Raw genomic sequence first — 55253 nt, 5'->3', positions numbered from 1 at the left:
TGCGAGAGCTTCGAGGTCACCTTCTGCGCCGCCGCCGGGTCATCCCACAGATCCGGCGCACCGGCCTGCTCGCTCAGGACGGCGATGTCCTTGCGGATGGTCTCCACGTCGGACACTGCCTCGATGGAGTCATAGGTCGCGCGCAGTGCGCGGATTTCAGCGGGAAAATCGATTTCAGCCATGGTTATTCAAGCCTACGCCATGGCGCAATGCCCGCGGCCGGCCCCGGGCTGTTTCGGCGCCTGCCCTGCAATCCCCTGACCGGGGCGGCTTCACCCGTTCCCAGGCCCGGCTTCCGCCGCACCCGCCATTCCCCGGACACCCCGTTGCACGGCCGTCTCAAAGCGCGAGGGCAGGCGGGCCGCGCCCGGCAGTTCCCTGCCGACCGCGGCGGCAGTTGCCGCGCCCGGCCGGGCCGCACCCTGCGCCCCTGGAAGGTGGCGGTCCTCGCGCACTTCGACACGGACGGAGCCGCCAACGGCCCCACCGGGGCCGTTGGCGGACGTCTCAAGAAACCACCCCGGATCACCGGGGAGTCCGGAACTTCGCCACCGGCCGGCTGCGCATGCTGCTCTCGCCGGGAGGCCACCGCCCCTACCGGCAGACCCGGCGCAACCCTGGCTTAAACCCCAAGGGTCCGATAAACCGGGACCGAGGCCGGAGGCTGCCGCCTCATCCGTGGCTATGCGCGGTCGTAGGCAACATATTTGACGTTGAGGTACTCCTCAATGCCCTCGGAACCGCCTTCACGTCCGAGCCCGGAGTGCTTGATGCCCCCGAACGGGGCCGCCACGTTCGAAACCGTTCCCCGGTTGACTCCGACCATGCCCGACTGCAGCTGATCCACGATGCCCTGCACCCGGTTCAAGTCCCTGGAGAAAATGAAGCTGGCAAGTCCGAATGGAGTGTCATTGGCCACCGACACTGCTTCCTCGTCCGTAGCGAAGCGGTAAACGGGAGCGACGGGACCAAATACTTCTTCATGCATGATCCTCGCCTCCAATGGAACGTGGTCGAGAACGGTTGCCGGGTAGAAATGGCCGGCACCGGGGACACGCTTGCCTCCGACCACGGCCCGAGCGCCCTTGCCGATGGCGTCCTCCACAAACAATGCGCATTTGTCCACTGCCCGGCCGTCAATGAGGGGTCCGAGAGCTGTGGCAGGATCAAGGCCATTGCCCAGTGTCACCCCGGCCATCTGCCGGGCGAATTTGTCGACGAAGGCGTCAGCGACTGATTCGTGCACGAGGATCCGGTTGCTTGCGACGCAGGACTGGCCCCCGTTGCGCAGCTTTGCTGTGACTGCCCCTTTCACTGCGTTGTCCAAATCGGCGTCTTCAAACACGATGAGCGGGGCATTGCCGCCCAGTTCCATGGACATCCGAAGCATTTGGTCCGACGCCTGGGCCACGAGGCGTTTCCCGACGACCGTCGATCCGGTGAATGACACCTTGCGCAGGCGGTTGTCCTTCATCATGGCCTCACTTAGCCCGGGGGCGTTCGAGGTCGTGACGACGTTGACCACCCCTTCCGGCACGCCTGCCTCACCCAGCAGCCTGGCCAGGAAAAGGCTGGTCAGGGGAGTCAGTTCGGCTGGCTTGAGTATGACAGTGCAGCCGGCCGCCAAGGCGGGCGCAATTTTGCGGGTAGCCATTGCGAGCGGGAAGTTCCACGGAGTAATCAGCAGGGATGGACCTACCGGCTCCTTACTGGTGACGATTCTCGACAATCCATCCGGACTCAACCGGTTACGCCCCTCGAAGCGGACCGCTTCTTCGGAGTACCAGCGGATATAGTCTGCCCCGTAAACGACCTCGGTCCGTGCCTCGGACAGGGTTTTCCCCATTTCCAGCGTTATCAGGGTGGCCATTTCCTCGGATTTGTCGATGACCGCCTCGTAGACTTTCCGCAGCAAATTGCTTCTGTCAAGAGGGGAGGTCCGGGCCCAGTGCTGCGCGGCTTGCGCCGCCGCGCCGAGGGCCTTGAGCCCGTCGTCCGGGCTGCCGTCCGCAATTGTCTTGATCGGCAAATCCGTTGCCGGATTGTAAACCGTCAGGGTCCGGTGATCCTGCGAAGGCGTCCAGCCTCCAATGAACAATTCATCGGGAACGGCGTCGAGTATTCTTTCCGCCTGGGTGGTGGTTTGCAGCGAATTCATGATCCTGCCTGATTGAATGATGCCGGGGAATGGAGGAGCTTATAGCAGCGTGTCGAGGGTCTGCCCGATTGTCTTGGCGATCAGGTCGACATCCTCATCGGTCACGACGAACGGAGGGCTGATTTGGAGCGTATTGCCGCGAAGGGGCCGCGTGATGACGCCGCCGTCGTCTATGCAGGCATTGGCCACGGCCTCGGCATCCGCGTCGGGCACGAGCTGGACGCCGGCCAAAAACCCAACGCCGCTTCGGATTTCCGCTACGAGAGGATGGGCGGCCAGAGGGGCAAGGGCTTTATCGAGTACGGACTCCAGTTCGAGGGACCGCGGCACCAGTTGTTCGCGCTCGAGGATGTCGAGGTTCGCGTGCGCAGCCGCGCATGCCGTGGCATGGCCGGAGTACGTCATACCGTGCCTCAGGATGGGTGCGTCCTGGCCTCGGTAGAACCGGCCCCAGATACGTTCCGCAATAAGGATGCCGCCCAATGGGACGTAGCCCGAGGTTATTCCCTTGGCCACAAGGACCATGTCGGGCTCGAGATTGAATCTGGCCGAGGCAAACATACTGCCGGTCCGGCCAAAGCCGGTAATGACTTCATCAATGATCAACAGAATGTCATTCCTGCGGGCGATTTCCTGAAGACCTTCAAGGTATCCGGCCGCCGGTGGAATCACCCCTCCGGTGCCGATAATCGGCTCGGTGATAATCGCGGCAATATTTTCAGGGCCGATTTCATCCACCACGGCCCGGACGCCTTCAATATCGTTTGTCGGAATGCGCGCGGTCTCCGGGACCAGGGAATCGGTGCCGTAGCCTTCGCGATTGAAGTCAAGCCCGGCAACGCTGGTGCCGAAGGCATGCAGCCCATGATACGAGAAAGTGCGGCTGAGGACGGTTTTCTTGGTCGCCTTGCCTTCAAGTTGCCAGTGACGCCGGGCAATCTTGCAGGCTGCGTCTACGGAGTCCGATCCGCCGCTGTTGAAAATCATCTTGGCGTTCGGAATCGGCCCCATGGCGACAACCCGGTCCGCGAGAGAGAGGGCCACGTCGTTGGCGAAGCGGCCAAAAACATGGTACGTCTCCAGCTTGCACAGCTGGTCATAAGCCGCTTTGGCCACTGACTCCCGGCCATGGCCGATGTTTGCGTGCCAGAGTCCAGCCGTCGCGTCCAGCAGACGCTGTCCCTCCGACGTCGTCACATATGCACCCTTCCCCTCGGTGATGACGATGCGGCGCGGCAGGACTGAGGGCATGTGCGCCTGGGCGCTCCACAGTGACTCCCCTACGGCCCCGGAACGTCCTACCAGGCCAGAGGCGGTTGCCTGAGTAACCATTTTCTTCTCCAGACAGGAGTATTCGACAATTCAACGAACTAGTCGAGGACGGCAAGCAGCTGTCCTTCGGCGACTGCTTCCCCTTCCGATACGGATATGTCCGTGACAACGCCGGATTCGGGTGCGTCCACCGGAATCTCCATTTTCATGGATTCGAGGATCATAATGGTTTCATCCTCCTCGACGGCGGTTCCGGGAGCCACGAGGATCTTCCAGACATTCGCGGCCAGGTCCGAGCGTACTTCACTCACTGTTCATTCCTTTCTTTGCAGGTAGCAGCAAACATTAAGAGGCCCTGTTTCCCATGGATTGGCGGCGCTGGGCGGAATGGTCCATATGCTGCTTGATTTGGTCATCCAGATCCCCCAGATTGCCACCCTTCACCGTTAGCAGCAGCTGCCGATGCTCTGCCGCAATCTCTTCCGGATGGGGGTAAGCGTCCTCAAGCATCATCAGTGACATACGCGTTTCGGTGAGAAGAGTCTGATAGAAGGCCATGAGGCGTTTGCTGCCGAGGCTCCCCACCAGGACCGTGTGGAATTCCAGGTCCAGGTCAACCAGGTCCGACCAGGGCCGTCCACTTTCCGAAGCCGCCTTCATTTCGACAATCACGCGGTGGAGTTCATCGAAAATTTGCTTCCTGGGGTTCCTGGCAAGCTCCTTGGCTGCTGTCTTTTCAACCGCCTGACGGGCCACGGAGATGTCGTCCATGTCTGCTTCGGACAGTTCCACCACAAAAACCCCGCGGTTCCGTACCCTGTACAGGAGGCCTTCCTGTATGAGCCGTTGCATTGCTTCCCTCACCGGCGAGCGGCTGACGTTCAACTGCTGGGCAAGACCGGTTTCCCGGAGCTGTTGCCCGGGCGAGAACGCCCCCTTCTCAATAGCGTCCCGAAGCCGGTTAACGATGGTCTCGACTGTTCCGTCGATGAGGATCGGCTCCAGTACCGGCTCACTCAACTTGGTGCTCCTCTCGGTTTCATGGATCAGCTCCGGCGCATAGTCCGATCAGCCGGGTTCCACCGAGGCGTTGCCGGTTTTGGTCAGAGGACGTACGGATATGCCCGAATTGTGAAGGGACTGCCAGACCGTGCGGATGACGTCCACCGAGTTCGGTGCGTCCCCGTGCAGGCAAATACTTTCCGGCAAGATGTCAAGATCACGTCCGGACTCCGCGGTTACTTTCCCTTCCCTGACAAGCCGGATCGCCCGTGAGGAAACAAGCGCCGGATCCCAGGCCTGTTTTTCCCGCTCGATTATGAGATTGCCGGCGTCATCGTAGGCCAGATCGGCGAACCCTTCCTGGACCAGCCGGATGCCGAAGCGGCCAGCCAGCTCCGCGTGGCGCTTGTCGAAAGAGTACAGGAGGAGGGCGCTGTCGATCTCGGCAACCGCTGCGATGACAGCCTCGGCCAGCTCCGCGTCTTCCAACGACATCACATACATGACCCCGTGGGGTTTTACATGGGAAAGGCTTGAACCTTCGGCTTCGACGAAGGCCTTGAGCGCCCCTATCTGATACAGGGTGTAGTCCTGGAGCTCTTCTGCCGAGACTGCCATGCGGCGACGCCCGAAGCCCATCAAATCCGGGAGCGCTACGTGGGCCCCGATCTGGAGGCCCTGCGCAATTGCGGCCCGGACCGTACGGCGCATAATTCGCGGGTCTCCGGCGTGGAAGCCGCAGGCGATATTGGCGGCGCTGACATAAGGCATGAACTCCTCGTCCGGAGCAAAGCGCCAGCGGCCGTAGCCTTCACCCATGTCGCAGTTGATTTCAATACTGGCGGTGTTCATTCCCTTGCTCCCGCGCCGGCCATGATCAGGGAACGTTCCTCTTCCAAGGCATAAGCCTCGTCCAGGGATATTGGCTGGAACCGGATGGTATCCCTGCCCGGTCGCATCTGGCCGATCTTCCAAAGGCTGGCCTTGGGGACAACGCCGAAGACGACAAAACCTCCGGAAGTAGGACCGTCCGGCCCGAGAATCACCGGAGTGTCCCCATTCAGGTTGATCCCGCCGAGAGGGTACCCGGTGTCGAGGATGTTGGAAGGATGCCCCCCGGCAATACCCCCGTCGGCCCGCGACCATTGCAGCCTCACCGGGTCGAGCCGGATCCCGGTACGATTAGAGTTTTGGTCCACTGACCACACCCTGGAGAAGAAATTCCCGACGTCCGCCTCCGTGACAAACTCAGGTGTGGCAAACGGTCCGGGCACGACCTCCACCACCCAGTCGTGCCGGTACTCGGGGATCTGTTCCGCCGGCAGCTCTGCCGCGGCGGACACCCCTGAGCTTCCGATGGCCAAGAGGTCTCCCTTGACGAGGGCACGCCCGTCGACTCCGCCGAGGGAACCCATGGTGTAGGTAGCGCGGGAGCCGAGGACCAGGGGAACATCGATCCCTCCCCTGACCGCCAAGTAGAACCTGAACCCGGACTCGGCCAGACCGATTTTCAGCTCCGCCCCGGCAGGGACCTCAACGGGCGTCCACCTTGGCACTGCAGCACCATCGACGGTCACTTCACCGGCCGCCCCGGTCACCGCCACGGTCGCCGGGGCCTGGAACCGGAATTTCGCTTTGCCGAGCGTTATTTCCAGACCGGCAGCATCCGGGCTGTTACCGACAGCGACGTTACCGAGGCGGAACGCAAAATCGTCCATCGGGCCGGCGGGAAAGTAGCCCCAGGACAGCATTCCGATCCTGCCCGGCCAGTCCTGGACCGTTGTCTGAATCCCCGGCTGAACAACTTCGATCGACATTGTGCTAGCTCCTCATGGAACGGCGGTCGCGGCGGCAGCAGCGTCCCGCTTGGCGGCAAACTCGGCGGCCTCGGCTGAGAGGGAGGCGCACCAGGAGTTGTAGGTGGCAACGTCAAAGTCTTCTTCCCGGATGTCGTAGACGTACTCCCCCTTGTGGACGGCTTCGAAGGACTCCAGCAGCTCCTGTTCGGAAACTTCATGGAATCTGATGCGGTCACACGGCCGCAGAAGCAGGGGCGACTCGGCGAAGGCAGGGTTGCGCTGTTGGATGTCGTACACCGGGAGTGTTCTGCCGAGCAGCTGGTATCCGCCCGGTGATTCAACCGGGTAGATCGAGTAGCAGGGCCCGCCCAGCCCGATCGCCCCCTCTGCCGTCCAGGTGCGTGTCGGGTTGTATTTGGGGGCAAAGAGGACCCTTCTCGGATCCAGCGGAAAAGTGAAAGGAAGGCCGGGGAAGAAGCCGATGAATCCGACCCAGAGCTCGGTGCCTGTTACCACTTCAATCAATTCGTCCAGGTCCGCAAGCCCGTTGTACGCGATCGTGTAATCAACGTTGTTGTCGTTCCGGCAGTTGGGGGCATCCGAACGGATGCTGCGGACATAGCGGGCAACGGCTGCCTTGGCTGTCGAATCATTGAAGGCAGCCGGAAGATTCACCCTGCGGCTCGGCAGGACGAGGTTTTCCGTACCGGATGCGTTGTCATAGGCGTCATCGAGCGCGACAACCAAATTCGCAACGTTTATTTTCGCCGGATCGTAGGACAGCAGGATGGAACGGAAACCGGGTGACGTTTCGATCAGTCCGGGCGGGCGGGACTGGTTCAGGTGCCCGTTGATGTTGTGGACAAAGAAGTTGAGGTGCAAGTCAAAATCCATGCCTCCGAACTCGACCAGGAGGTAGCTGTCGCCGGCCAGCCGGTAAGTCACAGCGGGTTTGCCTGCCGTAGCTGCCCGCCTCTCGTAGATGGCGGAAGGAATCCCTGCCCACTGCTCGGAGATGTATCGGTCCGAGAGCTCATGCGGCTTCATCATACGTACTCCTCTTTACTGGTGGCCGTTTCACCCTTCGCCTTTGCCCGTTGCTGCAGTTCACCCACAATGGCGGTGCTGTAGCGGCCTGACTTAAAGGCTGGATCGTCCAGAAGCACCTGGAAGAAGGGGAGATTGGTCTTCAGCCCCGCAACCTGGAAGGCATCGACAGCAGACCTGGCACGGGCGAGCGCTTCATCCCGGTTCAGGCCCCAGGCGATCAGCTTTGCCAGGAGCGGGTCGTAGGCGGTTGTCACGGTATTTCCGGCTGCATAACCGCTGTCAACGCGGATACCCTCTCCCGATGGTTCCGTCCATTGGCTGATCTGCCCGGGGGATGGAAGAAAGCGTTTGGGGTCCTCCGCATAGATGCGCAGCTCTATGGCATGTCCCGACGGCTGGCGGTTGACAACATCGAAGCCTACGTCCTGGCCGGCGGCGATGCGGAGTTGTTCCTCGACCAGGTCGATGGAAAAGACAGCCTCAGTGACCGGGTGTTCAACCTGCAGGCGGGTGTTCATCTCCAGGAAAACGAAGGTCTGCCGCACGGGATCGACCAGGCACTCGACGGTGCCCGCATTGCGATAGCCGACGGCCGTCCCGGCTTTTACCGCTGCGTCCAACATCCGTGCCCTGAGCCCGGGGGTGATTCCCGGCGACGGTGACTCCTCGGCTACCTTCTGGTGGCGGCGCTGGACGGAGCAGTCCCTCTCCCCGAGCGCGATGACCCGGCCGTCGGCGAGCCCGAGGATCTGGACTTCGACGTGGCGCGCGTCCTGGATGAACTGCTCTATGAGGATCCGGGAGTCGCCGAAGAAGCGCTCTGCCCGGGAGCGTGCCGTAGCAAAGGCCGCCAGCAGGTCCTCGTCGCTGCCTGCAACCATCATGCCGATACCGCCTCCGCCCCCGGAGGGCTTGACGATGACGGGGTAGCCGATCGTATTGGCTATCTTCACGGCTTCGTCGGGGTCGCCCACCGGTTCGGTTGATCCTGATGCGACCGGCACGCCTGCGGCCTGCATCAGGTTCCGGGCGTTGATCTTGTCCGCAACCATCTCCATCGATTCCGGTGATGGTCCCACCCAGACAATGCCGCTTTCAATAACCCGTCTGGCAAAGTCGGTATTTTCGGCCAGGAAGCCGTAGCCGGGGTGGATGGCGGAAGCCTGGACCGCTTTGGCTGTTGCCAGCAGTTTGTCCACGTTCAGGTAGGATTCTGCAGGATTGGCCGGCCCGAGGGAAACGTACTCCGAGGCTTCCTTCACGAAGGGCAGGTCCGCGTCGACGTCCGAGCACACTGCTATGGTCCGGATCCCGAGGGCATTTGCGGTACGGATGATCCGCCGGGCAATTTCGCCCCGGTTGGTGACCATGAGCGATTCGAATACCGGCGTCGTCATGAGCTGACCCCTTTGGCGATGAGGCGCGCCTTGGCCGAGGCCCGCAAACGGTCTGCCAGAACTGCGAGGACGAGCGCCAAACCCAGCGCAATGCTCTGCATGTTGGTATCGAGGCGCATGAAGTTCATCCCGTTGCCCAGCAGCATGATGAAAATGACGCCCAGCACGGTGCCGCCGACGCCGCCCCGGCCACCCTGCAACGAGGCACCGCCGATGACGGCAGCGGTAATGGATTGAAGGGCAAAAGCGCCGCCAAAGGTTGGCTGCCCCGAGCCGCTGCGGGCGGTCAGGAGGTAAGCGGCGATGGAGGCCAGCACGGCACAGATCGCGTAGGTGAGAATCAGGTTTCGCCGCACTTGGATGCCCGCGGTCTTGGCCGCCAGGGCATTGCCGCCGATGGCGTACAGGTGGCGGCCGAAGGTCGTCCATTTCAGCAGGACGAAAACTATGACCAGAATCGGCAGTGCAACGAGAACCAGGTTGGGAACGCCCAGGGTGAAGCCGGACCCCAGACCGACAATGTAGTCCCTCGGCAGGCCCGATACGGTGGCTCCCCCGCTGAAGACCAGCGTGACGCCCGTGACGATCGTGGCCGTGGCCAGCGTGACGATGAACGGGTTGACCTTCAGGAAGGCCACTCCGAGTCCGTTGGCCAGCCCGACTACGAGGCCGACAGCGATGCAGACGACGAACCCCATGATCATGGATTGGCCGACAAACTCCGGGATGCCGCCATAGACCTTTTGCATCATCGTGGCGGAGACCACCGAAGACAGTGCGACCGTTGCCCCCACGGACAGATCGAATCCGCCGGTAACCAGGACCAGCATCTGTCCCAGGGAAATCAGCAGGAGCGCCACGGATTGCTGGGAGACGGAGAGCAGGTTGTCCGGCTGCAGGAAGCGGTCATTCGCCAGGGCAAAGACCACCACCATCACGAGCAGCAACGGCGGCAGCGGTCCAACATTGCTGAAGAACCTGAGCCAGTACTGGCGGCTTTCTTTCCTTACACCGCCGACGGCGGCCGCCGGGCTTTTCACTTCGGTTGTTGACATGACAGTCCTTATGCTGACGCGCCCACTGCATGCCCGAAGGCACCAGCGACAACGGCTTCGTTTGTGATCTGGTTTCCAGCCAGCTCGACCTGGATACGGCCCCCGTTCATCACATAGACCCGGTCGGCCAGGCCCACGACCTCCTCGAGGTCGGAGGAGATCATGAGGACGCCGGCGCCGTCGCTGCACAGCTTGCGCAGATTGGCATAGATTTCCTGGCGGGCTCCGACGTCCACGCCCGAGGTAGGCTCGGCAACCACGAAAACCTTTCGGTCGCGGGTGAGGGCGCGTGCCAAAACGACCTTCTGTTGATTGCCGCCGGACAGCGCCCGGGCCTCCGCGGAAACTGACCGCGGCCGGATGTCGAGCCGCTCGGCCAGGGCCTGCGCCAGCGACCGGATCTTTGATCCGTGGATCAGCCCGAAGGTGCTGTAGGTCTTTGCCTGATTGATTTCAAGCGCAATGTTTTCCTGGACGCTGAGATCAAGCGCCAGGGCTTCCCTCCTGCGGTCCTCCGGCATAAAACCAATCCCGGCCTGAATCATCTCGCGCGGATTTGGCCGGGTAAATTTCCTGCCGCCTACGGCGACGGAACCGCTTGAAACGGGGATCAGACCGAGGACGGCCTTTGCGAGTTCGCTTTTCCCCGAACCCACGAGCCCGGCCACGGCGACAATTTCGCCTTGGCAGACCCGCAGGGATGCATGCGCGACCTTGCCGTCGGCCGTAGAGAGGTCTTCAACCTCCAGCAGGGGTTCCCCCCTGGCCTCGGCCTTTTCCGGGTAGACGGCAGCAAGTTCCCGGCCGACCATGTCGGTGATCAGCTGCTCTTCGGAAACCTCGTCCAGGGTGTGGGTCGAAATGAACCGGCCGTCCCGCATCACCGTGACCCGGTCACCGAGGCGCCGGACTTCCTCCATTCGGTGGGTGATGTAGAGAAGTGCCCAGCCTTCGTCCCGGAGCCGGTCGATGATCTTGAACAGCCTGTCCGCTTCCCGCTCGCTGATTGCGGCCGTGGGCTCGTCGAGAAGAAGGATGCCCGGCGTCCCGAGCAGCCCTTTCGTGATCTCGACAAGCTGCTGTTCGGCCCTGGGCAGCGTTCCGACCTCCGCGTCCGGGTCTATCGTGCCCCCGAGCTGTCCGACCTTTTCCCGCGCTATGCTCCGCATCCTGGCATGGTTCACGAACCCCAACGTCTTCAATTCCCGGCCAAGAAACAGATTCTCGGTCACAGATAATGTCGGGGCCAGGCTGAAGTCCTGCAGCACGACGTTGATGCCGAGCTTGCGGGCATGCGCCGGAGAATGGTGGACAACCTCGGAGCCGCGGACAATGATCTTGCCGCTGTCGGGCTGGTAATTGCCGAGGAGAATGTTGACCAGGGTTGATTTTCCCGCGCCGTTCTCGCCAAGCAGGATGTGCACCTCTCCGGGGTAAAGATCGAGCGACATGCCGTTCAGTGCCCTGACGGCTCCAAACGTCTTGACGATGTTGCTGAGGGAAACAATTGGTTGTTGCTCCATCCCAGCTTCACTTCCTTCCGATGCCGATGATCGATCCAGAGGGACCGCAGCCTGACCCCGATGGATCAGCTCTTCGGTGTCCAGCTCGTAACGGTCTTGAAGTCCCGTGGAGCAAACATCTCGGTATAAGGCACGTCGTCGGCGTTTTCCTTCGTAATCATCTTGGGCACCGGGCCGGAGGTGGGCGCCTCCAGCTTCTGGCCTTCCAGCATCCGGACGGCTTGGTCAACGGCCATGCGTCCCTGGATCGTGGTGAAGTCCGTCGGGGACCCCACGGCGTCGCCGGCGACGATCGCGTCGTATACGGGCGGGATGATGTCGAAGGCGTAGACGTCAACCTTTCCCGTCATGTTGGCGTTCCGTACCGCATTCACGCCTGCTTCGGCAGCAATGTCCACTCCGACGATGTGGGTGATGTCGGGATGGACCTTGAGGGTGTCCTCAATGAGGTTCTGCTGGATTTCCAGGCCAGGATCGGCGCGGCGCATTTCGGCGATCTTGACGTTGGTTCCTTTGATGGTGTCCTTGAAGCCCTTGACTGCGGCATCCGACCACCCCGCACCCTCCGGCCCGGGGAAGAAGCCCACCAGGGCGGATGAACCCTTGGTGTCCTCGATGATGTACTTGGCCGTGGTCACCGCCAGGTCGTGGAAGCTCACCAGCGCATGGGAGAAGAGCGGATTGTCCTTGGAATCGGGGCAGTCTGTTCCGTTGATGAAGTCCACCACCGGAATTTTCTTCTCAAGGGCGGCAGCCACCTGGGGGCATACGCCGGTGGCGTTAATGGCCCCGAGGATGATCGCGTCATAGCCGCCGTTGATGCAGTCCTGCATCTGGCTCAGCTGCTTGTCGAGGTTGGTGTAGCCTCCGGCCTCGAACATGCTGTACTGGACGTTGTCCCGCTGTGCCTCAGTCAGGGTCCCGTAGTTCGTGGCAGCCCAGTAGGAGTCCTTCATGTGGGGGAAGAGGACGCAGATCTTCCACTGCTTGGAAATTTTGTCCTTGGCGATGGGCTTATAAGTGGTTTGCGTCGTCTTGCCGTCCAAGGCCGTGTTGATGGCCGGTGCGGTCCAGTCCTGCACGGAACCGGCGTCCTTGGCCTGGGTGGCCTGGCCGTTTCCGGCTCCCCCCATTGCTCCGCATCCCGCGAGGGCAAAGGTCACCGACAGTGCAAGCGCTCCGAATGCAGTGGTTTTCCTGTTCAGGTTCATGTATTTCTCCCACGTTCCGGCAGTCCGGTGGCCGCCGCTGCAGATATGAACACCCTTGCCTATTGGCTTTTGTCGACAATGTACGGCAGGTGCTAACAACATACCTCTGAGATGTACGTCACAAAAGCCCTGGCGGGATTGAATTTGCCGCAGGATCCAGCTAAGAGCCCGGAGGCGAAGGTATTGCCTGCCCCCCCCCAGCGCGGTGCCTCCGGCTGACAGGCGTCTTGGACGGGACGTGCCATGCCCTCAAGCGGCTGTCGGGCCGGCACGGGTTTGACGGCGGAGAGGGAGACATGGGCCGTGCGCCCCTCCGGCGACCCGGTGCCCGGTTCCATGGCCAGCGCACTGAACTGCTCCGCGGCGCCAAGGGGACCAGGGCTCACCGGTGGAGGCAGTAACGGCCCAATAACGCACCGGTGCTTCACTACTCGTGCCGGCGCTGTCCAGGCCGGCCCCGAAGGCTGCGGTTCCTTCCCGCGGGCATCGTCAGCGGTAGGGGTGATCGCAGCATATCCGTCCGACTGTTAGGAGTGTCATGAGCGAGCTTGAGGCTCTTCGTGAGAATGTGCAGGACCTCCGGCGTGCCCTGCGGTTGCTGGAAGGCAGGGGAATAAGCACCGCGGACTACGGCAGTGCCGGTAACGGCATGAGGGACTACAGCGAGACCAGTTTCGAAACGTACGATGCACGGGCAGATTCGGAGCGTGCCCGGGAGGTTGCCGCTACAGATTCGCCTTTCCATATCGAAGTGCGCTTTCTCGGCGGCCTGACGCCGTCGCAGAAGCAGGTCTTTAAAGATGCCGCCGACCGTTGGGCCAAGCTCATCGTCGGCGACCTGCCTGACACCATTGTCGCTGGAGAGATCATCGACGACGTCCGTATCGATGCCCAGGGTGTTCCCATCGACGGCGTCGGGGGGATCCTGGGCCAGGCCGGTCCGCAACTGGTGCGGCCGCAGGGCGCCGGCAAGCACGCCTTCCTGCCCGTCACGGGCATAATGCAATTCGACACGGCCGACTTGGCGTCCATGGAGAACCGGGGGGTCCTGAACGACGTGATTACCCATGAGATGGGCCACGTCCTCGGCTGCAACGCGTTTGTCTGGGAGCGGAAGGGATTCGTCATCGGCAAGGAGACGGAGAACTGGGCCTTCACCGGGCCAATGGCCACAGCCGAGTACGGCCAGCTGATCGACCCGTGCTCACGGCAGGATGCTGCGGACGGCCATGCCAAGCCGGTGCCGATCGAAAACCTGCACGGGCCCGGAACCCGAGGGAGCCACTGGCGCGAGACTGTGTTTGGCAATGAACTCATGACCGGATTTGTTGGCCAGGCGGGCAACCCGCTCAGCCGAATCACGGGCGGGATGTTTGGTGACATCGGGTACGATGTCGACCTCGCCGCCTGCGACCCGTACCAACTGCCGAGCCATCTGCAGCTCGCCGAACTGGGCCTGCTGGCTCCGGCCGCGCGCGACTACGAGGAGCTGGGGGTGGTGCTGCCGACGATTCCACTTGTAGCGTCGGATGAGAGCATGGATCTGTCGCGGTTAAGGAGGTAGCCGTCCGGTGGCTGGCGCAACGGGGCGGGAGGAACCGTCCGGAAATGAGGAGCATCCGGCGGCAAGCCATCACGAGGGGATCTGGCCCGACGAGGCAATGATCCGTCCCCCCATAGAGATCCTCGGCGACGAAAGCCTGGCCGCGCCAACCGAAACCGTGCGGCCGGCCCCGAACCGGTTCACCCACGAATTGATTGGGGATGAGCCGTATGGTTTCGTCGCCGCACAGGAACGGACAGGCTACATTCCCGCCGGAACCCGCGTTGTACTGATGCGGGTGGACGGCGACCGGTGTTGGGTCGTTGACGGGGATGGCCGCCAGGTGCTTGTGCCCGCCTCGTCACTTCGGAAATTGCCCGAAGCCGGCACCGGCTCGTGACTGGCAACAGGCCGCAAGGGCTCCGTAGCCGCAGGCCGGAATTCCGGCGTCAATGATAAGCGCCTGCCCGGCAATACCGTGCGGCTAAGAGCCCGGGTGAGGGGCGGCGCCGTGGTCGCGGCTTTTCGAATAGTCTGCGGACACGACGGTCCGGGTCCGAAGGCCAGGGCTTCCAGAGCGTGCTCAGGGTGCCCTTGCTGACGCCCTCGGCCGGAATCACCGCGGCAGTCCGGAGGGGCGGCCTCACCGCGTCAGCTCGCTGCGGGCATCGCTCGAGGCGGAAATCGGGAGGCCCGCGGGAACCAGGAAGTTCACCACCGGCGGGTGCACCACCGCCGAGAGCGACACGTGAGCGGTGCGGCTTTCGGGCGAGCCGGTGTCCGGGCCGACGGCGAGGCGGCTGAACCGTTCCGCGGCGCCGGTTTCGGCCAGGTACTGCCGGGCCGCCCGGCGCACGCCGGCGTCGTCGAGGGCCGGCAGCGGGGCTCCGGAGGCGTCCTCGACATCACCGAGGCTGAACGTGTCCGCGGCAGCCAGCGCCGCACTGTCGGCCAGGGACAGCAGCTTTTTGTGCTCGAGGTACACCGCCGACGCGGCCATGACCACGGTGGCGACCAGCAGGCACAGGGCCGCCAGCCCGATGGTCAGCAGCAGGACCTGGCCGTCCTCCGCCGTCCCGTCCCGCTGCCGCCTGACCATCGCCTACCGGTACCTTTCGACGATCTGCGTGGCCGTGGAGCCAACCTGCACCGCCGCCATGTCCAAACCCGCCAAAAAGGGCAGCGGCACATCGAGAGAAACGTCCACGGTTACCGCCGATCCCGGCTCGAGGCAGGGGTCGGTGCTGCAGCTGACGGCCATGCTCAGCCGCCCGCCGTCGAACCCAAAATCCCGGGCGGCCACCAGCACGGCCTGCTCCGCCCGCCCCCGGCCTGCCGCGGGACTCTCGGCGGCGGCAAAGACTTTGGCGCCGTGGTCGGCGGCGCTGACGACGGCGAAGGAACCGGCCTGAACGTGTCCGATGCCGACGATGAAGTACACCACCGGCACCAGCAGCAGCGTGCCCAGGAACAGGAATTCAACGACGGCGCTGCCGGTTTCCGTGCCGCCTTCCTGCCGCACGGCACCGGCCGGCCGCTGCCCCAGCCGCCGGACACCTGGGCGCCGCCGGCAGCCGCTACCGTGGCAGCGGCGCATGGCCTTGGACCGTCATCGCCTGCGCCGGGCCGAGCAGGCCGAACGCCGGCAACGGCGAGGTGACCGTCACGCGCAGCATCCGCCCCGGCCCGCTGTCCACCGCCTCGGCCGCCACCTCGCGTGCATAGGAGGGTCCGAGCGAGGAGGTAATCAAGGACACCGTCCGGTCGCGGGCGTCGGACGGCCCCCGGTCCGCCAGCGTACCGTAGCGGGCTCCGGAGCCGGCCGCGTCGATCAGCGTATTGCGCACGTGCAGCACCAGGGCCAGCTGCACAATAGACATGCACATCAGCACCAGCACGCCGCCGATCAGCACGAAGTCGACGGCCGCCGAGCCCCGTTCGCCGCCGAGGGCCTTATCCCTGGATCCGCACCGAGGCATGTCAGGGCCGGCCGACCTGGGTCATCGCGTCATTGAACATCCCCTCCAAGGCAGGCTTGGCGATAGCCAGGATTCCGGCGACCAGCACTGCGGACATCAAGGTGATCATGACCCAGCCGGGCACATCCCCACGTTCGGGGTCCTTGGCCACGGCCGTGCGCAGCCGTGCCAGCATGACCGTAGCCAGCACGGACAGCATGACGGCTGCCTTGAGACCGAAGGTGTTCCTCATGATTTCCCCCTTGTGTTGTTCCTTCAGCTGTCCCTGGCCGTGCCCTCCCGGTCTTCGGCGCCGCACGGTCACCAACCCAGATTCAGCAGGGCCAGGCCCGGATACACGGCGAACAGCACCGTCAGCGGAAGCACACCGAAGACAAGCGGAACCACAATCGCGCATCATTCGCATTACCAGCCAATCAACCAGAGAGAATCGCCATGGATGATCAGCAGGTTCCTGCAGGCTTTGCGATGGTTCCGGATAGTGACGTGCTCGGGGTTGGCTACGTCGGCCCCTCGGCCGGGCTGGTCTCGACCAGCTGGGAGGACGGGCTCACGATGGTCCATGTGGATGTGGAGGACTTCGTGACGGTGGACGAGGCGCGGCAGCTGCTGGCCGACTTTACGGCGGTACTGGCCAGGCTGGAGGACGCGGAATAGCCTGATAGTTCACCGGGGCCGCCTGCCATTTTTGGGCTCCTTTGTTCCGGCAAAACGGGCGGACCCTGTTCTTCCTGGAGTTCAACGGTTACGGTGACATGACCGCCGAAGAGCTGCGGGAGCTGGCCGGCCAGCTGGCCAGGATGGCCCCGCAGCTGCTGGCGGCGGCCGACCGGCTCGACGGCGAGTAGGGCCGGCCAAGGAGCGGCCCGGGGCCTTGGGGGTATTCCGGGCCGCTTCCGTGTGCGCCCGAACAAAATGCAACGTTTCCGTTACGTATATGCCTTCCGGCCGGCGTACAGCAGAAGTTACGATGCCCGTGTCCGTTGTCGAGACGTTCAACAGCCCCCCGGCAGCCCCCCAACGCCGGGTCGCGCTCCAACGGACCACAGGAACCCCCCGGCTACTTCCCCCAAGGGCGCCGGGGGGTTCCATTGTGTCGGCCGGGTGTCCGGCAAGCTGGCACTCGGTATCCTGTTCGCGTGCAGGTTTCCGGCGTAGCATCAGCGGACCTGCGGGGACCAATGACGGTATCCCGCCCCAGCGAAAGGGCACCGCCGTGAAAGATCTGCTCTACGCCTCTCTAACCGCGCTAATTGCCGCTCTGACCGTGCTAATTGTCGCGTTCAGCTTCTGCATGGTCTGGGTTTCCGTCGCAATCACCGCCGGCGAGCCCGTCACGGCGCTGTCCAGGCTTGGCCTCGCTGCCGTGCTGTTCCTGGCAGCAATCGGGACGGCAAAGGTGCTGGAGAAGCACCAGCCCGAAGAGGCCGGGCAGGCGGAGCGCACTGTCCCCCGGCAGGGCCGGGCCTTCGCGATGCAGCAGGAACCTCCCGTCCCACTCTGAAAAGACGGGTGTTCCTCCATAGGTTCGGGTTCGGGTTCGGGGCGGGTATAGGTTTTGCCGTCGCGGCCGGTGACCGGGGCCGGCGGTTCAGGTGCGTGATTTCTCGCACCTGCCGACACAGAGGAAGCCCCGGTGTTCCACGGACACCGGGGCTTCCAGTCTCTCGGGCTCCAACATTGCCGCCGGTCTGTGGGTGGCCGGGGACCCGCTCGAAACAGGAGAAAGCCTGCGGATCCCCGGCCGGTTGACCGGCTGCACGGCCCCGCAGCCGCACAGCACGTAAAATCACCCTGTTTCGCGGACGGATGTTGCCAAAATGTTGCCACGCAGAAGGGTGTTTCTGGGGCAGCGCCTACGATCAAGTCATGACAAGCAACCTGCCTCCCGAAGACCAGCCCCCGGCCGAATGGCGCCGTTTCACGACGGATGGAGAAGCTGCGGCCCAGCTCCCCGAATTCTCTTTCGGCAATCCCCTGGCCGTCGCCATGGCATTTTGCCATGCGCTGGACGATCATGAGCGCTACCGGCCGGCCCTGTCCCAACTGGTCACCCCGGAGTCGCTGCCGGCGTGGGGGGACTTCAGCGAGACCGCGGGCTTCCTTAGGTCGCTGGAGAACGTCGGGTACGGGAGCCAGGTTACTCCCGCGGTCGGTGACCCTGACGTTGTTTACTTCAAGATCCTGTCCGGCGTGAAGCAGAGCTACCAGGCTCTGGAAGACCAGGTCATGGACATAGCCGCGATTGTCACCTTGGTGTGGCGTCCGGAGTATGGCCGGTGGCTGGTGCATGCCATCGGCGACTACCTGCGGCCGGAGGAAGTGCCCCACTGAGGCGCAGAACTCCTAGCCCAAGGCCGGCTCTTTCGGGAGCAGCCGCACGCGCGTGCCCGGGCTCAGGGGCACCGAGCCGTTTTCGTCGTATAGGACGGTTGTTGTCCCCTGGGCGGTGATGGTCCGTTCAATACGAACCAGCGTCCATGGCTCGGGGGTTTCGGGAGAAACGAAGCGGCGACCGATGCGGTCTTCTCCCAGCTTGTTTGGATCACTGGTCTTCGAGTCGGCCGATTTTTTGAACTGCCGTTTCAGGTCAGGCTTGCATATCTGACAGGACAGGTAGGTCGGGATTTCCTCTAGGTCGTCCTCGGTGGCCAATTGGGGCATCCGAGGCGAGAAACCGCCGTGGCGGATTTCCCGCCGGAGTAATTCCACGGTCCAGCCATTAGGTAACCACTCTGCGCGCCGGTCCAGATAATGCGCCACGGACGCGCACGTCGTCCGGTGGACCACGCATTTGGATCCACCTCTCTTGTTGATGATCAGGTCACATCCGGCCCTCAGCTGATCGTCGACAATCTGCTGCTCCCTTTGGGCCGCCTCATTGATGGCAGCCAGGAGCTCATCATCGGAGACAACTTCGACGTTCCCGGAAAACAGCAGGTATGTGATGTCGTGCACTCCCATGGTCGGACATCGTACCCTGCTTCCTCCGGTGGATGGCTCAGGTTGCGCGGTGGCAGCATGCAGTTATCCCGGGCCTCGATGCCTGCAGGCCCGGCAGACCCCGTCGACGCCCTTTCAGGTGCGGCCAGCCTGCCCGAACAAGAATTGGCCGTACGGTTGCCACGGGCGCGCTCCAAGCTCGTATCGGAGACTGCCCGCGGCGGCCCACATGGCTAACTGGCGCTGATAGCGCAATCCTTACGCTGCCAGGCGCAGTCTAATCCTGCACCCTCGTAGGCTTGCAGGAGCCCGGAAACCTGGTCGGCGGCAATGCTCGTAGTAATGTTGCCGGCCAAGGTATAGGCAGGCGCCCCCGAGCCTGGTCAGGAACCGGCCGGACGCCTTACCGACCTGGCCGTTATCCTCCGATACCGCTGCCGTGAGGTCGGCAACGCCCTCATCGAAGAGCCCCAGTTCCCTAACGGCACAGATCAGGCTGTCTAAGCCGCCCTTCTGCACCTTGGTCTTTTGGTGGATATCCTTGCCGGCGGACTGAAAGCGGACGGTGCTCCATCTGCAGACCAAGCGGGAAGCGAGGTGAAGATTACCGCCTGGATCACCCGCTCGGAGGGCTGGTGGGCCATCGAGATCCCGGAAGTGTACGGGGCGCACAGCCAGGCCCGGACCCTCGAAGAAGTGGAGTTCATGGCCCGCGACGCCGCCGCTCTGCTTATCGGCCGCCTAGAAAACGATTTCGAGGTGACCATCGAAATCGCTGATTCGGAGCCTTGATCTAGGCCTGTTGCTAAGCTTCCCCGGCTACACAGGACCACCAACTCCACTGGAGCGTGCAAGCCTTGCCCTATTCGAGTATTTCGAGGCGCCCGGGGGGGCAGAAGTCTTCGGCCGGTGCCTTCGGATCGGTCTCCTGTCGGGAGGCCTGGAGGCGGCTCTCACTGAATCCTTCCGGGCCGTTCAACCTCAGCCCATAGACGGTTGAGCATGAGCTTTAGTACTTTCCGGCGTGCTCTAGATAGAGTGCTTCAGGCCGCGGATCACGGTAGTTTTCGATTGCCTCCTGAACCAGGGCGTCCTTCAGGTTCAGCGAGTAGTAGACGTCGTTGATCTTGATGATCGACTCGATCCGCTGGTACTTGTCGCCGTGCTTCTTCGCGTATTCGGCAAGCCCCTTCAGCTTCGGTACCGAATCACTCAAACTCTGGGCATGTGGATCGAGAATAGAGGCAGCGACCTCGCCGTCGACGTGGTGGAAGAACACGAAGTCAGGAGAAAGCCCTCGATACCTGCTATTCATGGCGTACGGAATTGTGAGCGATGCGGTGCCATGGCGGGGATTGCGGTACCACCCCAAGCAGTTGTCGTCCTTGAGTTCCGTCTCCAGAACGTGGATTTCCCACTCGTTGAGCTTCACCGGATAGTCACCGGTCGAGGATGACAACAAGTGCTTCGGCCATACAACCTCAGCCACGGGGAAGGGTTTGTCCTCGGGCAGATCCACGACAGTCAGCTCAGGTTCTGTTGCCTCCGAACGGATCTCGTCCAACTGAGCCTTGAGACTTACCGGCGACTTGTTGATCTCCGTCTGGTATTCCTTGAACCACTCGATGACAGTCTTGTTGGCGACCTGTTCCAGCTTGTCTTTGACACCGGGCTGGTGAGCGACCACAGCGACGGACATCATTGCAGTAAAGACGTCGCCATCAATCGGCAAGCGCTCCCGTAGGTAGCTATCTGCCATTGAACGGCTGATGCGCCGGCCAGCCTGGGCAAACAGATGCTCGACGCCCTTGGAGTCGATCTCAACTTCTTCCAGGGCTTCAACATCGATTGGATCGCCGCCCTCAAACAGGGTGGTCACCTGATTCTCGATGAGGAAGTGGGCGAGCTTGGTCTCAGCGTCGTCGTACTGACCGCTTTCATCGAGCTGAATGCGTGCCTCACGGAGCACCGCCAGGAGGCGTTCGTTGGCCATTCGGGATGCACCCTGCAGAATCGCATTCTTGCCGCCGCCGGTGATGAGCGTCGCGAAGTTCTGAAGGCGCTCAACCTGAGTCCTGTATTGAAAACTCGGGATCACGTAGGAGGGCAGCGACGTCATCGACTCGAAGACCGCCCCGTCAACCAAAGGGTTCCGAACCAGCGTGACAGCCTGGTGCGTGATGACACTCATCCCGCTGGTGCCTGCGATGTCTTCCTGATCCATATCGTCAGTGACAACGATGATCTCCTCTTCCGCATCTTCGGGAAGCGGAGAAGTTTCTGCCCCTACATATTCACCCTCACGGTTCAGAATGACGCCAGCTTGTTCAGCCGCGGTCCGCTGGCGTTTCTGTTCCTCTCGGAGGCCCGTGTTCACCGTTGTGGCCCGCTTGGCGATACTGCTGCCGGCCAGAGTCTCTTCGGTTGAGGGAAAGATCGGCAGAGCCTCTTCAACAGCCGCACTGTCTTCGCCCTGGGGATGGACCCATTCCTGGCGGAAGCTGTCGTCACCTAGGCGCAGCCGATCGGCTATCTGCTTGACGCCCGCCTTGTTGAACCGCGGGAGGAAGCAGTGAACATAGTTCAGCGCTTCGTTCTTGGCGATGCGCCGCGCCAAGGGAGTGCGGATCATGCGGCCGACGATCTGGGTAATGGCGTCCTGGTCCTCAACCTTGCGGTAGGACAGGAGCACTTCCGCACGGGGGCAGTCCCAGCCGGTAGTAATCGCCTGCTTACAAAGCACTACCCGGATGTCCAGATCGTCCTGGATGTCCTCCGGGTTGGAGTAAGCGATGTTGTGCGCACCTGCGGCCAGCGTGCTGTGGTCAGCGAAGGTGTGGCAGATGTTCACGGGTTTAAGGCCCGGCCACGCGTCGAGGATGGTCTCGACGATGCCCGCCAGTTCTTCATCGGCCGGGGTATTGGGAACCTGGACGACGAGCGCAGGCAAGACCTGCGGCTCGTTCTCCCGCTCCGAGTATTCTCGCCACTGCTCCTCATACCTGAGTGTCGTCGCCACAGCATGCCGGAGCAACGCCGACTCGTTGAAAGTTGCTCCCGGCAGTTCGGGCGAGGACAGCACCAGGCCATCTTTCAAGAGGCCGGATTCCTGAACCTCTTCAACAGCAACGCGTGTAGGGATCACACGTCGATTAATGGCGTCCATGGCCCGCTCAAAGCGCCTTGGCGTTGCAGTAATGCCGACGATGACGGGCGCAGCCAGGCGCCCCGTCTTAGCGCCGCCAATAATGCGTGAAACGATGGTGTCGCGCGACCGTTCGGTCTTCATGCCGACGTGCGCCTCGTCGATCATGATCACGAATTTATCGGGCCGCGCCTTAATCGTGTTCGTCAACGTCGTCCAGAACGAATACTGGCGGGTGTCTCCACCCTCCTTTACCAGACGCCCACTTGAGTTGAGCTTCTGGACGTTGAGGAAGTAGACCTTGCCGGGATCAAGCTGCTCCTGGTCAAAGCTCGACTCGACAATCTCGATCGTTCCGTGGTTGATCTTGTCTGACGCCATCAGGAACTTTCGGGAGGTCTGTTCATTGAGTGACGGATCATCGGAAATCCAGAGGAACGTCCAGTCCGGTTGGCCCAGAGTGTCTTCAGAGCCGAACAGAGCCGCCTCGATCACTGCCGAGGCAATGACCGTCTTACCTGAGCCTGTGGGGGCCGTGAGCTGAACGGCAGTGACGCGCTCCCCGTCACTGGTCTTGTACCGGGTGATCCCGTCACCGATGTCCTCCAAGATCTGGCGCTTAGCCTTGGCCTGATAGCCACGCAGTTTGAACTTCATGTGATGGTCTAGCCCTGCCTCTTGTTGATTTCGAAAGACTGGAGGTAGTCCGAGTACAGCCGTACAGAGTCGATACCCTGGTCAATCTGAACGTTGATAGCTTCGAACTCAGCCTGCGAGTCAGTCACGATGAATACGCACCGGACCTCATGCCGAGCATTGACCGCTTCAACAAACGGCTCCCACTGATCGATGTCCGTTAGCAGCCCGTAATAACCGTCTTCAGGCACCTCCCAACCTTTTTCAGGAAGGTCGTCGATCCGGGCTCCCTCGGCGCCGGCCCGAAGCCACAGGATGGGAGCTATTGCCTTGAATTTATGACCCAGTCTGACTAGCTGATTGTCCTCGTACGTGAGTTTGAAGAACTCCACGTTCTCTTCGAAACCTTCGCTCATCGGAAACTCGTCAATAAATCGGTAGTCACCCGTAATCGGCTTGCCTTCAGGAGTCATGCCAGTTACGGCAGCAGTAATTCGCGGCTTCGCTATGTACTCAAAGATCCCCAATGCCTCATATGCAGGCTCGCTAGGTAAGTGACCCTGTTTCCGGAGCTGTTTATCTTCCTCGTCCGAAACAGCGTTATTTGTAACCGTAATTGAACGCCGGCGTCCGCCGTCCTGGTGGTTTAGTCGCATGACCGCATGCGCCGTAGTGCCCGATCCCCCGAAAAAATCCAAGATCAGCGCATCCGGCTTGTTGGCGACCACGAATCGCAACGTGTCCTCGACGGCATATAGGGACTTAGGGAACGGAAACTTCCTGCCCGGGATGAAGTTCCTCAAGAGGGTGGACCCATGATCAGCAGCGCCGTGCGAAGGCTTATTCCACACTGACATTGGACGACTCGTCTTACAGGTTTCGCCGAGGATGCACGAACCGTCAGGCGATTTTCCAATCACTTCGATTTCGCCGGATTCAATGCGATCGATGGTGCCGGACGGCAGGTATGAGATGGAACGCGTCACCTTCCCGGGCTTCCAAGGCCCCAGACGGGCGTAGCCCATTGCAAACAGTTCCTTCAGCCTGACATCCGACACGCGCCAACGTTTTTCCTCACCCGACGCGAGCGGGAACACTGCGAACGTTCCTTCCGGAGGTTTGACTGTCTCCCGAGGTACGCCCAGAGGTAACGGATTGCCGATGGAGTGGAGCGTCCCGTCGTCTTGGTTCAAGAAAACCGGGTAAAAAAGATTTGGCCGGTCAACACGGCGGCTGTTCGATCCGGATCTAGTCAAGCTGTCCCATCGCACAGATCTGGCTGCTTCTGACTCATGAAGCATGTCGTCCCCAGTGGGAACAATTTCAGCGCCTCCGATAAAGACAAAGTAGATAAATTCTTCGGCTCGCGAGAAGCCGCCCTGCCGAGACGAACCACTGGGATTAATGACGCTTGAGATCATCTGTATCTTGCAACCCCGGAAGGTTTGCTCAAGGAGAATACCGAGACGCAGATATTCCTTCTCGTCAATAGTAACGATTAGCACAGAGTCTTTTGGATTGAGCAGCTCTTTAGCCCGCTTCAGCCGGCGCTCCATAAACGACAGCCATTTACTATGGCGGTAGGCGTCGTCCCCATCTACGTAGTCGTTGTTGTACTTCCAGTCCTTGGCACCCGTATTGTAAGGAGGGTCTATATAGATTACGTCAATTTTGCCCTCATACGGGTACAAGAGCATTTCAAGAGCGTGATAATTTTCGGCATTAATAACCGTGTGGAACGGCTTGTCAGTACTGCGTTCAACTCTGCCGACGCTATCAAGACCTGGATAGATCGAATCGCCGAACTCACGAATGACAGTCAGTTCATCGACTGATGCCGTGACGCGTTGGCTTCGGTCGTCTCTCGCAACAAGCGTCGCCGTTTCCCCCAACACCTTGATGACGATCCAGATCCCCGCCCTGGAACGCTCTTTGAAGACAACCTTCCCTCCGCGGCTCACTTCGAAGCCGGGTAGCTCAATCGTCTCGGGCTGGTGCTCCTCGAAGACGAGCCCAAAGCTGGTCTTCGCTACCAACTTGTTGACCTGATCCTGGATCTCGCTCCTCAGCTTGGCGTCAGGAATCCTTTCAATTAAAGTGTCGAGGTGTGCCACGGGTCTCCTTGAAGAAATCAACGAAACTGCACCGGGACCAGTGGTAGGTCTCGGTGCAGTGTTCTATGACTCTACCTGCGCGCACGTCCTTGGCCGGTATTTCAACCGTGTGCCATTCAGCTCAGGTATGCGTGGAGGACAGGGCTCGGCTGAGGCAAGCGGCCAAGTTCTCTTTCTCCGTCCCCCGACGGGCTCGGCCTGACACCATGGGTGGGAGCGTCACCGGGACATGTAGAGGCGGAGGACGGCTTGGTAACTGTCACCGAGGAAGCCATGATCCCTTACTGGTGCTGTCCTAGGAACTTGGATCTCCAATGTGACTGGAAGTTCGGGGCGGTGGCAGCCGAATGCGCCGGGCAAGGGTTCCCGTTCAATCGCCGCAGAACATCCTGCAAGTCCGGATGCCCCGACTCGGCCGCATGAATGACGCCGTCCACGTCCACGGCCATAAAGCCGTGTTCGAACAGGGCGTCACACCCCAGGGTGCAGGCCAGCATTGCAGCGGCCCTGAAGTCCAGACGCTCATCGTCATTGCATTCAGCCCTAGGCTTGATATGTGCTGCAACGAGCAGTGCGGCCGGCAACTGCCGCCCGCACAGTGAGCACCGGCTGTTTCCACCGGCGAGCAAGACCGCGCGCAGGTATCGTTGCTCCGCGCGTTGGCTAGCGATCACCTGGATGTCGGTCGGCAGCTGAGGGGGCACCGGTGCCTGGAGGTATTGCGAACTGGAGGGGCTGGCGTCAATGCCCGGCTGCTGCACGGGCCCCGCGCCGAGGCAGAGCGCCAGTTTGCTGCCCAGCCCTGGGGGGAGGGGGGAGATGTAGGTCCGTCCGGGCACGCCCAACCTGTTCATGGGACCGACTCCCGGCCCGATGACCTTCCGGAGGCTTGCAAGCCTGATCTCAATACCCTCGACCAGTGGCGTGACAAGTACGAGCGGCCCCTCGTTAGAGCCTGTTGCAGGTTCGTGGCCCGGTGGGCGGCGTGCCCGCGTGGCGGCTTGTTGGACCTGGCTGACGGCCTGGAGTTTCTGTCCTGCATAATGGAACACCACGTCTCCGGGCAGCATGTCATGCAAGGCGGTCCAGTCCTCATGGGCGGGCCGTCCGTCGGCGCGGTACTCGGGGGCCCACAGCGAACCCTGTTCCATTGCGATCCTGTAGTTTTTGCTCTGGTTGGCCCACCAGAAACGCGGCCGGACCGATCCGTCCATCTCATAGTCGGCGGGCGAAAGAGGCCCGATCGCTTCATCGAGTTGATCCGTATCTGGCCAATTCGTCATTTTGCCTCCTCTATGGGTGTCCCGACCTGACGCTGGAACCGACTACAGGCTAAAGCCAGGCGTCTATCGAAAGCAGCACCTCCATACCGTGCCTCGGCGCGGGTCGGCACGTTTTCAGACGCCCCCTGCCGCGGCGAGCAGCGAGGACACCTGCTCGATGGTCTTGAAGTGCGGCTCGCCGACCGGTGGCACGCCGTAAAAGTTGAAGACCTGGCCGGATGAGCCGCATCTTCTGCCATGGTCCGTGTGGTTCCCCGCTGTCCGCGCGTCGGCGATGGCGCCGGCGGGTGTTTCCCGCCCTTCCATGGCCGTGTCCGAGCTCCTGGAGAACCTGCAGGCGTCTGATGACGTGGTGGCTGTGGACGCCGCGGCCTGGACATCGCGGCGCTTGCTGACAGAACCCGTATTGCGAATGCGGGACGGTCAAGGATGAGCTTTATGGGCCAGTTATCCATTTCGGGACGTTTCCATCAATCCAGCTCATAGATATATGTAAGGTGCGGCCCCCGATGCTTTCCCCAAGAATCATCGGGGTGCCGCATATCCAAGGCACAGGCCTCCGTATCCCCCAAAAACCAATACGGCGGTTCTGATGTGCCGTGGGATCAGGCTACATTCATGCCTGCGGAAAGGATTTTCCTGATCGAATCCTGACAGTTTCTTGAGCTTCTTTTGAGCCTTTTGAAAAATCAGGCTGTTTGCGCACCTTTTATTACAGCACTCCGTAATGGAGCCAAGCGGATGCAATTAATTCCCCGCGAAATGGCAGGATGTTAGCTGTTTGCCGGCGGTCCCCCCATACCTGTGCCGGCAAAGTGCTACAAGGCAAGGGCCCGACCAGACCCCCCATTCTCGGTCGAGGCCCTTTGCCTTTTAATAAGAGGAACGCCATCACGGACGGCTGGCCTAACTTGGGATTATCTTGAGGGTATATTGTCCGTCGCCATTGCCGGTGACACACTTTCGGTACTTGCCGGGGTACCAGGAGCCCGGCCCCAGCAGGACCTGCAGATAGGAGGGGTCCCGGGTGTCTGCCCTGCATCCGGGCCCCGTCGTCGGTGCGTCTCTCCGGTGTCAGAATGGGTTTCGTGAGCAAGGTTGATCCCTCCCGTGCATCCCGGTTGGTCGGTGGCGCGCCCGGATGGCGCCCGGACTTCGCGAATTACCGGTGACCCGGGGTCAGCGTCGACGGCAAGGCCATCGGCTGGACCTCCGGGCATGTGCACTTCAAGTGGCAGGACGACGACTTCAAGATGCATACCCGCTGGGTGCCGGCGTCCTGGGTCAAGCGCATCAGCCGGGAAGAATCATCCTGGCAGGATCCCTACGACATCCTTGATGATGCCGACGGCTGACTGCGTGAGTCAGCCGGATCCGTACCGTAGAGGATATTTACCAGGACATGGGAACGCTGCGCAGCCAGCTCGAAGAGTTGGTCGAAGCAGGCCGCATCGTCATGAGCCGGGACAGCCGCAACACCGCATACCGGGGCACCGTAGCGGCTATCGGCCTTGCAGGGGTAGGCCTAAACGCGGCGCATAAGACGATGTCCTGGATGGAAACACTGCCCGCCGGCGGCGGCTCTCCGGAGCTAAAGGACTGACGGCGGGTCCGAACGCCGAGGCCTGGCTTGGGGCACGGGTCAGGCCCCGGCTCCCGCAAGTTTTCCACATCCGGCCTGGGAAAACCTTAGGTCCCCCGTCTCCGGGCAACGCCCCCCCCAACCGGAATCCTCAGGCAACCACGGGTTTGTTTCGGGCCCCATCGGCCCGCATTCCGAGGACCAAGACGCACCCGCCGTCGCCCGATATGCCGTCCACCGTAGCCGTAGGGGCGCCTGGTGTGGCACGCTCCCCGTATGCCGTTTTATCTTGAGTACACGGTCCATGGCATGTCCGGGGTGCGTTCGGCCGTGCCGGGGGAAACACTTGATGAAGCCGCGGCAGCAGCGGCAGACCTGCTCAGGGAATCGGGCTGCCAAACGGGACTGCTCCGCTGGTCCCCGGCCCCGAGCGAAGAACCGGGCAGCGGTGAGGTGGTCGCCACCTACACGGACACCGTCGGCTGGGAACCGTTGGATTTTCGGCGCGGCGCTGAGGACAACGTCAAATGATGGATACCCCATGTGCCGTGCCCGGCAGATCCGATTGGAGGCGCCGGGCAGCACCGGGGCCGGTTCTGCAGTCAGGACGTCGGCTGTGACCGCGAACACACCGCCAATGGGTTTCGTTCATGTCCCGGATACCGCCGGGCTGGGCGACGGCCACTACCTCGGCCCTGCCGCGGGGCTGGTCACTACCAGTTGGGATGACGGCGTGACGATGGTCCATGTGGATGTGGAGGAGAACCTGACCGTGGAGCAGGCACGGCAGCTGTTAATGGACCTCCGGAAAGTTCTGGCGAGGCTGGAAGGCGCGGATTAGTGTCCTGCGCCGAAATCCTCTTCAGTTGAAACTGCCGCGGCCGACGCCTTTGCCGGGGTCCGGACAGGCTGCAGTATCTCTGCCCCCCCCTTCCGCGCCTCACCCGGCGGGGCACCGGGCTGAATGTGTGCGGCGAAGCCGTCCTGCCCCGCGCGCCCCTTCGGGGGCAGAATCCCCTGTGCCCGGTGTTGACTGACCCCGCAGCGGAGTTCTTACCATTGAGAAGGCGGGCCGGGCACGACAGCCCGGGCAGGACTTCCGCCGCCGCCCGCCTCGCATCTGTGAAAGCCATCTAGACGAGGACCGGAGGCATCTGAAGATGAAGTACGACGAATTCCTGGCCAAGGTGCAGGAGCGCGGCGACCTTCCGGGCCGGGACGAGTCAGAGCGGGCCGTGCGCTCCGCCCTCGGGCTCCTGGGCCGGCGCCTGACCGGTGGCGAGAGCGATGACGTCGCCTCGCAGGTGCCCGAGGAGCTCATGCCGCTGCTGCTGGTCTCCGACGAACCCGAGCCTATCGGGCCGGAGCAATTCCTCGACCGCCTCGGCGAGGACACGGGAGCCGACCGCGAGAGCGCCCGCAGAACCGCCGCCGCCGTTCTCACCACCCTGGCCGAGGGCATCACCGAGGGCCAGCTCAGGCATATCCTCAGCCAGCTCCCCTCCGGCTACGCCGAGTTCTTCGGCAAACCCGAGCCCACCTGAGCCCCACCTCCCACGTCAGCCGGCAACAGAGGGACCGGCCAATCCCTTCCGCCCACACTGCGAGGGCCCCGGCCGCCGATTTACGGCCTCCTTTCCCGAGCCCCGGCCGTGCTGGTGGGCCCTGTCTGCCAGCTGGCCTCTGCCAACCCTCCGCCAGGTCTGGCACGACCTGCGACCGGATTCACAGGACAGGCCCTAGTCCTGCCTTGTGATTGCCTCGGACAGCATCAGGGCTGCCGCGGAGAATGCCAGGATCGCGCCCCACATCATCATGTAGAGGAATTTCAGGGTGGTTCCTTCTGCTCCCGTGCAGGGATAAATGCGGCCATCGTGGGGCCGGGAGTTTCGGCCCCGCCGGGAAACACCCCCAGTCCGCCCGGAACCGGACCCGGCCAGGGAGTCGCGGGCATTTGGCCCTGATCGGTCCTGCCTGCCGGGCGCAGCCTTCACAGCCGGCAGGGACACTGCCTAGCCTGACCTCAGAGGGCCGCCGGTGACGGGCGGCCGCACGAACAAAGGGGGAAACATGGCGGGCACCGACCCCGGGCAGGGGCGCGGCGAAAATCCGGCTGATGGGTTCGCGGCAAGAGTCGGGCAGGAAATCGACCGCCTCCTGCGCATCAGGGGCAAGAGCCCCGCCGAACTCGCCGCCCTCCTGGGCCTATCCGGCAGCCCGTCACCGGCCGGCCTGGCGGGAAACCTGAATACGGATGAGCTGGCGAAAGTCGCTTGGTGGCTCGGCGTTCCGGTCAGCCGCCTGCTGGGCGGGCGGGAAACGGAATGAAGATTACTGCCCGGGCCTGCCGCGGCCGCCGGTGGCGGGCCATCAGCGTCCGGGAGCTTCCCGGCGCGTTCTGCCCGGCCCGGTGCCGGGACCAGGCCGAACCTGTGCCGCCCGGCGCGGCTGCTGACCTGCCGGACACCGGCACCGTCAGGGTTGCCCCGGCCGCCGAAGTCACCGGGCGGGAGTTCCGTGCATGATCCTGGACCTGGTCACGGTCTACACCGTAAAGAACCTCTGCGTGCAGACCGTTGTCCACGATGCCGCCGCTGCCGCCTCCCCGGGCGGTGCCCTTGACGCAGCGCGCAGACGGCTGGCCTCTGAACTGGGCGAGGCGGCGCACACGTATGGCGTGGACATTCCGCCCGGGGAGGTCTGCTTTTCCCAGAACCTGCGGGGCCGGCTTTATGAGGTCCACGCGTTTTGGTCCCCGCCGGACGGCCCGGTCGAACTGTTCGCCGGACCGCGGGACGGGGAGATCCTGGAAGTCTCCGCCCGTACGGACATGCTGGAAATGGAGTTCACCACCCTCGCCTGGCCTGATCCACAGGGCGGCGCTCCGGTTCCGGTCCCGGTCCCGTCTGCCTGGTATGAGTATGGCGGCTTCAACGATGTCACCCGGCACCGGGTCTTCATGTGGCGGCAACGCTGAACTCCCATCGGCGGTGTGAAAGCCGCAGGCCGGCCCGGAGCCGGTGGTGTCGCTGGCACTGCCGCTGCGGCCGGTCGAACTGCGCGGCGGGTTGAAGGACATCTGAAATAGCAGGACACGGACTTTCACATGTGCACCCGCTGGGCGCCGGCTTCATGGGTCAAGCGCAGCAGCCGGCAGGAATTCCGCTGGCAAGACCCCTACCACCTGAATGACAGATGAGCCAGTAAGATCAGTCAGGTTCATTGCGACGAGTCGGATGGCTATGACAGCACCAAAGACGATGGGGGAATCTTGTTAGCACAACTGTTGCCGGGTTTTCGGGATTTTCGGACACCTCTAGTAACGGGGTATTTGTGGCTAACTGTGACGTGGCTGTTTCTGGGGAGCCGTATTCTGGAACTCGATCTAGCCCCGGAAACAACCCGTCTCATCGACAGCGTGGGTCAATTACTGCCTTCTACAGTAGCTTTCGCCATAATTACTTGCGTCGCTTATGTTGTTGGCATCTTGCTTGTCATCGACACAAAACGGGCCACAAGCTTCATGTCCCGATATGGTTTTCAAATAGTCCGCGCTGAACAAGGCCGTCGCTTCCTTGGGTGCACAGTTGTTCCTTACTTCACGGACCGCCGGTCGGACATTCATCCCGGTATCAAGGATCCGGCAGTGAACAGGTTGGTCAACGATGCTCTCTATCGCGCTGAGGAACGCAAAATCAACGCCTTTCAGATTCGGCGGAAGTACAAGCTGCCTGTGATGGATCATGATGAATACTTTGAACGAAAAGCAGAATTTGATCCCGACACAGACGAATTTGAAGCTGTACTGCGAAACGAGGCTCTTGAAGAGGTGAAGCCACTTCTGCTAAAGCAGTTTGAAGATGAGCTTCCGAAACTTGCGACGAAGCTGCACAAAGAGAATAAGGATCTTTATGATGCCTATGACCGTGACCGGTCTGAAGCTGAATTTCGACTGAGCATCGCTCCGCCGCTAATTCTCTTGGCAATTGAGATGTTGGCCATTTTGATCTCCAAAGACGTTCTGTTGGCTTGGGTAACGGCACTAGTCTGCATCATCGCCGCATGGATCCTTCTTAGAAAGGGATGGCGGAAGGTTATGGAATCCGCGAGCATCCTGGTTACCGCTTTAGAAATCGGCACTATCAGGTCCGACGCAATCTATGCCATCGATTCAATTGGCCGAGTGACAGGGTCCGATGGAGGCCAGCATACCCAAGTGGAGTTGGCTTAGGCTTTTTCTCTGGTCCCCTGCCCCAAAAAGCCCGCCGCCCCTGTTTCCGCTCAGCGACATTTGCCAACGATTCGTAGACCCGCCTCGGAGTGGGACGTGCCTAGCATGACGGTCGAGGAGATGTTCGAGCTCGTTCCCTTATACCGTAATCATTCGCTGCTCGTTGTAACGTGACTCGCAAGCGTCACCGCGTTCAATGTCGAGGCTGCAGAGTTAGAGCCGGGAACGCCCCCAGCTGCACCTTATGGGAGTTGATCCGGAGGACCGCTTCGTTCCGGACCGGGGTTGGGGTATGAAAGGTCGACAGGATAGAAGTCGTCAGATTCGTAAAAGCATGATGGCATTACAGGACTACCCCAAAGAGTTGCGGCTAGGTTTGCACGAAAATATGGGGAGCAGAATTGGCGTTCGATCACCTCGTCGGCAGGTATCTGCACGACGGCCCTATTGGACGGTATGAAGGCAATGACGCGTTCATTTTCTGCGCCCAGAATGTACATCACGAAATTACCCTTGGTGGTCTTAACCTGCTCGGGTGGCAGCCACATGGATGGGGAGGTCACTGCTGAACCAAGTGATGAAACAGCGTGAAGAGCGATATAAACCAATAGGATTTTGGGAAGTGTTTGAGATATTGATCGTCTCGACGACCGAAAAAATCGCAGGAAGAAGATCGCGAGAATGGGACAAATAGATAACATGAAGTTTATCGCCATCGATTGCCAAGAAAATCCCTTCACTCCCACGGTCAGGGCCCAGAGAAGGAGTGTTGCGGTCCCTAATGCGGTGATTGGAATGAATGTCTTCGTCAGCAGATTTTCTGCCCCGGCCAGGACAGGTCTTTCCTCACCCGACCAAGCGGCACGAACTGCGGTTCGAAGGCGGGGGGCGTAAATGTAATAGAGGACGGATGAACCCAAGTAACACAGCGAGGGGATAAGAGTAACTGCGATTACTTGGAAAGCAGTTGTCAGTGGTGTGTTAGTCACCAGCGCTACCGCGACATGAACGTCCATGCGCGCGACCCACAGTGCTTTGAATGCAAACAACACCACTGAGGCAATTGCTCCGAACGCGAGTAGTTGAGCCGCCCTTTCGATGGTCGAGGCAAACATCTTGCGATGCGGGGTGGTCTCATCGCCGTTACTTCTAAGCCGATAGCCGGACCTATCGTGCTGCCCCACCGTGTCTGCCTCTTCACGCATGACGCCTAGCCTAATGTCGGCAAGAGACTTCCAGCGCCCTCGGGAGTGATCGAGGCGGTATTTCTACGCGAACGGGTTGTCAGGGTCGTAGGCCGGCTCTGGCGCGGACTGCGCCCGGGATGCCGGTGTCAGGCGCAGCGCCGTTGCCCAGAGGCGAAGCTGCTGGCTAGCCTCACGCTTGGCCTGAAGCGCCGGGTTCCGGACCTGCCGGCCGCGGTCGGCGGAGGACCGGCCGTCCACGGTCACGCCGTCACGGTTTAGTGCGTCCTCCGCTGCGCGGAAGTCGGACCAGATGGAGCAGTACGCAGTCACACCGGCCCTGTCTGCCTCGGTGAACCTTTCCGGTTCGGTCGCGTACACGGCTGCCAGGCGGCGCCACTCGGCCAAGGCCTCCGGGGCCAGGTTCGGCGGCTCATTGTCCCAATCCAGTCCTCCGCGGGGCGGCGTAGTGACGGCTGGCCTCTTCGGTTCGTGCTCTAGGATCTTTAGGTTCGGTGGTCGCTTTATCACGATGGCCTCGCTTCCAAAATTGTTTTTCGTTGGGTCTGTATAAATTTGTTGACCGGCGCCGAGCTTCCGGCCGACCGCGGCTGGGATTTCGACTCCCCCTACCAGCTGGTTGACAACCTCGGCCGGGACCGGCGGTGTTCAGGTGTCGTCATGGCTTGGATCTTCCATGCCCGGCAGCGGGGTTGAGTGCGCCAGTTCCTCTTCCGATTCACCGTCGTGTTCGTGTGCGGGTGAGTGCGCCTTTCTATAAGGCGCACTGGCGCACTCACTCCCGGTGCGCCGGCGCACTGGCGGCGCACTGCCGCGCACTGGCGCACTGGAGGGAATCAGGCTGTGCATCCTGGCCTTCTTGGGTCCGTCGTAGACCAGGATCAACTTCTGGTTGTGGGCCCTTATCAGGGCTTCGCTGATCTGGCGGCGGCTGAATCCGGTCCCTGCCAATGCCTCATGGATCTGCCGGCCGGACAGCGCGTCATGCTGCCCCAGCAGTTCGAGGATGGTGGGTATGGCTTCGTCGGCCCTGGCGTCCTTCCGGCTGCCCCCGGCCATGCTGAGCCGGCGGGTGGCGGGTTCGAACTCCAGGCGGCCCTCGGGTACGTCCACATCCCGGCCCAGGGCTTTGAAGAAGCGGGGGCTGCCTGCTTCATCCCCATCCCGGATCAGGGTCCAGATGGCGTCGTTGGAGGCCAGTAGTGCGGAGTCGCCGCGGGCGCGTTCCTGGCCGTGTCCTGTGTGGTGGACGATCAGGGACTCGGATACCTGGGCGTCGTGCATGGTCTCGTCCCAGGCGGTCAGGAACTTCCCGGCTTCATGGTTCTCGTCCAGGCCGAGCGCGTCGAGGACGGGGCGGAGGTTGTCGAGGATGACGACCTGCGCCCCTTCGATGACCCTGACCCACTTGGCCCGGATCTCCGGGTCGAGGATGTTGAACTGGCTGAGCCGGCCGCGCAGGCAGAGGACTTCGATGTGGTGCCGGTTGCGGATTCCCTGCTGCTCCAGCCAGCGGCCCAGCTGCCTCTGGGTCATCTCGGTATCGATCAGCAGGATGGGCGCAACGTCGTGGACGTCGTCGATGGCCGGCGGGTTGACCGGGAAACGGCCGAGGAAGGGTTCACCGTCGGCCAGCGAGCGCATCAGGTTCATCATCGTGACGGTTTTGCCGCCCTTGAACGGGGCGACGAAGAGGGCACGGCCGCCTGCCTGCCAGAGCCCCTCGATCCGCCACTCGTCCTCGCCTTCGTGGGCTGCCTCGATGAGCAGTTCGAGCGGCATCGGGGTGGGTGGTGTGAAGGTGTCTGCCTGTTCGGCCTGGACCTGCCGGCGGGCTTCCTCCCGGATGCGGAGCTTGTCGGCCTCCTGGGTTACTGCGAGGTCCCGGAGCAGCTTGTCGTAGCTGTCGGGATCCTCCGAGCCGTAGGGGCGCAGGCCCTGGGCTTCAAGGACGGCCTGGAGTGTGACGAGCCCTTCGACTCGGGCAGGGATGTGTCCGTGGCGGGCTTCGATTTCGCTGTTGAGGCGTCCGGCGATCTGATGGAAGTTTTTGCGTTGCTCGTCGTCCAGCAGGTCGCGGAGTTGCCCGCCTATGGCCCTGAGCGCGTCGGCATAGTATTCATGCTTCATAGCCGCCACCGCCGGTCATCGACTGGGGCGGCGTCCACGCCGACGATCTTGTAGTTGCCTCGGAGGTCGGGGTTTCTGCCGGAGTCGCAGTGGCTCGCCCGGTACGGGGTGAACAGCTCGCCGAACGGCCAGCCGTGGACGTGCTTCTTCCGGCAGTAGGGGCAGCGGACTTCCACGCTACGGACGCCGCGGCGGCCGATGATGACCCGCAGCGCCTTGACGGTGGGCCCGGATAGACTGGTAGTACGATCTGTGACAGGATGCTCTGGGCCGCCCGGTACCCCCCATGCCGGGCGGTCTTTCCTTGGCTCGTTCATGCCACGGCACCGCCCTTCGGTGCGCGAAGCAGGGCGGCGATTTTGTCCAACTGCTCAGGGGTCAGCGGCGGCCAGTTCTCGACCACGTCCCTGACATGGTCTTCCAGGCTTGCGGCCTTGAGTTTCTGCCTGGCGGCTACAAGCTCGGGATCGTCGGGGCGGCGGCTGCGGGTGAGGGCGGCAACGCGGGCTCTCTCTGTGGTCCGAACGGACATTGTGAACTCCGGGGGCATAGCAACGTTGCCCCCGGTGAGAGGCCTTCTACATCTGCTAACAGTTTAGCTGCGGCTCACGATAGCGCTCAGCGTCGAAAGTGAGATCTGGGACACACCGGTGTCCGCGGCCTTGTTCAGGTAAGGCACCAGCGTTTCGGTTCTCGCCTGGACATGCAGCCCGCAGGGGCAGCGCAAGTTCCAACGCTTCCGCAGTCCTTCGGATTGGTTCGTGAAGGCCTTGCCAACCTCGCCCACGCGGTCAAGGCGCGTATCGCCGTCCAGGATGTCAGTCGCCCGGTTGGCCGGCCCCTTGTTCGGCCTTCCGCGCCGGCTTGACGGGATCATGGCGGCCCAAAGTCCCTCACTGTTGCGGGTGAACGTGGCCAGCTTGAAGGGCCTGTCATCGTGGAATTTCTCGGCGCAGAAAATGAGGATGGCGGCCGTGGGATTGTCCATTAGCTGATTCCTTTCGGAGAGACATGCACCTGGTCCCAGCTGAACCGGACGCCCTTGCCGGCTGGCATGATGGTCACGTCCATCAGCGTTCGGATGATCTGCCGCTTGTGGGCCAGTGGCAGGTCCTTCCAAGCCTGCTCCACGTCGGGAGCATTGATGACTGCGGCGGCGGGGAACAAGCCGTCAGAGGTGGCCAGGGCGTTTTCCACAGCGGCAAGCTCGGCCGTGATCTTCCCGGCCTGCTCGCGGACGGCAGCCGCGCCGAGCAGTCCTTCGGCCAGCATGGCGGCGAGCGCGTCGCGGCGATCGCGCAGCTCAGCCGCCTTGGCGCGCAGACCAGCCGATTCCTCGGTGCCGGTGAACAGGGCAGCCGCGTCCGGCCGGGACAGGACGCCGATGGTGACCCCTTCCACGACCTCGTCCACCAGATCCATGCGGCGCATCATGCAGTAACCCCCGAGGCATTTGTAGACCATCCAGCGGCGTTCACCGTTCTTGGCCGGGGACGCAAACATCTTTTTCCCGCACTTGCCGCAGACGGCGATGCCGCTGAGCAGGTACTTAGCGTTGAGGTCGTCGGGTGCCGTGCGTCGCCTTGGGTCGGTCAGTTTTTCCTCCAGTGCGCGGTGGGTTTCCTCGTCGAAGATCGGCGGCCACTCCCCCTCGCCTAGGTCATCTCCAAGATAGAGCCGGCGACCGGCCGTGCGCGGATTGATCAGCGCACGACGCAGGCTGGTGACGTTCCAGGGCCCGCCCACGGTGCTGGTCTTCCCTTGGTCGTTGAAGTCGCGGACGACTGAGGACAGGGTTTCTCCGGCGAGCACCCGGCTGGCGGCGTCGTGCATGGCCTCGGCCTCTTCGGGGACGATGACCACCTTGTTGCCGTCGCGCCGGTACCCGAACGGGCGGCGGACCCAGTGCGGGCTCCCCCGTTTGGCCCGCTGGAGGTTGGCGGCTTTCTGGCGCTCCCCTTTGTGCTGGACTTCCATGGCGGCAATGGCGGTGAGGATGGTTCCGACTGCAACGCCGGTAGGGTCGCCCAGGTCCAGGCTGACGCCGTGGACGCACGCGATGTTCACCCGCCGGGTTTTTCCGGCCTCGATCACGCGCGTCAGGTCGCGGATGGTGCGGGTAAGCCTGTCCAAGTGCCAGACGACGACGGCGTCGATGCGGCCGGCCTCGATGTCGGCCAGGAGCCTTTCGAATTCGGGACGTGTCTTACCGCTGGTGGCACTCTTGTCGTTGTCCGGGTAGATGGTCGGAGAGTCCCAGCCCTTGGCTGCGGCCAGCATCCGGCAGGCGGTTTCCTGGCGATCGACGGCCGCGAAGTTGCCGTCCTTGTCCTGCGACTGGCGCAGGTAAATGGCGATTCGGTTACTGCTCATATAGAAATGCTAATTCTTGACTTACGGGACCATCATGCCGATCTCTTTCTTGCCCGCGGACTCCATCAGGCTGCGCTTGGCCATGTCCCGCACGTCCTGGGCCTGTGCCCGCAGGACATCGGCCAGCGGCGTCCCGCGTTCAACCGCCACTGTGATCCCCTCGACGAACCGCACGAGGGCGGGCAGCCTCGTCCGGTTCGACAGTTCCCGCAATGCGGCCAGCAGCGGCGTTCCGGCACGGGTGGCGGCAAGCACCTCGGCGAACTCCGCGGCCAGTTCACCCCGGGCGGTCCGGCAGATCCGCTCCAATGCCCCGGCGGCACTTTCTCCGGCCCCAACGGCCAGGGCCATCAGTTCGGCCAGGCCGGGGAATTCGGCCAGCATCTTCGCTTCGCGGCGCTGGATCTGCATGCCCAGCAGATAATCCCGGAGCAGGAAGCCGCCGAGGGTTAGTACCACGGTTGCGACGACGGAGAAGACCGGATCCCCGGCTCCTGCGGCGGCGGACAGTACTGCCAGGGCAATACCGGTACCGAGTCCGGCCACGGCCCAGAGCAGCTGCTCCGCCCGGAATTCCAGCGCGGACTGGCTGCGTCCCGCCTGGGCCAGCCGCCGGGACAGCACGGCGGTGCCCGGGTTGAACCTGCCCAGCCAGTGAACCGCGTCCAGCAGCACCGGCCGGACAATCCGTTCGAGCGGGCCAAAGGGTGTAACGTTTCCGGCGCGCGGATGCAGCAGGCGGGACTGCAGGTCCAGGGACTTCAACTGCGGGTAGATGCGGTCCGCGAAGCGGCGTCGGCGCATCACCGGCAGGCCCGCAACCACCAGCCACAGCCCCGCGCCAAGTCCGGTTCCGGCCATCGCCGCCAAAGTCCAGTGTTGGCTCATTGAAGCACCCGTTCATCCGAGGGCAGCGCTCCGATCCGCAGCATGACCCGGTACGAGACCACGGAGACGATCAGGCCGCCCAGCAGCACGCCGGCGCCGGCCGCAGTGTTGTAGGCGGCAATCGCTTCGGGCCGGGAAGCCATCAGGATCAGGATGATCCAGGGCGCGGCGACGGCCAGCCTGGCTGCATTCACGGTCCAGGACTGCCTGGCTTCGAGCTCGCTGCGGGTGCGGGCATCATCACGGAGGAAATCGGCCAAGGTGCCCAGCAGCTTGCCCAGATCCGAGCCGCCGATCTCGCGGGTCAGTCGCAGCGCTTCCACGATCCGGTCCGCAACCGGGTCCGCCAGATGCTGCTTGAACCGGTCCAAGGATGTTTCGAAGCTCGCGCCGGAGCGGTAGTCGGCACCGAATTCAATAAAAGCACCACGCAGCTCCTGCGGCCCGCGCGTCCCCAGCTGTACCAAGGCCTCCGGAAGCGAGAGGCCTGCCCGGATCGCCGAGCGCAAATGGTCGACGGCGTCGGGCCAGATTTCCCGCATCGCAGCCGCCCTCCGCCTGGCCCGCCAGCGGACCAGGAGGAAGGGCAGCCAGCCGCCAAAGAAGCTGAAGCAAAATGCAATCACCGCAGACCGGGTCAGGACGAACACGACCAGGCCCGTCCCGGCCGCCACCGCGGCACAGGTGGCCAGCAGCGAACCAACGGTAACCTTCTCGACTCCGGACTGGTTGATGACTTCCTGCACCGCGGCGAAACTCCGGTGCCTAATCGGCCGCTGCGGACGGTGCGGGGTGTCCCAACAGGACCACCAGATCAGGAACAGGCCGAATCCGGCGGCCAGGCCCAACGCGGCCGTCATGCCTTTCCGCCAAGCAGTTCCATGACGTTGAAGCCGGCCCGGGCGAATTTCTCCCCTGCCGGACTGGCCGAAGGGCTGACCACCAGTTCCCCCGCCTGGCGGCTGAAGACCGTGGAGGTTTCGATGACGCCGTTTTCCACCCGGCGGCCCAGGGAAACTATTTCGGTTACTTGGCGGCGGCCTGCGGCATTGCGGGCACAGTGGACCACCAGGTCGATGCAGGAGGCGACCGTCGGCAGCACAAAGGAAGCGGAAATGTTCCCACCGGCCAGCAGCGGCAGGGTGCAGATCTTAGTGATGGCATCATGTGCGCTGTTCGCATGGACCGTACACATTCCAGGTAATCCGCTATTAAGCGCAATCAGCATGTCCAGGCTTTCGGCCTCCCGGACTTCGCCGACGATCAGCCGGTCCGGACGCATCCGCAGGGCCTCCTTGACCAGTCGGCGCATCGGGATCTCCCCCTCGCCCTCCAAATTGGGCTGCCGGCATTGCAGTCCCACCACATCGCGCAGCGGGAGCCTGAGCTCGAAGATCTCCTCCACCGTGATCACGCGTTCCCGGCTGCCGATGGCGGCGGCAAGGCAGTTGAGCATGGTGGTTTTCCCCGCCTGGGTGGCGCCCGAGACGAGGATGTTCATCCCGCTGGCCACGGCGGCGGAGAGGAATGAGGCGGCTTCCGGGGACAGCGATCCCAGCTCGACCAGATGCTCCAGCCGCGAGGCACGGGCGATGAACTTGCGGATGTTCACCGCCCAGTGGCTACGGGTGATGTCGGGAATGACCACGTGGAGCCTGGAGCCATCCGGCAGCGCGGCGTCCACGAACGGGGAGGCCAGATCCAGCCGGCGTCCCGAGGACTTGAGCATCCGCTCCACCAGGTCCCTGACCTGCTGCTGGGACAGCGTAATGGAGGTCAGCTCGGACTCGCCGCCGCGGGCGACGTACACTTCCGACGGGGAAAAAATGCGGATTAGATTGCCTGTCATTGGGGATCGGCAAGCCGGGAACCCAAAAGGCCCCGGCAGGACGGCAATCCTCCGGGGCGTGACAATCAACTTCGCGGTTTGATTGCGGGCCCAGCGTACCAACTGGCACCCCTCATTATCTAGCAGCGGTTGAGCGTCCAGAGCGTTCCTGCTGCCCTAGCTCCCAAACAGTGGCGGCGCGGTTCAATATCCATCCTGAACCTGCAGAACCGCTTGCAGGAGATCCCGGCCCGATCACCGGCGACTAAGGCAACATCGGAAGGCGCCTTCATAACTGAGGGGGTCCACTTGGCGTTGGCGAATGTCGCAGAGTGTGGGCGGGGGCGGCGGGCTGTTTTGGGGTAGGGGATACCTTGGGGACAGATAGCACTAAACCCCTCCCCCGCATCCCCGCCTGCACCAACTCACTCGGCACCCCTCCACGAGAAATCACCACATGAGCACCACCGCAACTTCAGCACCTGCAGGCTTCATCCGTCCTACAGATACGGCCTTCGGCTTGGATAATTGCCAGAGCCCTACAACCGGCATGACCAGCTCCACCTGGACGTCTGCCGAAGGGATTCGAGTCCATCTGCCCGTGGACGACGCCTAAGGGCGGCCGGCGCGGAGCTGCTGGCACTGGACGTCGCTAGCGTCCTGCCAAGGCCCCCCGCTGACCGCAGATGACGGTAGGGCCCGGGCACATAGAAAGTGTCCGGGCCCTACCGGAGCTGAAACCCTAGCTTAGGCCGTTCTGCAGGGATGGAATGAACAACTATTCACTCTTCGCAGCATCAGCAGGGCTAAAAGTGATGTCACCTCGTCTATAGATCGGCATCGTGAGAACGTTTAGGAAAACACGTTGCGACATGTCCGCAATTGCATGTCGGATATACGGCAGCAAAGTCATTATCGAAACGTTGTTTGCGAACTCCAGCAGCAACTCCTCAGAAACTTGAGAAGTCTTAATCTCAGACAGCGAGTATTCTGCGACGGCATCCACAAATACCCGCCCAGGGTCAGTAACAATTTCTGTCTTGAGCCGGACGCTGAATAAATCTTCAGAGTCATGCCGGCCTAGCATCAGGGTGTACTCCGGCGCAACGTCATACTCGCCGCGAGAAGTAAACTCAGAGTGGTGCATATCCTGATGAGCTCGCTTTGCGGAAATCTCAAGGAACGTTACCGTTTCGAGACTCGCACATTCCAGCAAACGATGAATGTCGATTTCAGACATTCTGTGCCATTCTTAGTTTCGGGGCACCCCAAGCTTTCTTTACGGCTATGGGTGCCAAACTTGCATGCGCCGCAGGCGCATGTAAATTGTAAATCTCTACTAGGTGCTCAAACGGTGCAGCATGTTCCTCACAGTCGTCTATGACGCTGTTCTGAATTCGGGCCCCAACTGCCAGGGCGTAGCGGCGAATCGTCGCCAACGTAGGGTTGCTGTCGTAGCGCTCAAAGGCGGCTACCGTCGGCTGGCTGACGCTCATGCGTTCAGCCACGACCTCTTGGGTCAGATTGTGCTTGTGCCTCATGGCGACGAGCTCGCGCATCAGTTCGTCATGGGAGTCAACCAAGGAATCTGCACGCGCTTCAATGCGGGTAACTTCTTCGGTCATAGATTTGACTCTATATTGGCCAACCTGTCCGCGCAAGGAGCTATAATGCAGCCCAGTTGCTCGCCTCGCCGAGATTGAAGTAGCCGGCGGCCACATTGATTTCAGTGTCCTGCAACAGGTGCGTGTCACCGGCAGGGCTGATGATTTTCTCGTGGACATGATGCCCAATGAAATGGTCCGGAAGCGTCGCGGGTTCTGAGTGGTACATGCGGACGATCACTTTACTGAACACCGCGTCCTGCGGAGCGGCCCCAGGTGCCCGGTCGGTAACCGCTATGTCCTGCCAACGGATCTCGTACAGAGGCGGGGGTGAAGGCTGCTGCCCGACTGGCTTGACTTCTTCGACCGGGACCAGTTGACCCAAAGCCGCCCTTTCGATCCGCTTCTTGAACTCCGACTTCACCATGGCCTTCGCAAAGGGATTCCACACCCGCGTATCGCTGTCCACGGCCCGAAGGCAAGCCTCGACCGCCAACTGGACGTGGTCGGGCTCGCTCCTTCTAATGCCGTCAAACCACTTAAACGCAACTGGACTACCGCTTGAGCAGCGTGAAGGGATGCGGGTGCCTTGATTCGTCACCCCCACATCCTACCGGGCAGCTACAGCCCGCCACCGATTGGAACGAACGACCTCCCTGACCATGGCGTGCTGAGCTGGACGACCATAGATGCTGAAACACCCGGCCTCCTGTTCGACCGGCGCCGCCTCCGGCCGGACAGGAGGCCGGGTGTCCTGGCCTGCCGCACCGAAGCCAATCAACGGCAGACCAAGATGTCTTGCCGCTATGCCGTCAGGTCAGCGACGCGCAGCGCCTTTGTGGACAGGATCTCCAAGCCGACGCGGACTTCGGCACGGAACACGACCTCGTTGTGGCGGAAAAGGTCGCGGATCACGGGGGCCTCGACGGTGCCGGTGTTCGTGGAACCTTCGGACCATGCCAGCTGCAGGCTGTTGCGGTGCAGCAGGCTCACCGTGGACAGGTCGCCTATGATGGACTGTCCTGCTGCCAGTCCCGGCGCCAGGGTGACGGGAGTGTTCCACAGCTGGCGGTCCGCGGACTGCTGCGGTGCCATGCCCAGCATGAAGTTGCCGTCCGCGTCGGTCAGGGTCTCGATCTCTTCCCAGTCCGACGGGTTCAGGATGATGCCGGTAGCGTCGATGCCGGCGGTCTCCAGCTCGCCTAGGGCCCGGCGGATCGTCAGCAGCTTGTTCGTGGTGTACGCGGTCTGCTGGATGCCGGTGGTGTTCATGATGCCGGTGATCATGTTGCCGTCCTCGCTGGTGCCTCCGTTGAGCACGAAGTCGGCCAGCTCGGAGTCGATGCCGTAGGCGAGCTCCTGGGAGAGGAACTGATCGAGGGCGGCGTAGTCTTCCAGCCACTGGCGCTTGATCGGCTCGGACAGGTGCGCGATGGTCGCGATCTCCCACGTCGCCGGGGTCAGCCCGTACTGGGAAACGGGCTTCAGGCCGCCGGCCGGCACCGTCGCGGCGTTGTTCACGCGCTGCGTCTGCTGCAGGTAGGTGCCGGACGGGCTGTCCACCTCGCGGCCGTTGATGGCGGCGATGATGCTGAAGGCAGCACGCGGATCGTTGACCACCCGGCCGTCGAAGTCAGCGGTCACGGCGCCGTTCGGCACCAGGGCTTTGCCTACGCTCGGGCCGCCGATGGTCGGGGCCGCGTTCTTCAGTGCCTTCATGATGCTGCCGGAGAATTCTTTGGTCTTCTCGGCCTGCCCCAGGGGCACTCCGCCGCGGCTGTTGAAGGTTTTCGTGCTGAAGGCCTCGTCCGCGCTCGAGTGCAGCGTCTGTCCCCCGCCGGCAGCCATCAATGCCTGCGCCACACCGTCGCGCTTGTCGAGCATGGCCTTCAGGGCCCGGTGTTCCTTCACGACCGCCGTCGCGCGGGCGGCGTCGGCCTCGGTGAAGGTGTTCGGGGTGTCGGCTGCCTTCGTGCGCAGCCTGTCTGCCTCTGCGGCCAGCTGGGCCAGCTTCTCTTTGGGATCCAAGGTCTTGTCCTAACTGTCGTCCATTCCGAAGTACTTTCCATGCTTCCCGGCCCGGGATTCTTATGTGGCCGTTTTCCTCACGGATTTGTTTCCGCTTGGTCAATCGCTGCCGAATAGGTGTCACAGAAAGCGTCGAAGCCTGCGGCCGGGTCGCTGGCGTGGGCGTAATGGACCATTTCCGCCAGCGCGGCCAGGAAGCCGCCGAGCTGGTCCTCCGTGACCATACTCAGGACACCAATCACGCCGGCCTCGTCCTGGTTGTGGTTGGCCCGGACCAGCGCCAGCGCGGTGCGGTGAATGTCTGTTGCCTCGTTGGGTGCCATGATGCTTTTTCCTTCCAAAAGATCCGGTTGATGTGTTGTTCCCGAGGGGGGTACGCATTCTGAGATATTGCGCGGCGAGTTACCCCGGCGGGCTTCCGTCGAATCGTTCGACAGATCGTGACTCCCCTCCCCCTATCCGGGGCCAGCTCAGGCGGCGCGTGCTGCCCGCCTGAGCCTCTTGCGGTCCAGCGGGGTCATCCCGCCCCAGACGCCTTCCTTCTCGGGCGCTGCCAGGGCATACACGCCGCATGCCGTTTTCACGGCGCATGCCCCGCATAGGGCAGCAGCGCGGGCCTGGATCCGGACATCGTCCGAGAACCATTCGTGCCCGCGGTCGCAGGGAACGACGGCGCCGGAGCGGGCGGCGAGGAAGGCTTTCCACTCGGGCAGCTCCGGCGTCGCGTCCTTGAGCTGGCGTGGCTGCGGCTGGCTCATGATTCCCCGTCCGGGTCCGGCAGGCCGAGGCCGGCTACCGCGTCGGCTGCCAGCTGGTCCTGCCGGGTGTCCCTGGCCTGCCGGGCGTGGAGGGCGCGGATCCGCTCGGCTGCCGTGTGGCCGGCGAGGTTGGCGAAGGCCCGCCATGCGGGGTGGCTCCGGCGTCCCTCCGGCAGCAGGTCGAGGATGGTGTCGCGGACGACGGTAGTGTCGGTCAACGGTCCCGGTGCCGGCTGTCGGCGGCGTTCGGATGCGGGCCGGGCCGGGCGTGTGGGCAGGGTGCTCACGCCGAGGAATTTCTTCAGCTCGACCTCGAGCGCACTGCTTGCCTCCGGGGCCCGCGTGGCGTCCAAACTGGGATCTCTTTCGTGCTGCTGCGATTCCCTGATCACTGGTCACCACCGCGGTACGGGCGACCGTCTATCCGTGTGCTCATGGTCAGCGTTTCCCGTCTTTGTCGAAGCGGTTGAGGACGTAGCCGATCTGGCGCATGGCGTCGGCCTGAGCAAGCTGGGCGTGGACTTCGGCGATGCGTAGCTGGTCCCTGTCGAAGCTCTTCCGATAGTCGGTCAGGGCTTGGAGTGCTGCTGCCTCGTGGTCGTGGCTGTTCATGCTGTCTGCTCCTTGGGGGCTGGGAATTCGAGGGGCTGCAGTTGCCCTGCTGATTGCTTGCAGGCGTCGCAGAAGTCAGGGCGTGGGGTCGCGGGGTGGTCCCGGCAACGCTGTAACCCGGGTGGAGTGGTGTCAGGGGTTTGGGTGACTGAGCTACCGAATAGGAACCCGGGTATATACCCGGGGTTACCTGAGTTCGGAACCCCGGTAGACCTGGGTTCACCGGAGTTCACCTGAGTTAGTGAATAGGTGAATCCTCCACCGCGTCCGATGCGCGGTTTGACCTCCACCAACCCCAGCTCCACGGCCTTATCCAGTGCCTTGGCCGTGGCCTTGTCATCGCCCGGAATGGCTTGCTTGATGCCGGTCTTCGAGGTGCCGGGGCTGTTGGCCAGGAAGTCGAGAACGGCGTCCATCTTGTAGTCCGCCCTGGCCTCCTTACGGGAGCCGCCTGCGATGGTCAGGTGCCGGGTCTGGGGGTCGAATCCGAGCTGGGACTCGGTAACCTCCACGTCCCGGCCGTAGGCGGAGAAGTAGCGGGACGAGGTAGGGTCTTCCGGATCTTCCATGACGATCTTCCAGGTTCCGTCGACGCCGCCGATCAGGCCGGAATCGCCGCGGGCCCGTTCCCCGCTGTGCCCCATATGGTGGACGATGATCGATTCCTCCGACTGGCATTCGGTGGTGAACGCCTTCCACGCGGAGATGAAGCGGCCGGCCTCTTTGTCTTCGGAGAGCCCGAGCGCGTCGAGGCTGGGCCGCAGGCAGTCGAGGATCATCAGGTCGGCGCCCTCCAGCTTGCGTACCCACTCGGCGCGGACTGCGGGGTCGAGGATGTCGAACGCCGCCGTCCGGCCGCGCAGAGCCACCACTTCCACCAGGTGCGTGTTGCGGATGTTGTGGGCGCGAAGCCAGCGCCTGAGCATGCGGGGGTCGAGCTCGTTGTCGATCAGCACGATTCCCTGCTCCACGGGCTGGACGGGGTATTTGCCGAGGAAGGGGGCGCCGTCGACCAGGGAGCGGATGACGTTGCCGATCATCTGCGTCTTGCCGGCTTTGGCCTGGGCCGCGAGCATCATGTGGGCGCCGGTCGGGAAGACGTTTTGGATGCGGTAGACCGCGTCTTCGTCGGGGTCTTCGAGCAGGATGTCGAGCGGCTCCGGGCCGGGAAGCTCATGGCGGCCTTCGCGCTCTTTCCGGGCGAGCCGTTGCGCGGTTTCCCTATTGCGCAACTGCCGCAGGTGGGCGTTTATCTCGGCCTGGTCGATCGCGGCTTCGTAGTCGGCCGGGCCCATCGCTGGCAGGGGCTGGCCGGTTTCGAGGCTGGTCAGGATCCAGTCGTCGATCTGTTCGAGCATGGCGTCGGAAAGCTCGCCTTGGAGAGTGTTGTGCGGCTCGGCCGCGCGGACCATCTGCCCGCGGGCAGCATGGTAAGCGGTCTCCTGTTCCCGTGTGAGCGCGTTCTTCCTGGCGTTGAGGGTTATGCGGCGGGCGCTGGCGAATTTAGCCACGGCGGGACCCCCCTGCTTCCGCGGGGCGCCCGATTACACTGGTGCTGTCTGCAGTTGGATTTTCCGGCCGCCCGGTTTTCCCCACCGGGCGGCTTTCCACAGTCTGGCTCATGCTGCCTCACCGCCGGCTGCGGGCCGCAGCAAGGTGGCGATGCGGTCGAGCTGCTCCTGCGTCAGCGGCGGGGCTTCAGCGACTGTGCGTTGGATGTACGCTTCGAGGTTTGCCGCGGCGAGGTCGCGGCGGGCTTCGGCAATGTCCTGCTGGCTGCCCGTGCGAGCTGCGACGCCGAGGCGGGCGCGAGCCTTGAGGACGGGACTGTTCTTGGGCATGAAAAAAGCTCCCTGGCAAAAGGCAGAGAAAATCTGCGTTTCACCGGGAGCTGTTGGGCTACTTCCACCGGATGGTGGCCCAGTATGGTGCGTATGCGGGTACGCGGCCCTAATGCCACCACGTTACCAAGACGTTTGGTTCACGTTATGGATATCCGGTATGGGCCTTTCGGCGTGTTAAGGGCCTTCAGCGCCAGCTCGAGCAGCTTTTCATCCTTCCGGACCGTGCTGCGGCCGCAGGTGCCGCAACGGAATGTCCAGGCACCGCGGCCTGTCGGCAGGCTCTGCCGCCGCCGGTCTGCCAACTCCTGAGCCGCATCATGATCTCCTGCCGCACATAGCTCTGTGATCCTCTCCGAGTATTCGTTCGCTTCCCGTCTCTGCTGTTCAAGGACTTCGGGCCGGCTGTAGGGTGGCTCGAATGTGCCTGCAGAGGCGGCCCTCGGGTCGGTCTCCGCCATGACACGCAAATGCTCCGGCAACGGATAACCGTCGCCGTCCTCGTTGATGATGGTCAGGCGCAATCGCATGCCGGTCCGGTGCTTGGAGCAGTAGATGGTTACCCGCGGGTCCGCTCCGAACCCTTCACCACATGTACGGGCGCGGACGAGCGCGACGGCAGCCGGGTTAACTGACGCAGAGCCGATCATGCGGCGGCTCCTTTCCAATCGATGCGTATCTGGTCGGGGCTGAATCTGACGCCAGGGCCGGCTGGGAGGATTGTTATGTCCATGAGGCTGCGGATGATGTCCCGTTTTCGGTTCAACGGTGTTGCGCCCCAGGCTTCGGCAGCCCCATCTCCCGTCAGCCCGTCGAGGAGCATGGACGGCTGGTGCCTGGCAACGTCGGCTTCAGCAGCGGAAAGCTGGGCCTTGAGCTGCTCGTTGATCCGGGCCAGCTGCCGTGCTGTGATCGCTCCCTGCGCGAAGCCGTCCGCGGCGGTGTCCATACGGGCCAGGATTGCGTCTCTGGCAGCGGCGGCGCTCTGGAGGGCGTCCGGCCGGGTGGCGGTCAGGCCTGCGGCGTCGGGCAGGGACAGGCGGGCCACGATCACGGCCTCAACTACGGCGTCTACGGGTTCTATCTTGCGGGTTAGCTTGCTGCAACCGGGGCATATGTATGCGGGCTGGCGGTGCTTGCCATTCTTCGGCTTATGGACGTTCGGGCGCATAGCGGTGCCACATCGGCCGCATAGGGCGATACCAGACAGCAGGTATTTGGGCTCTATGCCTCGGGAGTGGCGACGCCCTGGCGCGCTGAGAATGGCCAAGGCCTGATCGTAGGTGTCCTGGCTGACGATGGGCTCCCAGTCGCCTCTGCCGATGATCTGGCCGCGGTGGGTGCGGTGGCCTGCGTATCTGGGGCGGCGAAGCATTGCGCCGACGACGTTGCCCTGGAACTTGTTGCCGCGGATAGTGGTGAAGCCGCTGTCGTTGAGGTATTTGGCGAGGAAGCGGAGGGATTCGCCTGCTATGGCCCGGCGGTAGACCTCGCGGAGAGCGTCGGCTTCCGCGGGGGCCACCACATCACGGAAGCCGGTTTCCCGGCCGTGGTCGTCCAAGATGCGTTGCCGGCGGTAGCCGAACGGGGCGATCCCATGGGATATGCCCTCCTTGGCGTTCTCCTGAAATTTGCGCTTCAGGCGGCGCGACATCTGCTCCACCTCGTGGCGGGCTACGCTGCCCTTGATGCGGGCCGTGAGGCGTCCTTGCGGCGTGGACAGGTCAACTTCACCGCCGATCGACGCCAGAGCCAGGTGGTGGCGGTCGGCCATGTCAATGAAACGTTCCAGTTCGGCCGGGGTGCGGGTGAGCCTGTCAACATCCCATACGATCACCGCATCGACGCTCCGGTGCTCGATGGCCTGTAGCAGCCGCTCGTACTCAGGGCGCCGCTTAGCCTTGGTGGCAGAGACGTCATTGTCTGTAAATACCTCAGCAATGGGCCAGCCCCGCTTGGCGGCTTCCGACGTGCAGTCCTCGATCTGGCGCGCCACGCCAAGAGCGGTTCCATCGTCCGATGAGATGCGAGCATAAATCCCGCAGGCGCGCACTGAGTCTTTCATATCCCCACCCTATCCCGCGGGGAAACGTATATCAGGAGTTGACAGGCGAATTGATCCACACCTCCTCGATGGCCGGGTCCTCGAGCAGCGGCTGGAGTGGACCGAAGCCGGCGACGGCGTCGAAGACGAACTTCCGTGCCTGGTCGAGCGCGCCGATCGAGGGCAGGGTGCCCAGCAGGGCGCGCTCGTCATAGTCGCTGACCGCGGCGTCGACCAGACGGCGCACCTCGGCGCTTTGCCTGGCCGGGTCCAGTCCGCGCCGGCGGATGAGTTCGCGGACCTCATCCTCGACAATGCGGATAGCGTCCATCCCCAGCCCCCTTTGGCGCACAGCGCCAGCCGGACGGCCGGGATGATGTGAGACTGCACGGCCGTCGGTTGAATGTTTTCCCTGATCAGAGGCTAGGTGACGACCACAGCGCCGGGCTAGCCCCGAGGATGGGAATGTGGATAAGTATTTCCCAAGGTTTTTCCAAGCTATCCCGCAGCCCGCCGCACGGCGGCGGCATGGAGGGCAGGCACCGGCGGGACCTGCCTTGACGATGACCACCGGGACGCGGGCACGCGGGCAGCTACGGAGGCCGGCTTATGCAAAAACGGTTCAAAAAACGGGCCGGATGCCATCCGTAAGGAAGGTTTCCGGCCCGCTCACCCGGCGCTGCGTCAGCTATGGCTGGTTAATTGTCAGCACGCCGCTGCTTTCCCAGGCGGTCCAGGCTGACCAGGTTCCGTTCCGGTAGACCCTGAAGCGTATCTGGTAGTAAACCTCTTCAGGCCCGCTTTCGGTATTCGGCGGCCCGTAGTAGCTGTGCCAGGTCTGCTGCCGGTACTGGGGGTAATAACGGCTGGGATGCGTCTTCGAGCCCAGGTATTGGTCCTTATTGCCATCATCTTCCCAGTAGCGTTGCTGGACACTGATGGTCCGTCCTCCGGAGCACGCGGTGACGAAGTAGTAGTCGACCCTGTTGGAACGGTAATTGTAGCCGGGTGTTTTTGGAGTAACGGTGCAGCTCCGGTACGTAGTTGACGCCTGTGCCGGTTCTGCCAGGGCCAGCGGTGCTGCCCCGGCGACCACAGCCAGTGCTGCGGCTGAAATCATCGATGCGATAGAAGAACCCTTGCGGCGCGGAAGCCCCGGCCGCGGGCCTTCCTGCTGATTGGTTGACATTCTTTTGCCCCTGTGCGCGTGGAAAATAAAGCGGCAGACATTGCGGCTGCGCTGATTATTTCCCCATTCTTGAAATCGGCGTCGTTGAATCCGGCCTTCCCCCGAGCCGAACAACCGGCGCCCTGTCGCAGCATTTTCCAGCTGCACGACAAACCATTCCTGATTGCACCGGCCGCGGAACATTGCCGATGTTCCGCGGCCCTTCCCCATGAGGCGCAAGGAACTGCGACAGCGGTAGATTATACGTCACTAACACTACTGAGCCAATATACTCTTCCTTCCCTCAGGCACGCCAGATGTGAAATCAAAAAATCACCGCGTAAAAACAACGCCGGGACGGCCCGATACTCCCGGCCAAGCCAAAATGCCCCCATTGGGAGCACAGCTTATGCCCGCATTTTATGGACGAGGTTCCGTTGATATGTCCATGTATTTCCATCAGCCGGGGCACGGGACCGGGCCGCCGTTCCTGCCGGTGCCTGAAGCGGTGGGACGGACCCGGGAGGCACGGCCACATCGCACCCGGACGGCCGTCCAGGGACCACAACGTCATTTGCCTAACCGTCCGGACAGCCCCATCCACTACTGTTGGACGCAGTATGAACGGCATTATCAAGATCCTCGGCCCGTTGCTGCAGACCCTTCCCGAGGGCAGCCGCAGGTTCCTCACCGGCTACGGCGCCGCCTCCGCGGCCCTGGCGCTGCTGGACGTGGTGGCCCTCGGCCTGGTCGCGGCGCTGCTGCCGGGGCTGGTCGGCGGCACCGACGTGGTGCTCCCGGTGCTGGGCAACCTGACCCGGCAGGGCCTGGTGCTGCCTATGCTGATCTTCATCTGCCTGCTGATCGTGCTCAAGGGCATCCTGGCGGTGCTGCTGCTGCGCTTTGCCACCAAGCGTTTCGCCCGGCACGAGGTGGCCATCGGGGACCGGCTGTTCGCCGCCTACCTGGCCTCCCCCTGGGAGCAGCGGCTGGGCCGGAACTCGGCCGAGATCGTCCGCTCGGTGGATGTGGGCGTCGGAATCACGGTCTCGGGCGTGCTGATGCCTGCCATGACCCTGTTCGGCGAGCTGGGCACCCTGGCGGCCGTCGTCGTCGTGCTGTTCGTGGCCCAGCCGCTGATCGCGGTGGTGACCATGGTCTACCTGGGCCTGGTGGCGCTGCTGCTGGCCCGGGTGATCTCCCCGCGGGCGGTGGCCATCGGCAGGGAGAACCGCGAGTGGTCCAACCGCACCGCCAAGGTCCTCTACGAGGCGCTCGGCGCGCTGAAGGAAATCACCCTGGCGGACCGCGGGCCGGAGGTCCAGGAGCAGGTGCACGGCACCCGGAGCAAGTCCGCGCAGGCCCGCGCCGCCGCGATCCAGATATCCCAGATCCCGCGCTATGTCCTGGAGACGGCGCTGGTAGTGGGCTTCGCGCTGGTCGGCGGGGTGGGACTGGCCACCGGCGGTGCGGCCGGTGCGGTCAGCGCCATCGGCCTGTTCGCCATCGCCGGCTTCCGGCTCATCCCGTCCCTGACCCGGATGCAGGCCGTGCAGTCCTCGGTCAACACCAGCGCATCCTTCGCCCGGCAAATTATCCAGGACATCAGGGAGGGCGAGGAGCAGATGGCCCGGAACACCGCCGAGCGGCCCCAACGGGAGCTGCCGGCGGCGGCCGCGGACATTGTGCTGGAGCATGTCTCCTTCACCTACCCGGGCGCCGCCGCCCCGGCCCTGCGGGACATCAGCATCCGGATTCCGGCCGGCAGCCACGTGGCCTTCGTCGGGTCCTCCGGTGCCGGCAAGTCCACCATGGTGGACGTGCTGCTCGGGCTGCTCGAGCCGGACGGCGGCCGGATCCTGGTCGGCGGCGAGCCGCTGGAATTCGTGCTGAAGTCCTGGCGGCGGCGGATCGGCTACGTGCCGCAGGAAGTCTCGCTCTTTGATGCGTCCGTGGCCCAGAACGTGGCGCTGGCCTGGGACCCGGAGAAGGTGGACCGGCCGCGGGTGGAAACCGCGCTGCGCCGGGCGCAGTTGCTCGATACCGTGCTCGGGCGCGAGGGCGGCATCGATGCACTGGTCGGCGAGCGCGGCCTGGCCCTCTCCGGCGGGCAGCGACAGCGCCTGGGCATCGCCCGGGCGCTCTACGACGACCCGCTGGTGCTGGTAATGGACGAGGCCACGTCCGCCCTGGACACGGCCACCGAGGCGGCGGTGACGGCGGCGATCAACGAACTGCACGGCGAGGTCACGGTGATCACCGTGGCTCACCGGCTGGCCACCATCCGCAACGCGGACGTGGTGTTCTTCATGCGCGAGGGAACGGTGGCCGCCTACGGGACGTTCGACGACGTGGTGGCCCGGGTGCCGGACTTCGCCCGGCAGGCGGCGCTCGCCGGCCTGGCCGGGAACGAGGCCGAGGAGGGCACCGCCGTCTGAGTGCCTCCCCGTCCGGGTGCCGGAGGACGGGCGCGGCGGCAGCGCGCACCCCTGCCGCAACGGCTCGCGGTCAGTGCTGCCGGTGCCCCGCGAGCTCCCGGTAGATGTCCGCCAGCCTGGCCACAACCTGCTGCGGCGAATGGTGGGCTTCGACCCAGGCCCGCCCGGCCAGCTGCCCGGACGTGCCGGCCGGATCCGCCAGTGCGGCCACGGCCTGTGCCGCCAGCTCCTCGGGAGTCGAGCCCTGCAGCACCGGTGAGGGGCCGGGATAGTACCCCTCCCCCAGCGGCATGACCACCGGCGCCCCGATGGCCACCGCCTGCAACTCGCTCATGCCCATGATCCCCGTGCCCTGCCCGATCACGCAGTGCGCCGAGGCAAGCCACCGCAGGTACTGGGGCTTGGACATTTTCGGCAACAGCTTCACGCCGTGCCCGGCAGCCCCGGCCGCTCCGGCCCCCCAGTCCAACCCCTGCAGCTCGACGCCCGGCCCGGCGGACGCCGCGAGCGCCTTGGCCGTCTCGAGCTGGGCGCTGCCGCCCTTGGAGTCGTCCCAGCGCGAGGCAAAGGCCACCCGCGGCCGGGACGCCGGTGCCCAGGCGGGCAGCTCTTCGAGGTCCACCGGGTTGGCCAGATACACCGCGTCCGGCCGGGCCAGCTCCGCGTGCGGGCGCAGGTCAGGAGTGGAGTAGAGCACTGCCGCCGCATGGTCGGCGCCCCACTGCAGCACCGGACGGCGCACCGGGTCATGGAACTGGGTCCGGATGTCGGTGCCGTGGAAGTGCAGCACGAAGGGCCGGTGCGGCCGCGACCTGACGATGCCCAGCCGGGACCCGGAGTGCAGGTGCAGCAGGTCCGCGCGCAGGATGCCGGCCGCGCGGGCAGCCTGCCACGACGTCTGGGCCAGCAGGCGCCGGGCCCTGGCCGGCAGCGGCGCGCCGGGCAGGACGCTGCCCACATCCGAGGGCGGCACCTTGTTGAAATGCCGCCAGGACAGGCCCTGCCGGCGCCCGTAGCGCACCAGCGTGGCGCCCACGTCCGCGGCGTCGTATAGGTGCAGCACCTTCGGGTCCGCCGAACCGCCCACGCCTCAGGCCCGCCCGTCCAGCAGCGCGGCGATGGCCCGCTCCCAGCCGAGGTTCTGGTGCTCGGAGGACAGCTCCCGGGCCGCCTCGTGGGCGTGGCGTTTCCAGCCGTCCACCAGTTCCGGAGTCAGGGAGCCGAGCACCTCGCGCAGCGCCTGGGCGGAGAAGTCCCTGGTGACCGCGCCCAGGCCGTGACGCTCGAGCAGGGCCTGCATGGCCGGCGAGGGCCCGATGACCAGCCCGGTGCGGCCCTGCACGGCCTCGAAGAACTTGTTTGGCAGCGCATGGGCGAGGTTGAAGTTGGTGGGCGGAATGACCGAAACGGAGACATCGTACTCGGCCACGGTGTCCACCAGCTCGGTGTACGGGACCGGGTCGCGGAAGCGCACCCGTGGCAGGGTGCGTCCCAGTTCCACCAGCTCGGCCACGTAGGCCGGTTCGTTCGGCATCACGATCAGGTCCAGCTCGAGGTGCTCCGGCGTCCCACGCATGGCCTCCATAATGTTCTCGATCCTGCGGTAGCGCTGCCCCGCGGAACTGTAGAGGAGCCGGATCGGCAGCTGGGTGGGGCGCGGTTCCCTCTCGGTGTACGGGGCGGCGTTGGTGACGACTCCGGCGGACACGCCGAAGTCCTGTCCGTACTGCCGGGCGATCCCTTCCGAGACGGTGGTCACCGAGGCCGCCTGCGGCAGGTAGGTGCGGCAGAGCCAGCGCACGTAGGGGGCGACCAGGAGCCGCCAGGCGGGCTTGTTGAAGTGCTCCTTGGGGGCGAATTCGTGCAGGTCGGCATGCACGCCGCGGGCCGGGGCCAGGCTGAGCGCCAGCGGCAGGGTGTTGGCGTCGTTGGCCAGCACGGCGTCGAAGCTGCGGCCGCGCAGCTGCCGGCCGGCCTCGGCGACGGCGGCGATGCCCCAGTACACCTGGGGGTAGCGGCGCAGCAGCAGCCGCTGCGGATCGCGCGGCCAGGACGGCAGCGCCCGGTCCAGTTCGACGTGCCCGGCCACCCCGTCCGGGGCCGGGCCGAAGCCGCAGGTGGTGACCGTGTAGCGGTCTTTGAACAAATTGATCTGCTTGAGCACCCGCGGATCACTGCGCAGCGGAGACAGCGACAGGATCAGCAGCGTCCGGTCCGAAGCGCTCACGCGGCATCCTTCCCTTGCCATCCGCCACGCAGCCGCCGGGCCTGCCCGAGTCCGGCGGCGAGCAGCGTGTTCAGGTTGGTCCGCAGCGGGGATTCCCGGCGGAGATTGTCCTGCCAGCGCCGGGTGAAGCTGCGTGCGACGACGCCGGCCGCCTGCCGCCGGCGCAGCGCCTCGGCAACGGCGGCC

Annotated in this window: 63 protein-coding genes and 1 pseudogene (1 of these 64 running past the window's edge); 17 read left to right on the top strand and 47 right to left on the bottom strand. The window is 63.4% G+C overall.

Annotated features, from left to right (window positions below; translation table 11 throughout):
* The 12 genes from prfB to torT all read right to left on the bottom strand — a co-directional run.
* Window positions 1–182, bottom strand: the beginning of a protein-coding gene (gene prfB / locus ACFQ36_RS03065) for a peptide chain release factor 2 (protein ID WP_377010500.1). It extends 934 nt beyond the left edge of the window; 182 of the gene's 1116 nt are visible here — the first part of the coding sequence; it begins with the start codon at window positions 180–182; the stop codon falls past the left edge of the window.
* Window positions 183–682: 500 nt separating this feature from the next.
* Window positions 683–2158, bottom strand: coding sequence for an NAD-dependent succinate-semialdehyde dehydrogenase (locus tag ACFQ36_RS03060; protein ID WP_377010498.1), 1476 nt, complete (start codon window positions 2156–2158; stop codon window positions 683–685).
* Window positions 2159–2197: 39 nt separating this feature from the next.
* Window positions 2198–3490 (bottom strand): aspartate aminotransferase family protein, encoded by a 1293-nt coding sequence (locus ACFQ36_RS03055; RefSeq protein WP_377010497.1) that lies wholly within the window; start codon window positions 3488–3490, stop codon window positions 2198–2200.
* A gap of 38 nt (window positions 3491–3528) precedes the next feature.
* On the bottom strand, window positions 3529–3741 hold the full coding sequence (locus ACFQ36_RS03050) for a biotin/lipoyl-binding carrier protein (RefSeq protein WP_377010495.1): 213 nt from the start codon (window positions 3739–3741) through the stop codon (window positions 3529–3531).
* 34 nt (window positions 3742–3775) lie between these two features.
* Window positions 3776–4450: a GntR family transcriptional regulator gene (locus ACFQ36_RS03045; protein WP_377010494.1), complete on the bottom strand. Its 675-nt coding sequence runs from the start codon at window positions 4448–4450 to the stop codon at window positions 3776–3778.
* Window positions 4451–4498: 48 nt separating this feature from the next.
* A complete protein-coding gene (locus ACFQ36_RS03040) occupies window positions 4499–5284 on the bottom strand; it encodes a LamB/YcsF family protein (protein WP_377010492.1) in 786 nt (261 codons plus the stop codon).
* Complete coding sequence (locus tag ACFQ36_RS03035; RefSeq protein ID WP_377010491.1) at window positions 5281–6249, bottom strand: 5-oxoprolinase/urea amidolyase family protein; 969 nt, start codon at window positions 6247–6249, stop codon at window positions 5281–5283. The genes ACFQ36_RS03040 and ACFQ36_RS03035 overlap by 4 nt, the downstream gene beginning before the upstream one ends.
* A 12-nt stretch (window positions 6250–6261) precedes the next feature.
* Window positions 6262–7281: a carboxyltransferase domain-containing protein gene (locus tag ACFQ36_RS03030; protein WP_377010489.1), complete on the bottom strand. Its 1020-nt coding sequence runs from the start codon at window positions 7279–7281 to the stop codon at window positions 6262–6264.
* On the bottom strand, window positions 7278–8678 hold the full coding sequence (locus ACFQ36_RS03025; RefSeq protein ID WP_377010487.1) for an acetyl/propionyl/methylcrotonyl-CoA carboxylase subunit alpha: 1401 nt from the start codon (window positions 8676–8678) through the stop codon (window positions 7278–7280). Before ACFQ36_RS03025 ends, ACFQ36_RS03030 begins: the two co-directional genes overlap by 4 nt.
* Complete coding sequence (locus ACFQ36_RS03020) at window positions 8675–9733, bottom strand: ABC transporter permease (protein ID WP_377010485.1); 1059 nt, start codon at window positions 9731–9733, stop codon at window positions 8675–8677. The genes ACFQ36_RS03025 and ACFQ36_RS03020 overlap by 4 nt, the downstream gene beginning before the upstream one ends.
* An 8-nt stretch (window positions 9734–9741) precedes the next feature.
* On the bottom strand, window positions 9742–11256 hold the full coding sequence (locus ACFQ36_RS03015) for a sugar ABC transporter ATP-binding protein (RefSeq protein WP_377010483.1): 1515 nt from the start codon (window positions 11254–11256) through the stop codon (window positions 9742–9744).
* 65 nt (window positions 11257–11321) lie between these two features.
* Window positions 11322–12389, bottom strand: a complete 1068-nt coding sequence (torT, locus tag ACFQ36_RS03010) for a TMAO reductase system periplasmic protein TorT (RefSeq protein ID WP_377010481.1) — start codon at window positions 12387–12389, stop codon at window positions 11322–11324.
* 616 nt (window positions 12390–13005) lie between these two features.
* On the opposite strand from torT, the gene ACFQ36_RS03005 reads away from it, so the two are divergent.
* Together ACFQ36_RS03005 and ACFQ36_RS03000 are read left to right on the top strand one after the other, a co-directional pair.
* Window positions 13006–14031: a leishmanolysin-related zinc metalloendopeptidase gene (locus ACFQ36_RS03005; RefSeq protein ID WP_377010479.1), complete on the top strand. Its 1026-nt coding sequence runs from the start codon at window positions 13006–13008 to the stop codon at window positions 14029–14031.
* Between the two features lie 7 nt (window positions 14032–14038).
* On the top strand, window positions 14039–14410 hold the full coding sequence (locus ACFQ36_RS03000) for a hypothetical protein (protein WP_377010476.1): 372 nt from the start codon (window positions 14039–14041) through the stop codon (window positions 14408–14410).
* A gap of 243 nt (window positions 14411–14653) precedes the next feature.
* On the opposite strand, the gene ACFQ36_RS02995 is transcribed toward ACFQ36_RS03000, so the two are convergent.
* The 4 genes from ACFQ36_RS02995 to ACFQ36_RS02980 are packed head-to-tail and all read right to left on the bottom strand — an operon-like array spanning window position 14654 to window position 16188.
* Window positions 14654–15109, bottom strand: coding sequence for a pilus assembly protein TadG-related protein (locus ACFQ36_RS02995; protein WP_377010474.1), 456 nt, complete (start codon window positions 15107–15109; stop codon window positions 14654–14656).
* A 3-nt stretch (window positions 15110–15112) separates the two neighbouring features.
* Entirely contained in the window at window positions 15113–15532 is a 420-nt protein-coding gene (locus ACFQ36_RS02990; RefSeq protein ID WP_377010471.1) for a hypothetical protein, read from the bottom strand.
* Window positions 15533–15587: 55 nt separating this feature from the next.
* Window positions 15588–15989: a TadE family protein gene (locus ACFQ36_RS02985; protein ID WP_377010469.1), complete on the bottom strand. Its 402-nt coding sequence runs from the start codon at window positions 15987–15989 to the stop codon at window positions 15588–15590.
* A 1-nt stretch (window position 15990) separates the two neighbouring features.
* Window positions 15991–16188 carry a hypothetical protein gene (locus tag ACFQ36_RS02980; protein WP_377010513.1) on the bottom strand — a complete coding sequence of 66 codons (198 nt, stop codon included), beginning with the start codon at window positions 16186–16188 and terminating at the stop codon, window positions 15991–15993.
* A 236-nt stretch (window positions 16189–16424) separates the two neighbouring features.
* On the opposite strand from ACFQ36_RS02980, the gene ACFQ36_RS02975 reads away from it, so the two are divergent.
* From ACFQ36_RS02975 to ACFQ36_RS02960, 4 genes are all read left to right on the top strand, one after another.
* A complete protein-coding gene (locus ACFQ36_RS02975; RefSeq protein ID WP_377010466.1) occupies window positions 16425–16646 on the top strand; it encodes a hypothetical protein in 222 nt (73 codons plus the stop codon).
* A gap of 41 nt (window positions 16647–16687) precedes the next feature.
* Entirely contained in the window at window positions 16688–16837 is a 150-nt protein-coding gene (locus ACFQ36_RS02970) for a hypothetical protein (protein ID WP_377010463.1), read from the top strand.
* A gap of 368 nt (window positions 16838–17205) precedes the next feature.
* Window positions 17206–17493: a hypothetical protein gene (locus ACFQ36_RS02965; RefSeq protein WP_377010461.1), complete on the top strand. Its 288-nt coding sequence runs from the start codon at window positions 17206–17208 to the stop codon at window positions 17491–17493.
* 365 nt (window positions 17494–17858) lie between these two features.
* Window positions 17859–18323, top strand: coding sequence for a hypothetical protein (locus tag ACFQ36_RS02960; protein ID WP_377010458.1), 465 nt, complete (start codon window positions 17859–17861; stop codon window positions 18321–18323).
* Window positions 18324–18335: 12 nt separating this feature from the next.
* Here ACFQ36_RS02960 and ACFQ36_RS02955 read toward each other — a convergent pair whose 3' ends face one another.
* Window positions 18336–18953, bottom strand: a complete 618-nt coding sequence (locus ACFQ36_RS02955) for a hypothetical protein (RefSeq protein ID WP_377010456.1) — start codon at window positions 18951–18953, stop codon at window positions 18336–18338.
* Window positions 18954–19529: 576 nt separating this feature from the next.
* Between ACFQ36_RS02955 and ACFQ36_RS02950 the strand changes: the two genes are divergently transcribed.
* On the top strand, window positions 19530–19724 hold the full coding sequence (locus ACFQ36_RS02950) for a type II toxin-antitoxin system HicB family antitoxin (RefSeq protein ID WP_377010453.1): 195 nt from the start codon (window positions 19530–19532) through the stop codon (window positions 19722–19724).
* 217 nt (window positions 19725–19941) lie between these two features.
* Here the strand turns inward: ACFQ36_RS02950 and ACFQ36_RS02945 are convergent, their stop codons facing one another.
* The 4 genes from ACFQ36_RS02945 to ACFQ36_RS02930 all read right to left on the bottom strand — a co-directional run bounded on the left by ACFQ36_RS02945 (window position 19942) and on the right by ACFQ36_RS02930 (window position 26416).
* Complete coding sequence (locus ACFQ36_RS02945) at window positions 19942–22734, bottom strand: DEAD/DEAH box helicase (protein WP_377010451.1); 2793 nt, start codon at window positions 22732–22734, stop codon at window positions 19942–19944.
* Between the two features lie 8 nt (window positions 22735–22742).
* Window positions 22743–24827 carry a site-specific DNA-methyltransferase gene (locus ACFQ36_RS02940; protein WP_377010449.1) on the bottom strand — a complete coding sequence of 695 codons (2085 nt, stop codon included), beginning with the start codon at window positions 24825–24827 and terminating at the stop codon, window positions 22743–22745.
* A 281-nt stretch (window positions 24828–25108) separates the two neighbouring features.
* The gene (locus ACFQ36_RS02935; protein WP_377010447.1) at window positions 25109–26110 is read right to left on the bottom strand and encodes a hypothetical protein; all 1002 of its coding nucleotides are present in this window, start codon (window positions 26108–26110) and stop codon (window positions 25109–25111) included.
* 114 nt (window positions 26111–26224) lie between these two features.
* Window positions 26225–26416 carry a hypothetical protein gene (locus ACFQ36_RS02930; RefSeq protein ID WP_377010445.1) on the bottom strand — a complete coding sequence of 64 codons (192 nt, stop codon included), beginning with the start codon at window positions 26414–26416 and terminating at the stop codon, window positions 26225–26227.
* A 914-nt stretch (window positions 26417–27330) separates the two neighbouring features.
* On the opposite strand from ACFQ36_RS02930, the gene ACFQ36_RS02925 reads away from it, so the two are divergent.
* The 9 genes from ACFQ36_RS02925 (at window position 27331) to ACFQ36_RS02885 (ending at window position 31923) form a co-directional block, all read left to right on the top strand.
* On the top strand, window positions 27331–27465 hold the full coding sequence (locus ACFQ36_RS02925; protein WP_377010443.1) for a hypothetical protein: 135 nt from the start codon (window positions 27331–27333) through the stop codon (window positions 27463–27465).
* Window positions 27466–27512: 47 nt separating this feature from the next.
* Window positions 27513–27713 carry a hypothetical protein gene (locus tag ACFQ36_RS02920; protein ID WP_377010441.1) on the top strand — a complete coding sequence of 67 codons (201 nt, stop codon included), beginning with the start codon at window positions 27513–27515 and terminating at the stop codon, window positions 27711–27713.
* A gap of 255 nt (window positions 27714–27968) precedes the next feature.
* The gene (locus ACFQ36_RS02915) at window positions 27969–28223 is read left to right on the top strand and encodes a hypothetical protein (protein ID WP_377010439.1); all 255 of its coding nucleotides are present in this window, start codon (window positions 27969–27971) and stop codon (window positions 28221–28223) included.
* An 85-nt stretch (window positions 28224–28308) separates the two neighbouring features.
* Window positions 28309–28533 carry a hypothetical protein gene (locus ACFQ36_RS02910; protein WP_377010437.1) on the top strand — a complete coding sequence of 75 codons (225 nt, stop codon included), beginning with the start codon at window positions 28309–28311 and terminating at the stop codon, window positions 28531–28533.
* A gap of 319 nt (window positions 28534–28852) precedes the next feature.
* On the top strand, window positions 28853–29236 hold the full coding sequence (locus ACFQ36_RS02905; RefSeq protein ID WP_377010434.1) for a DUF2267 domain-containing protein: 384 nt from the start codon (window positions 28853–28855) through the stop codon (window positions 29234–29236).
* Between the two features lie 526 nt (window positions 29237–29762).
* Window positions 29763–30020 carry a hypothetical protein gene (locus tag ACFQ36_RS02900; RefSeq protein WP_377010432.1) on the top strand — a complete coding sequence of 86 codons (258 nt, stop codon included), beginning with the start codon at window positions 29763–29765 and terminating at the stop codon, window positions 30018–30020.
* Window positions 30017–30217 carry a hypothetical protein gene (locus ACFQ36_RS02895; protein WP_377010431.1) on the top strand — a complete coding sequence of 67 codons (201 nt, stop codon included), beginning with the start codon at window positions 30017–30019 and terminating at the stop codon, window positions 30215–30217. The genes ACFQ36_RS02900 and ACFQ36_RS02895 overlap by 4 nt, the downstream gene beginning before the upstream one ends.
* Window positions 30214–30669 (top strand): hypothetical protein, encoded by a 456-nt coding sequence (locus ACFQ36_RS02890; protein WP_377010429.1) that lies wholly within the window; start codon window positions 30214–30216, stop codon window positions 30667–30669. The genes ACFQ36_RS02895 and ACFQ36_RS02890 overlap by 4 nt, the downstream gene beginning before the upstream one ends.
* 366 nt (window positions 30670–31035) lie before the next feature.
* Complete coding sequence (locus ACFQ36_RS02885; RefSeq protein ID WP_377010427.1) at window positions 31036–31923, top strand: hypothetical protein; 888 nt, start codon at window positions 31036–31038, stop codon at window positions 31921–31923.
* 242 nt (window positions 31924–32165) lie between these two features.
* On the opposite strand, the gene ACFQ36_RS02880 is transcribed toward ACFQ36_RS02885, so the two are convergent.
* The 23 genes and pseudogenes from ACFQ36_RS02880 to ACFQ36_RS02770 form a co-directional block, all read right to left on the bottom strand.
* The gene (locus ACFQ36_RS02880; protein WP_377010425.1) at window positions 32166–33128 is read right to left on the bottom strand and encodes a hypothetical protein; all 963 of its coding nucleotides are present in this window, start codon (window positions 33126–33128) and stop codon (window positions 32166–32168) included.
* A gap of 63 nt (window positions 33129–33191) precedes the next feature.
* A complete protein-coding gene (locus tag ACFQ36_RS02875) occupies window positions 33192–33638 on the bottom strand; it encodes a phage terminase small subunit P27 family (protein ID WP_377010423.1) in 447 nt (148 codons plus the stop codon).
* 138 nt (window positions 33639–33776) lie between these two features.
* Complete coding sequence (locus ACFQ36_RS02870) at window positions 33777–35258, bottom strand: AAA family ATPase (RefSeq protein WP_377010421.1); 1482 nt, start codon at window positions 35256–35258, stop codon at window positions 33777–33779.
* 313 nt (window positions 35259–35571) lie between these two features.
* Entirely contained in the window at window positions 35572–35790 is a 219-nt protein-coding gene (locus ACFQ36_RS02865; protein WP_377010419.1) for a hypothetical protein, read from the bottom strand.
* A gap of 63 nt (window positions 35791–35853) precedes the next feature.
* Window positions 35854–36246 (bottom strand): hypothetical protein, encoded by a 393-nt coding sequence (locus ACFQ36_RS02860; RefSeq protein ID WP_377010417.1) that lies wholly within the window; start codon window positions 36244–36246, stop codon window positions 35854–35856.
* Entirely contained in the window at window positions 36246–37631 is a 1386-nt protein-coding gene (locus tag ACFQ36_RS02855; protein WP_377010415.1) for a recombinase family protein, read from the bottom strand. The genes ACFQ36_RS02860 and ACFQ36_RS02855 overlap by 1 nt, the downstream gene beginning before the upstream one ends.
* Before the next feature lie 21 nt (window positions 37632–37652).
* Window positions 37653–38519, bottom strand: coding sequence for a type II secretion system F family protein (locus ACFQ36_RS02850; RefSeq protein ID WP_377010413.1), 867 nt, complete (start codon window positions 38517–38519; stop codon window positions 37653–37655).
* Window positions 38516–39379, bottom strand: coding sequence for a type II secretion system F family protein (locus ACFQ36_RS02845; protein WP_377010411.1), 864 nt, complete (start codon window positions 39377–39379; stop codon window positions 38516–38518). Before ACFQ36_RS02845 ends, ACFQ36_RS02850 begins: the two co-directional genes overlap by 4 nt.
* A complete protein-coding gene (locus ACFQ36_RS02840) occupies window positions 39376–40368 on the bottom strand; it encodes a CpaF family protein (RefSeq protein ID WP_377010409.1) in 993 nt (330 codons plus the stop codon). Before ACFQ36_RS02840 ends, ACFQ36_RS02845 begins: the two co-directional genes overlap by 4 nt.
* Before the next feature lie 757 nt (window positions 40369–41125).
* Window positions 41126–41587, bottom strand: a complete 462-nt coding sequence (locus ACFQ36_RS02835; protein WP_377010408.1) for a hypothetical protein — start codon at window positions 41585–41587, stop codon at window positions 41126–41128.
* Window positions 41580–41972 (bottom strand): helix-turn-helix domain-containing protein, encoded by a 393-nt coding sequence (locus ACFQ36_RS02830; protein WP_377010406.1) that lies wholly within the window; start codon window positions 41970–41972, stop codon window positions 41580–41582. Before ACFQ36_RS02830 ends, ACFQ36_RS02835 begins: the two co-directional genes overlap by 8 nt.
* A 40-nt stretch (window positions 41973–42012) precedes the next feature.
* Window positions 42013–42552, bottom strand: coding sequence for a hypothetical protein (locus ACFQ36_RS02825; protein ID WP_377010404.1), 540 nt, complete (start codon window positions 42550–42552; stop codon window positions 42013–42015).
* Between the two features lie 203 nt (window positions 42553–42755).
* Window positions 42756–43979: a phage major capsid protein gene (locus tag ACFQ36_RS02820; protein ID WP_377010402.1), complete on the bottom strand. Its 1224-nt coding sequence runs from the start codon at window positions 43977–43979 to the stop codon at window positions 42756–42758.
* A 77-nt stretch (window positions 43980–44056) separates the two neighbouring features.
* Window positions 44057–44302 (bottom strand): hypothetical protein, encoded by a 246-nt coding sequence (locus tag ACFQ36_RS02815; RefSeq protein ID WP_377010400.1) that lies wholly within the window; start codon window positions 44300–44302, stop codon window positions 44057–44059.
* Window positions 44303–44449: 147 nt separating this feature from the next.
* Window positions 44450–44737, bottom strand: coding sequence for a WhiB family transcriptional regulator (locus ACFQ36_RS02810; protein WP_377010398.1), 288 nt, complete (start codon window positions 44735–44737; stop codon window positions 44450–44452).
* A complete protein-coding gene (locus tag ACFQ36_RS02805) occupies window positions 44734–45090 on the bottom strand; it encodes a hypothetical protein (protein WP_377010396.1) in 357 nt (118 codons plus the stop codon). The genes ACFQ36_RS02810 and ACFQ36_RS02805 overlap by 4 nt, the downstream gene beginning before the upstream one ends.
* 85 nt (window positions 45091–45175) lie before the next feature.
* Window positions 45176–45349, bottom strand: coding sequence for a hypothetical protein (locus ACFQ36_RS02800; protein WP_377010393.1), 174 nt, complete (start codon window positions 45347–45349; stop codon window positions 45176–45178).
* Window positions 45346–46860 carry an AAA family ATPase gene (locus ACFQ36_RS02795; RefSeq protein WP_377010391.1) on the bottom strand — a complete coding sequence of 505 codons (1515 nt, stop codon included), beginning with the start codon at window positions 46858–46860 and terminating at the stop codon, window positions 45346–45348. Before ACFQ36_RS02795 ends, ACFQ36_RS02800 begins: the two co-directional genes overlap by 4 nt.
* Window positions 46861–46968: 108 nt before the next feature.
* Window positions 46969–47190 (bottom strand): hypothetical protein, encoded by a 222-nt coding sequence (locus ACFQ36_RS02790; protein WP_377010389.1) that lies wholly within the window; start codon window positions 47188–47190, stop codon window positions 46969–46971.
* 140 nt (window positions 47191–47330) lie between these two features.
* Window positions 47331–47840: a hypothetical protein gene (locus tag ACFQ36_RS02785; RefSeq protein ID WP_377010388.1), complete on the bottom strand. Its 510-nt coding sequence runs from the start codon at window positions 47838–47840 to the stop codon at window positions 47331–47333.
* Window positions 47837–49255, bottom strand: a complete 1419-nt coding sequence (locus ACFQ36_RS02780) for a recombinase family protein (protein WP_377010386.1) — start codon at window positions 49253–49255, stop codon at window positions 47837–47839. The genes ACFQ36_RS02785 and ACFQ36_RS02780 overlap by 4 nt, the downstream gene beginning before the upstream one ends.
* A gap of 43 nt (window positions 49256–49298) precedes the next feature.
* A pseudogene (locus ACFQ36_RS02775) lies at window positions 49299–49565 on the bottom strand (CpaF family protein); the annotation flags it as partial.
* Window positions 49566–49922: 357 nt separating this feature from the next.
* A complete protein-coding gene (locus tag ACFQ36_RS02770; protein WP_377010384.1) occupies window positions 49923–50570 on the bottom strand; it encodes a hypothetical protein in 648 nt (215 codons plus the stop codon).
* Between the two features lie 452 nt (window positions 50571–51022).
* On the opposite strand from ACFQ36_RS02770, the gene ACFQ36_RS02765 reads away from it, so the two are divergent.
* Window positions 51023–52840, top strand: a complete 1818-nt coding sequence (locus ACFQ36_RS02765; RefSeq protein WP_377010382.1) for an ABC transporter ATP-binding protein — start codon at window positions 51023–51025, stop codon at window positions 52838–52840.
* Window positions 52841–52910: 70 nt separating this feature from the next.
* On the opposite strand, the gene ACFQ36_RS02760 is transcribed toward ACFQ36_RS02765, so the two are convergent.
* From ACFQ36_RS02760 to ACFQ36_RS02750, 3 genes are all read right to left on the bottom strand, one after another.
* Window positions 52911–53927, bottom strand: a complete 1017-nt coding sequence (locus ACFQ36_RS02760) for a hypothetical protein (protein ID WP_377010379.1) — start codon at window positions 53925–53927, stop codon at window positions 52911–52913.
* Between the two features lie 3 nt (window positions 53928–53930).
* Window positions 53931–55067 (bottom strand): glycosyltransferase, encoded by a 1137-nt coding sequence (locus ACFQ36_RS02755; RefSeq protein WP_377010377.1) that lies wholly within the window; start codon window positions 55065–55067, stop codon window positions 53931–53933.
* Window positions 55064–55253, bottom strand: a 190-nt coding sequence (locus ACFQ36_RS02750; protein WP_377010375.1) for a hypothetical protein, incomplete at its 5' end; no start/stop codon positions are given. The genes ACFQ36_RS02750 and ACFQ36_RS02755, both read right to left, overlap by 4 nt.

The organism is Arthrobacter sp. GCM10027362, assembly GCF_042679445.1.
In the GTDB taxonomy this organism is placed as follows: domain Bacteria; phylum Actinomycetota; class Actinomycetes; order Actinomycetales; family Micrococcaceae; genus Crystallibacter.
Note: the sequence above shows the minus strand (reverse complement) of the source record. Positions and strands in the feature narration are given on the sequence as shown.

Excerpts from the sequence above, each read along its gene's own strand:
- ACFQ36_RS03060 (WP_377010498.1), bottom strand. The coding sequence starts at position 2,158 with ATGAATTCGCTGCAAACCACCACCCAGGCGGAAAGAATACTCGACGCC.
- ACFQ36_RS03055 (WP_377010497.1), bottom strand. The coding sequence starts at position 3,490 with ATGGTTACTCAGGCAACCGCCTCTGGCCTGGTAGGACGTTCCGGGGCC.
- ACFQ36_RS03040 (WP_377010492.1), bottom strand. The coding sequence starts at position 5,284 with ATGAACACCGCCAGTATTGAAATCAACTGCGACATGGGTGAAGGCTAC.
- ACFQ36_RS03035 (WP_377010491.1), bottom strand. The coding sequence starts at position 6,249 with ATGTCGATCGAAGTTGTTCAGCCGGGGATTCAGACAACGGTCCAGGAC.
- ACFQ36_RS03030 (WP_377010489.1), bottom strand. The coding sequence starts at position 7,281 with ATGATGAAGCCGCATGAGCTCTCGGACCGATACATCTCCGAGCAGTGG.
- ACFQ36_RS03025 (WP_377010487.1), bottom strand. The coding sequence starts at position 8,678 with ATGACGACGCCGGTATTCGAATCGCTCATGGTCACCAACCGGGGCGAA.
- ACFQ36_RS03020 (WP_377010485.1), bottom strand. The coding sequence starts at position 9,733 with ATGTCAACAACCGAAGTGAAAAGCCCGGCGGCCGCCGTCGGCGGTGTA.
- ACFQ36_RS03015 (WP_377010483.1), bottom strand. The coding sequence starts at position 11,256 with ATGGAGCAACAACCAATTGTTTCCCTCAGCAACATCGTCAAGACGTTT.
- torT (WP_377010481.1), bottom strand. The coding sequence starts at position 12,389 with ATGGGGGGAGCCGGAAACGGCCAGGCCACCCAGGCCAAGGACGCCGGT.
- ACFQ36_RS03005 (WP_377010479.1), top strand. The coding sequence starts at position 13,006 with ATGAGCGAGCTTGAGGCTCTTCGTGAGAATGTGCAGGACCTCCGGCGT.
- ACFQ36_RS02995 (WP_377010474.1), bottom strand. The coding sequence starts at position 15,109 with ATGGTCAGGCGGCAGCGGGACGGGACGGCGGAGGACGGCCAGGTCCTG.
- ACFQ36_RS02985 (WP_377010469.1), bottom strand. The coding sequence starts at position 15,989 with ATGCCTCGGTGCGGATCCAGGGATAAGGCCCTCGGCGGCGAACGGGGC.
- ACFQ36_RS02980 (WP_377010513.1), bottom strand. The coding sequence starts at position 16,188 with ATGCTGTCCGTGCTGGCTACGGTCATGCTGGCACGGCTGCGCACGGCC.
- ACFQ36_RS02975 (WP_377010466.1), top strand. The coding sequence starts at position 16,425 with ATGGATGATCAGCAGGTTCCTGCAGGCTTTGCGATGGTTCCGGATAGT.
- ACFQ36_RS02960 (WP_377010458.1), top strand. The coding sequence starts at position 17,859 with ATGACAAGCAACCTGCCTCCCGAAGACCAGCCCCCGGCCGAATGGCGC.
- ACFQ36_RS02955 (WP_377010456.1), bottom strand. The coding sequence starts at position 18,953 with ATGGGAGTGCACGACATCACATACCTGCTGTTTTCCGGGAACGTCGAA.
- ACFQ36_RS02945 (WP_377010451.1), bottom strand. The coding sequence starts at position 22,734 with ATGAAGTTCAAACTGCGTGGCTATCAGGCCAAGGCTAAGCGCCAGATC.
- ACFQ36_RS02935 (WP_377010447.1), bottom strand. The coding sequence starts at position 26,110 with ATGACGAATTGGCCAGATACGGATCAACTCGATGAAGCGATCGGGCCT.
- ACFQ36_RS02930 (WP_377010445.1), bottom strand. The coding sequence starts at position 26,416 with ATGGAAGGGCGGGAAACACCCGCCGGCGCCATCGCCGACGCGCGGACA.
- ACFQ36_RS02920 (WP_377010441.1), top strand. The coding sequence starts at position 27,513 with ATGGGAACGCTGCGCAGCCAGCTCGAAGAGTTGGTCGAAGCAGGCCGC.
- ACFQ36_RS02915 (WP_377010439.1), top strand. The coding sequence starts at position 27,969 with ATGCCGTTTTATCTTGAGTACACGGTCCATGGCATGTCCGGGGTGCGT.
- ACFQ36_RS02905 (WP_377010434.1), top strand. The coding sequence starts at position 28,853 with ATGAAGTACGACGAATTCCTGGCCAAGGTGCAGGAGCGCGGCGACCTT.
- ACFQ36_RS02900 (WP_377010432.1), top strand. The coding sequence starts at position 29,763 with ATGGCGGGCACCGACCCCGGGCAGGGGCGCGGCGAAAATCCGGCTGAT.
- ACFQ36_RS02895 (WP_377010431.1), top strand. The coding sequence starts at position 30,017 with ATGAAGATTACTGCCCGGGCCTGCCGCGGCCGCCGGTGGCGGGCCATC.
- ACFQ36_RS02890 (WP_377010429.1), top strand. The coding sequence starts at position 30,214 with ATGATCCTGGACCTGGTCACGGTCTACACCGTAAAGAACCTCTGCGTG.
- ACFQ36_RS02880 (WP_377010425.1), bottom strand. The coding sequence starts at position 33,128 with ATGCGTGAAGAGGCAGACACGGTGGGGCAGCACGATAGGTCCGGCTAT.
- ACFQ36_RS02870 (WP_377010421.1), bottom strand. The coding sequence starts at position 35,258 with ATGAAGCATGAATACTATGCCGACGCGCTCAGGGCCATAGGCGGGCAA.
- ACFQ36_RS02865 (WP_377010419.1), bottom strand. The coding sequence starts at position 35,790 with ATGTCCGTTCGGACCACAGAGAGAGCCCGCGTTGCCGCCCTCACCCGC.
- ACFQ36_RS02860 (WP_377010417.1), bottom strand. The coding sequence starts at position 36,246 with ATGGACAATCCCACGGCCGCCATCCTCATTTTCTGCGCCGAGAAATTC.
- ACFQ36_RS02855 (WP_377010415.1), bottom strand. The coding sequence starts at position 37,631 with ATGAGCAGTAACCGAATCGCCATTTACCTGCGCCAGTCGCAGGACAAG.
- ACFQ36_RS02850 (WP_377010413.1), bottom strand. The coding sequence starts at position 38,519 with ATGAGCCAACACTGGACTTTGGCGGCGATGGCCGGAACCGGACTTGGC.
- ACFQ36_RS02845 (WP_377010411.1), bottom strand. The coding sequence starts at position 39,379 with ATGACGGCCGCGTTGGGCCTGGCCGCCGGATTCGGCCTGTTCCTGATC.
- ACFQ36_RS02840 (WP_377010409.1), bottom strand. The coding sequence starts at position 40,368 with ATGACAGGCAATCTAATCCGCATTTTTTCCCCGTCGGAAGTGTACGTC.
- ACFQ36_RS02835 (WP_377010408.1), bottom strand. The coding sequence starts at position 41,587 with ATGTCTGAAATCGACATTCATCGTTTGCTGGAATGTGCGAGTCTCGAA.
- ACFQ36_RS02830 (WP_377010406.1), bottom strand. The coding sequence starts at position 41,972 with ATGACCGAAGAAGTTACCCGCATTGAAGCGCGTGCAGATTCCTTGGTT.
- ACFQ36_RS02815 (WP_377010400.1), bottom strand. The coding sequence starts at position 44,302 with ATGGCACCCAACGAGGCAACAGACATTCACCGCACCGCGCTGGCGCTG.
- ACFQ36_RS02810 (WP_377010398.1), bottom strand. The coding sequence starts at position 44,737 with ATGAGCCAGCCGCAGCCACGCCAGCTCAAGGACGCGACGCCGGAGCTG.
- ACFQ36_RS02800 (WP_377010393.1), bottom strand. The coding sequence starts at position 45,349 with ATGAACAGCCACGACCACGAGGCAGCAGCACTCCAAGCCCTGACCGAC.
- ACFQ36_RS02790 (WP_377010389.1), bottom strand. The coding sequence starts at position 47,190 with ATGCCCAAGAACAGTCCCGTCCTCAAGGCTCGCGCCCGCCTCGGCGTC.
- ACFQ36_RS02785 (WP_377010388.1), bottom strand. The coding sequence starts at position 47,840 with ATGATCGGCTCTGCGTCAGTTAACCCGGCTGCCGTCGCGCTCGTCCGC.
- ACFQ36_RS02780 (WP_377010386.1), bottom strand. The coding sequence starts at position 49,255 with ATGAAAGACTCAGTGCGCGCCTGCGGGATTTATGCTCGCATCTCATCG.
- ACFQ36_RS02765 (WP_377010382.1), top strand. The coding sequence starts at position 51,023 with ATGAACGGCATTATCAAGATCCTCGGCCCGTTGCTGCAGACCCTTCCC.